The following is a 51,553-nucleotide window of genomic DNA, read 5'->3' as shown; positions in this document are numbered from 1 at the left end:
TGAGCCGCGCGTCCCTCGAGGCCGAGCTGGCTGTGCTGGCGGATGCCTCACCGGCGCAGCTGCGCGAGCAGTGGCTGGAGGTGACAAGGCGCCCCCTGCCCCGCGTCAGCCCGGGCCTGCTGCGCCTGGCCCTCGCCTGGGAGCTCCAGGCGCGGTCCCGCGGCGGCCTGCCGCGGCGGGTGAGCCAGAAGCTCGCGCAGATCGCATCGGCGAAGACCAGCACCCGCGAGGTCCAGCCCGGCATGCGGCTGGTGCGCGAGTGGCAGGGCAAGGTCCATGTCGTCACGATCTCGGAGGACGGGGTAATCCAATGGAACGACAGGGCATGGAAGAGCCTGAGCGAGGTGGCCCGCACGATCACCGGCACCCGCTGGTCGGGTCCGGCCTTCTTCGGATTGAAGGCAAAGACGGGCCGCGCCGCATGACCGCACGGACCAGCCCGCGGGTGCGCTGCGCGATCTACACCCGCAAGTCGAGCGAGGAAGGTCTCGAGCAGGATTTCAACTCGCTCCAGGCCCAGCGCGAGGCCTGCGCCGCCTATGTGAAGAGCCAGGCCAGCGAGGGCTGGACCTTGCTGCCTGAGGACTACGACGATGGCGGCCTGTCGGGCGGGACGCTCGAGCGCCCGGCGCTCCAGCGCCTGCTTGCCGACATCGCCGCGGGACTGATCGACACCGTGGTGGTCTACAAGGTCGACCGCCTGACCCGCTCGCTGCTCGACTTCTCCAGGCTCGTCGAGACCTTCGACCGTCACGGTGTCAGCTTTGTCTCGATCACCCAGTCGTTCAACACCACCACCAGCATGGGGCGGCTGACCCTCAACATGCTGCTGTCCTTTGCCCAGTTCGAGCGCGAGGTCACCGCCGAGCGGATCCGCGACAAGATCGCCGCCTCCAAGGCGCGCGGCATGTGGATGGGCGGTATTCCCCCGCTCGGCTACCGGCCCGACGGGCGCAGCCTCGCCATCGTCGACGAGCATGCGGCGCTCATCCGGCACATCCATGCGCGCTACCTCGAGCTTGGCTGCGTGCGCCGGCTCGCCGAGGAGCTTGAGGAGGGCGGCATCCGCGCGCCGCAGCGCACCACGACAAAAGGAAACGCCTACGGCGGCGGCGTGCTGTCGCGCGGGCAGCTCTATTTCATCCTCAAGAACCCGGTCTATGCCGGGGACATCCCGCACAAGGACATGGTCTATCTCGGACAGCACATAGCAATCATCGACCGCGAGACCTGGGAGCGGGTACAGGACCGGCTCAGGGCCAACCGGCAGGGCAGCCGGTCAGGGGCACGCGGGACGAGCTCAGCGCTGCTGGCCGGCCTGATCGTCGATGCCGCCGGGCAGCCCATGATAGCAGCCCACTCGACCAGGGGCACGGTGCGCTACCGCTACTATGTCAGCAAGGAGCTGCACCACGCCCGAACAAAGGATGGCACGCGGGTTCCGGGCCGAGAGATCGAGGCGCTGGTCAGGGAGACCACAGCGCAGCTGTTCGCCGATCCGTGGGCACTAGTGGCCGAGCTCGGCATACCGCCATCCCCGGAACTGATCCGGCAGCTCGACGGCACATGCGCCGAGCTTGCGCAGCAGATCCGCGCGCGCAGCGCCAGCCCGCTGCGCGCGCTGCTGCGCGAAGTGCGGGTCCACGGCGACCGGCTCGAAATTGCGCTCAGCCGGAGTGCCCTTGCCCGGCTCATTGGTGCCAGCGAAACCGAGACCGGCGATGCCGCCCTAGTTCTCTGGGCGCCGTACCGCCTGACACGGTCGGGCAACACGCTGCGGCTGGTCCAGGGCGACGGGGCGCGGATCAGCGCCGCGCCCGACACCGCGCTGGTGCGGCTGATCATCCTCGCGCGGCAGTGGTGGGAGCAACTCGCCCGGGGCGAGACCGATATCACCGCATTGGCCGCTGAGGTCGGCTACAGCTCATCCTACGTCACGCGCGTCGTGCGCCTCGCGTTCCTCTCGCCGAAACTGATCGAGACGGTGCTCGCGGGCCGGCAACACAGCCGGCTCAGCCCGGCGACGGTGCGCTCAAGTGTCGAGATGCCGGCAGACTGGGACCAGCAGGAAGCGCTGTTCCTGGTGCACTGATGTCCGCTGTGTCAGACTTTGCCGCCGTTCGCGACCGCGGCGGTAAATGACCAGTTTCGGATTAAACCGGCCATTCGTGAAGCGTCGGACATCAACCGAGGAAAGACAAAGATGGGGGTCGAGTGCAGACTGGCGGCTTCTGGGCACCCAAAGCGAGACAGCTGCCGTTCGATCCGGCAGGTCTCTCATGGCCAGTATCGACCAAACTCTTCAGTTCCTGCATCAATCACAGTCGACTGATAGCTGCCGAGCGTATACCGCGTTAGCGCGCGCCCAAGCAGCATTCATTCAGAGCGTTCGGCTTGACGGATGGTGACGGGAAACGGCTCTTTGCCGCCGAATTCCGCCACATCGCCCTGTAGCCGGCCAAGGCGGATCAGTCCCGGCGAGTGATGTCCGTCGCGATAGAAGACGGCGAGATTGCCCCATGGCGCATAGAACGCCAGATCGCCGGCCCGGGGTGTAATCGCATCCGGCGCACCCTCCCGCGACAAGGGACGCGGAAGGTCCGCGATTTTCTCGTTCCCGGCGTAATCGTTGAGAGTCAGCGTCAAGGGAAGCTGGACGAGGAAGTCGCGCGCGGAAGGGCTATCCTCGATGTTCGCGGTCCATCGGCGCGAGCCCGAGACAATGTCGATGCTGGTCACATTTGGTACCCTCTCCGCCGATCCGACGGCGGTCGAACGCTCATTGGACGCCCTGGTCTCGCCCGGCTCGGCATGACTGCATGCTGCCGTGCTCAACAACAGGGCAGCTGACGCGAACCGGGCGAGACGCAGTATCATCGTCAGTTGTCCGCCCCGACAACCTGCCGCTTCTTGCAAAATACCGGGAATGCCCCCGCGTCGCCATAATCGGTGCGATCATGGGCTTCTCGCAGCGCGGCCATGTCCTCATCGGAAATGGCGAAGTCGATCGCGGCGTTTTCGCGGATATGTTCGGCGCTGCTCGACTTGGGCAACGGCAGCAGGCCAAGCTGCAGGCAGTAGCGAATGCAGAGCTGCGCGATACCGACGCCGTATTTGTCGGCAAGCGCGATCAGCATGCCGTTCTTTAACGCAGCGCCGTGGGCGACCGGTGAGTATGCCTCGACCAGTATGCCCTTGCTGCGGCTATAGTCGATGAGGTCGAACGGCGTGTTACCGACATGGGCTAGGATCTGGTTGACCACCGGTGCGATGCTGCCGTGCTCGATCAGATTGTCGATATCCGCCGCCTCGAAATTTGAGACGCCGATCGCGCGGAGCTTGCCTGCCTGATGGGCATCCTCGAGCGCGCGCCACGCCTCGAGATTGCCCTCGAAAAAGTGCTCGCCCTCGCGAAACTCGGCCCAGGGCTGCGGGCTGTGAATCAGCATGAGGTCGATATGGTCGAGCCCGAGTGTCTTCAACGATCCGTCGATCCGCTCGCGCGCCTCGACGAAGCTCTTGCATTCGGCGGCGAGCTTGGTGGTGACGAACAGCGCATCGCGTGCGACTCCGCTGGCTCGCACTGCCTCACCGACGCCGCGCTCGTTGCCATAGGCCTGGGCAGTATCGATGTGGCGATAGCCGATGCCGATCGCGTTTCGCACGACCTGCCCGACCGCGTCATCGTCGATCCGCCAAGTGCCGAGGCCAAGCTTGGGAATGGCGACGCCATTGGCCAGCGTGAAGGTCTCTTCGAGGATCATGCGTTCACTCCTTCGGCTCACCAAGCGGGGCGAGATATTGCTCGTCGGTCACTTTCTCTAGCCAGGTGACGGGCGTGCCGTTCACCGATTCCTGGATGGCGATGTGGGTCATGGCCTCGTGCGGTGTGGCGCCATGCCAATGCTTGTGCTCTGCCGGGCACCAAAGGATGTCGCCTGCGTGAAATTCCAGCTTCGCTCCGCCCTCGATCTGCGTCCAGCCGACGCCCTCCGTGACGATCAGCGTTTGTCCCGCCGGGTGCGTATGCCAGGCGGTGCGCGCTCCGGGTTCGAAATGCACGATCGCCCCACCCACGCGGGACGGTTCGGGCCGCTGGAACTGGCCGGTTATGGTGGCCTTGCCGGTAAAATTCTCCGCCGGGCCATCGGCAGGCTTCATGTCCGATTTGCGATCGATCTGCATGCTTGGTGCTCCTTTTCGTGATGAAGTCCGCTGCGCCTGCGCGTCGGCCGCACTCGACAACACAACGCTCGACAGCGCCGCAGCGGCCAGAATGACTTTGAGGTTCACGGTCAAAGGCTCCTGCTGAAGAAGGCGGTGATCCGGTCGAACGGGATCTTGTCCGCGCGATCATAGAGATCGACATGGTTAGCGCCCGGGATGATCACGAGTTCCTTGGGTTCGGCGGCAGCAGCGAATGCGGTTTCGCTGAAGTAGCGCGAGTGCGCCTTCTCGCCGTGAATCAGCAGCATCGGCCGCGGCGCGATCTCCTTGATGTAGATGAGCAGCGGCATGTTCATGAACGACAGCGGGTTGGTGATCGTCCACGAGGCGTTCGAGTTCACCGATCGCGGGTGGAAACCGCGCGGCGTCTTGTAATAGCCATGATAGTCGACCAGGAATTGCGCCTCGCCGCCCTTCAGCTCGTTCATCGGTGGCCCATAAGCGGGTGCACCACGCTCGGCATCCAGCCAGCGCTGCCGGCTCAGCTGCTCCAGCGTCTTGGTACGCTCGGCCAGGGTGACGCTGTCGTTATAGCCTTTCGACATCACGCGGGTCATGTCGTACATCGTAACCGCGACGACCGCCTTAACGCGCTTGTCCACGGCGACGGCGTTCAGCGCCATCCCGCCCCAGCCGCAGATGCCGATCACGCCGATGCGCTCGCGATCGACGAAGGGCTGAAGGCCGAGAAAATCGACCGCGGCGCTGAAATCCTCGGTGTTGATGTCGGGCGAAGCGACGTTGCGCGGCTCGCCGCCGCTCTCGCCAGTGTAAGAGGGGTCGAAAGCGATCGCCGCGAAACCGCGCTCCGCCATAGTCTGAGCATAGAGACCCGACGACTGTTCCTTCACCGCGCCGAAGGGACCGCTGATCGCCAGAGCAGGCAACCTGTCGGCTCCGCGGCCTTTGGGCAGATAGAGATCGCCGGACAGCGTGATGCCATAGCGATTTTTGAAGCTCACCTTGCGGTGATCTACGCGGTTGCTCTTAGGGAACACCTTGTCCCAGTTGGCGCTGTCTTGCGCGGCATGGGCCGAAGTTGCGGGCATTGCCATCAGGCTTGTCGCAGCAACTGCCGCTCCGCTAAGCTGCAGAATGCCGCGCCGGCTCAATTCGGCTAAGCTGTCATTTCGCGGTTCGATGTTCATTTGTCTTCTCCATGTTTGATGGACTGTTGTTGTGCGGCTTTGCTGCTGCCGAGCACCCCCAGCAGAGCCGAGCCGCTCAGCAGGATTGCGCTCGCAAGGAAGGTCGCGCGGTGGCCGGCTGCGTCGAACAGCAATCCGCCCCCCGCCGCGCCCAGCGTGATCGCCAGCTGGATAACGGCGACCATCAGTCCTCCGCCCGCTTCGGCATGGTCGGGAAGGGCGCGGCTGAGCCACGTCCACCAGGCGACCGGAAGCGCGGTCCCGATCAGACCCCAGCCGGCGAGCAGCGCGGCAGTCGGCAGCGGCATCGTGCCGAACGCGATCAGACCGATGGCGATGGCCGCCATCACCAGCGGCGCGACAATCAAGGTGGCGGACAGGCTCCGCGCCAGGGCGCGCCCGATCAGCCAGGTGCCGATGAGGCCCGCGCCGCCCATGGCCAGCAGCACCAGCGACAGCAGAGACACGCTGAGCTGCGTCACCCCTTCAAGGAACGGCCGCAAATAGGTGAAGAGCCCGAACTGACCCATAAATAGCAACGCGACAGCACCCATGCCCACGCGCGCCTCGCGCCGCCACAGCACGGCCAGCGCATTGGCGGCACGCGCGCCACGCGGCGAGGGCAACTGCGGCAGCTTACGCCACAGCCAAACAAAGGTGATCGCGGCTAGCGGGACGACGATGAAGAACGCGCCGCGCCAGCCGATATACTGTCCAAGGAAGCTACCCAGCGGCGCCGCGACCGTAGTCGCCAGCGCATTGCCGCCGTTCAGCATCGCCAGTCCACGAGGCACCTGGTCCTCGGGCAGCAGGCGCATGACCGTCGCCGCCGACATCGACCAGAAGCCGCCAATGACGACTCCAAGCAGCGCGCGGCCAGCCATCAGCACAGCGTAGGTCGGCGCGAACGCGACCATCGCGCCCGAGCCGAGCATCAGCCCAGCCAGACCAAGGAGAAGCGTGCGGCGATCAAGGCCACGGGTCAGCGGCGTGATCGTCAGGCTCGTCAGGACCGCGAACAGGCCTGACACCGAAATCGCCTGACCGGCTGCTCCTTCGGTGAGTCGCAGGTCTGTGGCGATCGGCGTGAGGATACTCACCGGCATGAATTCCGAGGCGATCAGCGTCGCCACGCATAGAGTAAGGGCCACCACGGCTCCCCAGCCGCCGCTGCCCGCACGCGTCGCCGACTGCGTGACTGTGATTTTGAGATCGGCGCCGGTCGCCATTTCAGTCCACCTTCATCCAGTCGTCCCGGGATATTGCGGAACAAGAAGGATTATGGTGCGTGTCGATGCGACAAATTAGACGTCGCTGCGTTGATGAACCGTTGAGCGAAGCTCAACGATCGATCAATGCCAGTTGGCGGCCCGGATGTGATCGATTAGCAGGCGAAGCGCCGTCGGCAACTGTCGCCGCCCGGGATAATAGATGTGAAAACCCGGGCCGTCCGAAGCCCAGTCCTCAAGCACGATCCGCAGGTCACCGCGTTCCACATAGGGCAATGCCAGCGGCTCCGGCACATAAGCGATTGCGGCCCCGCGACGGGCGAGATCCAGTGCCAGCGCGCTGTTGTCAATGGTGATCGCGCCGGGCACGTCGACGGCTACGTTCTCGTCGTGCCGATCGAATTCCCAAGCGTAGCGGCTGTCATCTCCTAAGCGAAATCGGAGGCAGTTGTGCGACAGGAGGTCATTTGGATGAAGTGGGGTTCCGTATCGCTCAAAATAGGAAGGCGCGCTCGTCGCGACCCAACGCATGTCCGGAGACAGTCGCTGCGCCACCATATCTTCGGGCACAGTACCGCCATAGCGGATCCCGGCGTCGGCACCTGCCTCCACCACATCGACCATTTGGTTGCTGACGACCACGTCGAGCTCGATTTGAGGGTAGCGCACGATAAAGCTCGGCAGTGCCGGCGCGAGCAACATCTTGGACGCATGTTCCAGCACATTCACCCGGATACGACCGGCCGGGTCGTCACGGTAGCGGTTCAGCACGTCCACCGCCGTGCCGATTGCATCGAAGTGCGCGGAGATCGCCGCGCGAAGCTCCTCTCCGGCCGCGGTCAGCGTAACGCTGCGGCTGGTGCGATTGAGCAGGCGCACCCCGAGACGGGCTTCCAGGCCTTTTAGCGAATGACTCAGCGCCGAGGCGCTGACACCGACTTCAAGCCCCGCGCGGCGAAAGCTGCGATGCCGCGCGATCGCAAGGAAGTAGCTGAAGTCAGCAAGATCAGTCCGGTTGAGTTGCACACGGCCATATTGCCCGTGTGCGGCAGATACGGCAACAGCGCTGAGATGCGCTCAACGCTGTGATATTCTGCCTCCGTTCGCGTTGCGACAGTATGCTTCAGCCGTTCTGAGCCTGAGACCCGACCGGCAGCAGTGTCCCAATGTAGGTCCTTGCGGGTGCTGCTCACAATTGGATCGGAGAACGGTAGGTTTTGGGATCAAGGTGAACGGCCGAGATTGCGGCGCCTTCCCGCCATTCCGCTTCGAAGCATTCGATTGGCAGCTTCTGTCAGGAGCAGACGCTCGCGGCGGCTGATCAGAACGACCGTGTTTGGTCGGAAGCAGTCAGGCGAGCATTTCACTCGCGGTTACTCCAAAAGGCTTTGCCAGCTTTTCAACTACGGTGATCGTCGGGTTGCGCCGGCCGCGCTCGAGGTCCGATACATAGGTCCGGTGAATCCCCGCCCGGTCGGCGAACTCCTCCTGGCTCCAGTTATTTGCCTCGCGCCGGCGGCGCAGGTTCCGGGCAAGGCGCTCGCGTATCTCCACGATTGCCCAGAAAGACCCGTGTCGCCGATCGATCTACAGACGATCAGTCACAATCGGCGTTGACTTCCCCGCGCGCGCAAGCCTTTGCGGTGTCACTGATAATCGACAGGAGACACCATATGGCAGGGCCGACTGAAGACCAGGGGGACAGCGCAGCGATACTGGCGAACGACGACCTCACGCACCGCTCGAGCCTCGTCGAGAAGGTCATCGAATACCGCTTCCTGGCGGCGCTGACGACCGAACTGGTGACCCGCGGATGGGACTTCGAGGTGCTGCGCAGCGACGTCGATTGCGGCGGACACGATCTTGTTGTCGAGGCGAAGGGCGTCCTGCGTCATATCCAGTTGAAGGGGCTTGCCGCGGGAGGGAAGCGCTCCCGTATCCCGGTCAATGTCGCGCTCGCGGCCAAGCCGTCTCCGTGCGTGGTATGGATGACCTATGATCCTGCAACCCTCGACTTCAGGACCTTCCGCTGGTTCGGCGGCCTCCCGGGGCACCCGATGCCGGATACGGGTGACAGGGTCGCCCGCCACACCCGGGCCAACTCGCTCGGTATCAAGGCGGAACGCGCACGCCACCGCATCCTGTCGTCAGGGCAGTTCGTGACCGTGCCGACGATCGGCGAGCTCACCGACCGGCTGTTCGGCTTTGCCGACGAGCCTGAAGCTCTGCGGCGCCACATCGCTGACCATGCAACCATGTCCGCCGATGGCTGGCTGGGTGAGGTGGCCCGCGGCAACCTTGCCGCCATTCCGGAAGACCTCGACTGGGACGGATCGTGCGGGCTTGCCCATCTGATCGATGGCTACGGTCTGCTTGGAATGCGCCGCATCGAGGATGCCGACAGCTGGTCGCGGTCCATGAACGACGCCGCGCAGCGCACCGGCCGCTGGAGCGGGGGACCGGTCGAGCTGTGGATCGCCCTGTTCATCGAGCACCGGCGCTGGCGCATGGCCAGCCCGTACGAACCTGAAGGAGAGCAGAAAGCGGTGCTCGACGCGCTTGTCAGGGACCTGCGCTGCTCGCTCCGGTAGGCGGACTTTCACTCCTCATCATCTTCTTCCTCTTCTTCCTTGCCCTCATACCCGGGTAGGCCATCGAGGATATACGAGGGGTGGGCTCCGCGATAAGGCGCCTGCTGGATCGCGACCGAAGCAGTCCACTCATGCAGCGGCACATCGGCCGGCAGCAGCAGCACTCCGCCGCCGGATTTCTTTCCATCAGCCACCGCTGCGGCACTGCGCAGCTTTTCAAGGTGAGCGGAGGCGCGCGTGTCGCCCTTCAGCGCCTTGCCATGCAGCACACGAAGCTCGAGTTCGCGTTTGGTCATCTTCTGGTTGTTTATCTCGACCTCCTCATTGTCGATCCGGTCGATGATCGCTGCCAGCGAGTTGTCTTTCGGCTTCGCGTCCTTCGCCTTGCCCTTCTTGCCGCGGCGGCCATTGGGGTTGCGGACCTCTCCGGGCTTTATCCGGCCCGATCTGGGGGGCTTGCGGTAGCCGACTTCATCTTCATCGTCATTCATTGACAGTACTCCTCATTGGAGGAGCAGCTGTGCCTCCCATTGGCGCCTGCCGGCATTCACCAAAAACATCCGGAAATGGAATGAGGGCGGCCGCCGGCCGCCCTCACCCCGGTCAGTCGAACATCGATTCCACTTCGGCAAAGGTCGCTCCGCTCCGGCCCAGCCTGGCCTTCTGCCCGGTTTCCTTTTCCCACCGGCGAACCGCAACATCGACATAGGCCGGATCGATCTCGACAGCGTACCCCCGGCGCGCCGTCCGCTCGGCCGCCATTATCGTCGTCCCCGATCCGGAAAAGGCATCAAGGACAATGCCTCCGCGCCGCGAGCAATCCAGGATCGCGTCGGCGATCATCGCAACCGGCTTGACCGTGGGGTGCATGGCCAGTTCCTCGTCGCGGCCCGCCCGCAGCGAGTTGATTCCGGCGTAGTCCCAGACATTGGTCCGGTACCGGCCGTGCTGACCGAGCTCGAAGTTGTTGATGTGCGGCGCGGTGCCCTTCTTGAACGCAAACACCAGTTCGTGCTTCGAGCGGTAGAACGCGCCCATCCCCCCGTTGTCCTTGTTCCACACGATCAGGTTCTTGAGCTCATCGTAGACCGCGTGGCCGGCAGCAAGCAGTTCACGCATATGGCGCCAGTCCATGCACACGAAGTGAATCGATCCGTCCACGCTGCTGGCCGCAAGGTTCGAGAGCACCTGGCGCAGGAAGTCCTCGAACTCGCCTTCGCTCATTTCTCCCGACGCCATGGCGAACTCGGCGTGCTTCACCTTGCCAAGACCGCAGACGTGACCATCGACCGGCACATTGTACGGAGGATCGGTGATCACCATCTGCGCGCGCTCACCGTCCATCAGCCGTTCGAGGACAGCGGGATCACGCGCATCGCCGCAAAGCAGCCGGTGCTTGCCGAGGACCCACAGGTCCCCGATCCGCGTCACGACGTTCGCGCGGTCAACCTCCGGAGCCTCGGGTTCGGCAACGTTGACATCGACCGCGTTGAGCAGCGCTTCCAGTTCCGCACCGGCAAAGCCGGTCAGATCGAGATCGAAGTCGGGCTCGAGCTCGAGTATCCCGCCAAGCTCGACCCGCAGCAGGTCGTCATCCCAACCGGCCAGTTCGGCAAGGCGGTTGTCGGCGATGATGTAGGCGCGCCGTTCAGCCTCGCTCATTCCCGAGATCGACAGGACAGGAACGCTCTCGAGGCCAAGCGACCTGGCCGCACTGACGCGGCCATGGCCGGCAATGATGCGGTTCTCGCTGTCGATCAGGACCGGGTTCAGGAAACCGAAGCGCGAGATGCTCGCCTCGATCTGCTTCAGCTGCCTTGCGCTGTGGGTACGCGGATTGTTGGGATGGGCCCTGAGCGCCGAGACGGCCCGGTGCTCGAGATTGCTGGTACGGGACTTAAGATCAGATGTCATATTGACCTCCTTGGCTGAAAGGAGGCTCCACATGTCAGCCGGCGCCGGCGTAATCATTCACTGCAATTACGGGCCTTTTTCATGATCGAGATCCTGTTGAGGAACGAAGGTGGCGAGCAGTGCAGTCTGAAGGCCGCGATGACCTCCTCGGCGACCTGGATCGACGGTTCCTTTTCGTAGGGCTCCCGCTTCCTCCGCCCTTCAGCGCGGTCACGCTGGAATGCCGCGAGGCGCTCATCATAGACATGCATGGCAGCCTCGAAGCAGAGCAGTCTCTCCATTGTATCGGGTTTGCGTCCGCGCCTGGGTTTGAGCTCGCCCTTCAGGGCAGGCAGGAGGTAATCCTGCAGCAGAGGATCGTTGGCGTTGTCGGGGTCTTCCTCGAGAAGAGCAATGATGTCTTCCTTCAGGATCTCCTCGCCCTTCTTATGACGCCGGTGGAGTGAGCCGATGCTCCGGCGATCGAATTCGTAATACGGCGATGACTTGTGCATGGGACGGTCCTGCCTGGTTGGATGTGCATCTCGTTACACCGCCTTCGATAGATAAGTTCTGTATCGCGGGGAATATTCCCATTTCGGCCAAACCGCTTCCCATTTATGGTCGCACGCTTTCCAATTTCCGGGGCGCGTAAATTCCCATTTACTCGAGGTCTTTTTTGGCGAATTTCGCAGCAAAGCGGCGCACATCCGCCGGAATGTTCGCGTTCGCCGGATCGCCAGAACACGAATATTCCCAGTTTCGCCGGTTTAATGGGAATTGGTCGTCGAACAGCCCAAACCGTACTGCCCCGGTGAGCCGCGGAGAATTGACCTGTATTCTGGCGCGTTATGGCCTCGAGAGAGGCTCTCCGCGGTACCGGTTGCCTCGCTGAAGGGCGCAGAAGTGCGGCATTTGGGAGCGCTAGGAAACCAGAGCGGGCAGATTTGCAGACTGCGTGGCGGAGAGGGTGGGATTCGAACCCACGGTACGGTTGCCCGTACACCGCATTTCGAGTGCGGCGCATTCGACCTCTCTGCCACCTCTCCGCGAGATCGCGCTCAAAGCGGGCGCGGGGCCCGTTCGGTCGAAGAAGCGGGCGGTTAGCCGATGGCGCAGAGCTTGCCAAGCCCCCGATTGGGCTTTTTCGGGGATGGCCGGGGCCGGGCCGTTGTTTCGCAAGCGCACAACACCTATATTGCCCTTCATGGATCGCGCTTCCTTCTTTTCTCCGCAAGCCGGTCGCACAATCGATGCGCCGCTGAAGATGCGCGCCCGTTTCGGCATCGGCGACGTCGTGCGCCACAAGATCTTCGATTTCCGCGGTGTCGTGTTCGATATCGACCCTGTCTTCGCCAACAGCGAGGAGTGGTACGAATCCATCCCGGCCGAAGTGCGGCCCCACCGCGAACAGCCGTTCTATCACCTCCTCGCCGAGAATGGGGAGAACAGCTACGTCGCCTACGTCAGCCAGCAGAACCTGCTGTCGGACGGCGAGAGCGGTCCGGTCGATCATCCTTCGCTCGACGAACTGTTCGAGGATTTCAAGAACGGCCGCTATCGCCTGCGCCGTTCGATGACCCACTGATCGGTCAGCTTTTCAGCTTCCAGCCGCTGCGCAGCAGGGCGTAGAGCCCGAGGCACAGCACCGCGTTCAGCAAGCCGAGGTACAGCGCCCCGTTGAACACGGCCGCGTTGGTGCTGCCTATGTCGCTTTGCCCGAGGAAGCCAAAGCGGAAGCCGCTGATCACATAGAAAAACGGGTTGGCCCGGCTGATCGCCTGGAACACGGGGTGCAGGTTGCTGATGACGTAGAACGTGCCCGACAGCATGGTCAGCGGCGTGATCACGAAATTGGTGATCAGCGAGGCGTGGTCGAACTTTTCCGCCCACAGCGATGTGACGAGACCGATCACCGAAAGCAGGATCGATCCCATCAGGCCGAACCAGACGATCGCCCAGGGGTGCTGGGCCTGCAGCGTGACGCCGGGCCAGAACAGCATGGCAAGCGTGATCGCAAGGCCGACCAGCACGGCGCGGGTGACCGCCGCGCCGATCAGGCCGATCATGAGTTCCATTTCCGACAGCGGCGGCATCAGGTAGTCGACAATCGTCCCCTGGATCTTGCCGGCCAGGAAATTGAAACTGGTGTTGGCGAAGGCGTTGTTGATCATGCCCATGACGATCAGCCCCGGTGCGAGGAACGTCGCGAAGGGCACGCCAAGCACCTGGCGGCCACCCTGCCCCATCGCGACGGTGAAGATCATCAGGTAGAGCAGCGTGGTGATGGCCGGAGCCCAGATGGTCTGGGTCTGGACCTTGAAAAATCGGCGGACTTCCTTCATATAGAGTGTCCACAGGCCCATCCGGTTCACGCGGTGGATCGTGGGCACTCCCCTGGCCGGGAATACGTTTCGCGCCGCGCCCGTTGCGGGCAAGGCGGCTTGAGCATTTGCGCGAGCAGGAATAGGTTGATCGGCCATGCCTCGGCGACTATCCGCACGCCGCGCACAAGGCAAGTTCGCGGACACGGCGCATGACCCTGCACAGGGCGACAAAGGAACTGTAGACCCGATGAGCTGGACCGACGAACGGATCGAAAAGCTGACCAAGATGTGGGAAGGCGGCGCAACCGCCAGCCAGATCGCCGACGAACTGGGCGGGGTCAGCCGCAACGCCGTCATCGGCAAGGCGCACCGCCTTGGCCTGAAGGCGCGGCCCAGCCCGGTCAAGCCAAACGACAAGGACAGCGCTCCGGCCGCGCCGGCGGCCAAGCCGGCCAAGGCAGAGGCGGCGCCGCGCGCTGCGGCCCCGCCGCGTCCGGCTCCCGCCCCTGCCGCGCCGCGCCCGGCAGCAACGGCCGCCCCCGCAGCGCCGACCACCAGCACCGCCGCGCCGAGCGGCGCACCCCAGCCGCGCATCGTCTCGGTTGGCCCCGGCGGCTTCCTGCGCCAGGGCCCCGGCGACCAGCAGGCTCCGATCCCGCCCGCGCCGCCGCGCCGCCTGGTGCCGGCCAAGCCCAGCCCCGATATCGCCGAGAAGACCAGCCTGCTCGATCTGAACGACCGGATCTGCCGCTGGCCGATGGGCCACCCGGGCGAGCCCGATTTCCATTTCTGCGGCGAAGCGGTGAACCCCGGCTTCCCCTATTGCGTCGAGCATTGCGGCCGCGCCTATCAGGCGCAATTGCCGCGCGGCCATCGCCGTCCGCCGCCGCCGCTGCCGTTCGGCGGACCGCGCGTCCGCTGATCGCTTACGGTCTGGCCGATGCCGCCTCATGGGCGACCACGGTCGGGACCGGACGGATCGGAAAGAAGGGGTAGAGCGCCGCAGCGCCCGCAATCGCGCGCACGGTCATCCCCGCCGCAAACCCTGAACGGAACGCACTGGTGACGGGCCGCACTGCCAAGGCAGCCCCACGGCGCCGGCGCCCGGCATAGAAGCGTTCAGCCGCCCGCGAACAGGCCAACAGATCGCCGTCGATCATGGCCATCTCCGCCTGTAGCACGCGGCCCGCGGCGCAGGGATCGTCATGCGCGGACAGGATGGCACTGGCGGCGGCCTGGCCGCTGGCTATCGCGTTGTGGATTCCTTCCCCCAGCAGCCGCTCGCACGTTCCCGCCGCATCGCCTGCCAGCAGGATCCGGCCAATGCGGCGGATCGACCCGTGGCCATCGACGCCCATCGGGTGGCCGACCACGGCCTCCAGCGCGTCGCTGCCGATTGCCGCCCGGGCGTAAGCGCGCAAGGCATCGCGCGACAGCGCCGTTGCGGGGCTCTGGGTGTAGAGGCCGATATTGACGTGGTCTCCCTTGGGAAAGACCCAGCCATAGCCGCCGGCGACCGCTCCGAAATCGAAGGCGGTCGCCCGACGGTTTGCGTCGGGCACAGGGACGTGCCCTTCAAGGGCAAAGGCTCGCGCCGTGGTCGCAAGGCCCAGCAGCCGGCGGATCGTGCTGTTGGCGCCGTCCGCCGCCACGACGAAGCGCGCGGCGATCGTTTGGCCGCTGGCATAGCGCAGGACAGCCCGGTCAACGTACTGCTCCACGGCAACCAGCCGGTCCCCAACGCAATCGAGGAACGCCGCCCCCCTTGCGCGGGCTTGGTCCAGGCAGAAGGTGTCGAGTTCTGCTCGCACGGTGGTGACCATCACCGGGTCGCGCCCCGAAACCTTGCGCGGCGGGCCACCGTCGGCGCTCAGTGCCAGGTCGCGCACCACGCAGCGAACGACCGGATGGATCGAAAAGCGCAGCCGCTGCAGTGCCTTTACAGTCACGCCGCCGGCGCAGGGTTTGACCCGTGGAAACGGCTGACGCTCGACCACCAGGACACCGCGTCCGCGCGCGGCAAGATCATAGGCGGCGGCGGCACCGGCCTGCCCGGCACCAACCACGATCGCATCCCATAGAGTACCGGTCGCCCCGACCATTCGCCCCCTTTCGCCTGAAAGAGGATTTGCGCCACGGCGCAGGCGCGGTCAACGCCTAGACTTGCGCCGTGCTGTCCGGACCGATCCTAAGACGAGCCACGGTGCGATCGCCTTCGCGGGCCAGCGCATAGGATCCCGAAACCTGGCGCGCCAGCGCCGTGGCCAGGCGCAGACCCAGGCTACCGCTTTCTTCGGGCGAAAAGCCCGGCGGCAGGCCAACCCCGTCGTCACTGATTGTGATGACGATGGTGTCCTTGTCATCGACGATGTGGGCGGCCAGATTTCCGCGCCGACCGGGCATGCCGTGTTCGAGCGCGTTGGCGACGGTCTCGGCCAACACGACCGAGGCCGGGATCGCCCGGCTGGGCGACAGGCCGAAGGCGCTTTCGCCCGTCACCGTCACGGTTACATCGTCGCGGCCATGGGCGCGAACCGTTTCGGCGCAGACCTTCGCGACAAGGTCGCGCAGGCCCACCGGCGCACCATCGGCAGAGTAAAGATCGCGCTGCATCGAACCGATCAGGGCGATGCGTTGGGCGGCCTCACCGATGGCCTGGGCCGCATCGCCCGACAGACCGCGCCGTTGCAGCGCGAGCATCGATCCGACCATCTGCAGATTGTTGCCGACCCGGTGCTGCAATTCCTGGAACAGCATCGCGCGGGTATCGGCCAGGTCGCGGCTGATACGCCGTTGTTCCAGCAGGCGGTTCTGCGCCCGCTGCATCCAGTGGATCAGGACGATGTCGACTGCGACCACGAAGAGATAAAGAACGATTGCCAGCAGCGCTCCGAAGTTGAGCGCGAAGCCGGCCGGAGGAATGAAGAAGTACCAACTGAACAGCAGCCCCAGCCCGGCCGACAGGATGCCCGGACGGGTCCCGAACAGGAACGCGGACAAAACGACCGCCGGGAAGAAGGTGACATAGGGCAGGCCCGGCGGCAGCACGTCGTCAAGCGACAGGCGCACCACCAGTGCCAACACGGTAATGGCAGAGGCCGCGAACAAACCCAGCAGCGGATAGCGGCGCCCCAGCGGCAAGCGCATCAGCCAGCTGTCCTTGAATTGGTCCACCTACGTTCCCTGCATGAAAAACGGGGCCACGCACGCGGCGCGGCCCCGTCTTTATCACGACTTGTCAGTCGATCAATCGTCGGACTTCAGGAAGGCCGGAATGTGATCGGGAGCCGGACCGTCGTCGCGGTCGCTGCGTTCGCGGCGCGGGCCACGGTCGCCGCCGTCACGGCGCGGACCGCGATCGCGATCACGACCACCACGGTCGCCGCCGCTGCGCGGACCACGGCGGTCGCCGCGGTCGCCGCCCGGACGGTCACCGCGCGGTTCGCGCGGCGGACGGGTGTCTTCCAATTCGGCACCGGTTTCCTGGTCGACGACGCGCATCGACAGGCGGACCTTGCCGCGCGGGTCGATCTCGAGGACCTTGACCTTCACCGGCATGCCTTCCGACACGACGTCGGTCGGCTTTTCAACGCGCTCGTTGCGCATTTCCGACACGTGGACGAGACCGTCCTTGCCGCCCATGAAGTTAACGAAAGCGCCGAAGTCGACGATCGTCACGACCTTGCCGTCGTAGATCTTGCCGACTTCCGCTTCCTCGACGATGCCGAGGATCCAGTTCTTGGCGGCTTCGATCTGCGACAGGTCCGAAGACGAGATCTTGATCAGGCCTTCGTCGTCGATGTCCACCTTGGCGCCGGTTTCGGCAACGATCTCGCGTATCACCTTGCCGCCGGTACCGATGACTTCGCGGATCTTCGACTTGTCGATCTGGATCGTCTCGATGCGCGGAGCATGGGCCGACAGTTCGGTGCGGGCGGTGCCCAGCGCCTTGGTCATTTCGCCCAGGATGTGCGCGCGGCCTTCCTTGGCCTGGTTGAGCGCGGCCGAGAAGATTTCCTTCGTGATGCCGGCCACCTTGATGTCCATCTGCATCGTGGTGATGCCTTCGGAGGTCCCGGCCACCTTGAAGTCCATGTCGCCCAGGTGGTCTTCGTCACCCAGAATGTCGGACAGCACGGTGAAATCGTCGCCTTCCAGGATCAGGCCCATCGCGATGCCCGAAACCGGGCGCGTGATCGGCACGCCCGCGTCCATCATCGACAGCGCGCCGCCGCAGACGGTGGCCATCGAGGACGAACCGTTGGACTCGGTGATGTCCGAGACAACGCGGATCGTGTAGGGGAAGTCTTCCTTGCTGGGCAGGACGGCCTGCAGGGCGCGCCAGGCCAGCTTGCCGTGGCCAGTGTCGCGGCGCGACGGGGCGCCGAAGCGGCCCACTTCACCGACCGAGTACGGCGGGAAGTTGTAGTGCAGCATAAAGCTCGAGTAGCTCAGGCCTTCGAGGCCGTCGATCATCTGCTCGGCGTCCTTGGTGCCCAGCGTGGTGGTGCAGATCGCCTGCGTTTCACCGCGGGTGAACAGCGCCGAACCGTGGGTGCGGGGCAGGAAGCCGACCATCGATTCGATCGGACGGACCTGGTTGACCTTGCGGCCGTCGATGCGGGTGCCGTCCTTCAGGATCGCGCCGCGCACGATGTCGGCTTCGACCTTCTTGACGGTCTTGATCGCGACCATCTGGGTCTGGGCGTCTTCGCTGGCGAAGGCTTCCTTGGCCTTGTCGCGCGCTGCGTTGAGCGCGTTCGAACGGGCCGACTTGTCGGTCAGCTTGTAGGCGGCGGCGATGTCCGCACCGATCAGGTCCTTGAGCTTGGCCTTGATCGCCGAGTTGTCGCTGACGGCGACGTCCCACGGATCCTTGGCAGCCTTTTCAGCGAGGTCGATGATCAGGCCCGCAACCTTCTTGCACTCGTCATGCGCGAACATGACGGCGCCGAGCATGATGTCTTCCGACAGCTCGCGGGCCTGGCTTTCGACCATCATCACGGCGTTGCCCGTAGCGGCGACGACCAGGTCGAGCGCGCCGGCGGCAGCGGCGTCCTGCTTGGGGTTGAGGAGGTACTGGCCGTCCTCGTACCCGACGCGCACGGCGCCGATCGGACCCATGAAGGGCACGCCCGAGATGGTCAGGGCGGCCGAAGCGGCAATCATCGCAACGATATCGGGCTCGCACTCGCCGTCATAGGACAGCACCTGCGCGATCACGTTGATCTCGTTGTAGAAGCCTTCGGGGAACAGCGGGCGGACCGGACGGTCGATCAGGCGGGAAACCAGCGTTTCCTTTTCCGTTGCGCCGCGTTCGCGCTTGAAGAAACCGCCCGGGATGCGCCCGGCGGCGAAATACTTTTCCTGATAGTGGACGGTCAGCGGGAAGAAGTCCTGCCCTTCCTTGACGCTCTTGGCGGCCGTGACGGCGCAGAGCACGACTGTTTCGCCATAGGTGGCGATGACCGCGCCGTCAGCCTGACGGGCAACGCGGCCGGTTTCCAGGGTGAGGGTCTTTCCGCCCCACTCCATCGATACGGTTTTGACGTCGAACATTTTGTTTCCTTCAGCCCGCAAGGCCCTATTGCCGGCGGGTTTTGCTGCCGGGGGTTCCGTCCCGGTCCGGTGTGGGGCTGATTTGGGCCCCAAGGCGCCCCGCCGGATTGCGGGAATGCCCCAAAGCAAAAGCGGCCCGCTAGGGGCCGCTCCGCTGGATTACTTGCGAAGACCGAGCTTCTGGATCAGCGCGTTGTACCGATCGACGTCCTTCTTCTTGAGGTAGTCGAGCAGCGAACGGCGCTTGTTGACCATCATCAGGAGGCCGCGGCGCGAATGGTTGTCCTTGTGGTGGTCCTTGAAGTGACCCTGCAGCGTGTTGATGCGGCTGGTCAGGATCGCGACCTGGACTTCCGGCGAACCGGTGTCACCCTTGGCACGGGCGTTGTCCTGAATGATTTCCTGCTTCTTTTCGGCGGTAACCGACATATCATCTACTCCGCGACATCGGGAAGATTGAACCCCCGCACCACCGTGGCGTTGCCGCCCGAAAGCTGGACCAGCGCGACGGGAGTGCTTCCCTTTCGCGCCCAGTACAGCCCGTCGGTGTGGGGCAGTCCGGTCAGAACCCGGCCCTGGCGGACCATGCTTGCCTGTTCCGGACCGAGGTTGAGAGCCGGGATGTCGACCAGCCCTGCCTCCAGCGGCAAGAGTACGTTCTCAAGGGGGGCGCCCTTACCCACTTCGTTCAATTTGTCCAGCGAAATCGCCTGATTTGCGGCGAACGGACCGGCAGCCAGGCGGTGCAGCATGGTGACATGTCCGACCGTGCCGAGAGCACGGGCGATATCGCGCGCGAGGCTGCGGATATAGGTGCCCTTGGATACGCGGGCGACCAAAGTGACAGCGCCCTGTTCCACCGAATCGATCGTCAGCGAATGAACCGTGACCCGGCGCGCTGCCAGCTCAACCGCCTCGCCCTTGCGCGCCCGGTCATAGGCGCGCTCGCCGTCGACCTTGAGCGCCGAATAGACCGGCGGGACCTGCTCGATCCTACCGGTGAAGCGCGGCAGGACCGCCTCGATCTGGCCGCGTGTCGGCTGGACTTCGCTTTCTGCAATAACCTTGCCCTCGAGGTCGAGCGTGTCGGTCTCCGCCCCGAAGCGGATGGTGAAAGCGTATTCCTTGCTGGCATCGAGCATCCGCCCGCACAGCTTGGTCGCTTCGCCCAGCGCGATCGGCAGGACGCCGCTGGCCAGCGGATCGAGCGTTCCGCCGTGGCCGACCTTGACCTTGCCCAGCCCGGCCTCGCGGCAGATGCGCTTGACCGCGCCGACGGCCTGGGTCGAACCCAGCCCGACCGGTTTGTCGAGGATGATCCACCCGTCGGGCATCACGCAGCCGTCGCAGGCCAGGCAAGGTCGCGCGCATGTTCGGTCACCGCAACCGGCCAGCCTGCGGCCAGCGTGGCAAAGCGATCGCGATCACCGGCATACAGCGCGCGGATCGCTTCCTCATAGCCCGGTCGGTTGCCGGCCATCACGGTCAAGAAGCGATAGGCAGCATCCAGCCGGTCGCGCTGGTTGGGTTCGGCCTTGCAGGCGGCCTCGACCAGCTTGCGCAAGGTGACCGAAGCGCCGCCGGGCTGCGCGGCAAGCCAGGCCCAATGGCGCGGCAGCAAGGTAACCTCCTTGGCCTCGACTCCCATCGCCGGGCGCCCCCGCTTGCGCGCTTCGGCTGCCAACGCGATTTCAAGGTCGACTTGCTTTCCACTGTCATCGTCGAAAGCCAGGACCTGACCGGTCGGCGCCTGCCGGGCAGCCTTGCACACGGCATCGCCAAACGAACCGCAGGTGCCGCGCGCCAGCACGGCGTCGTCATGAAAAATGGTGACAGTCATCTGGGCCTCCTCCAGCGCCGCATATTTTTATCCGGGCATATTGTCAATATATACCCGGATAAAAATCAACGCCCGGAAATGCCCTGCGCAATTTCGAGATAACGCTGCGACAGCCAGTCGACCGGTGCGCCGATCAGGTCGCCCACCGGATTGAACCCCGGAATCAGTTGCGGCAGCACGACGATAAGGCCGATGACCAGCAGCAAGCCGAATTTGCGGAGGCTGCGATAGGCCGCCGCAGCACGCTCCGGCAGCAGCCCTTCCAGAATGTGCGATCCGTCGAACGGCGGGATCGGCAGCAGGTTGAACAGCGCCAGGAAGATATTGATCAGGATGAAGTTGAGCAGGTTGAGGCCGACGAAGTGTTCGAGACTCTGCGGGCTTGGCTCGCCGGTAAACTTGATGACGAGGCCGAGCAGCAAGGCGCCCACCAGCGCCATCAGCAGGTTCATCCCCGGCCCGGCCGCAGCAACCAGGATCATGTCGCGGCGCGGGTTGTTGAGCCGCCGGAAATCGACCGGCACCGGCTTGGCCCAACCGAACACCGGCAGGCCCATCAGCTTGAGCGCTCCCGGCACCAGGATCGTGCCGACCGGATCGACATGGCGCAGCGGGTTGAGGCTCAGCCGGTTCAATTGCGAGGCGGTCGGATCGCCCAGCGCGCGGGCGACCCAGCCGTGGGCCACCTCGTGAAAGACGATCGCGAAGATCAGCGGCAGGATGATCGCCGCGGCGTTGAAGATGGTTTCGGTCATAGTCCCAATCGCTCCCGGTCGCGTTCGACGACCGAGAATATGGCGCTGTCGCGCAGGTATCCGGTCCAGGTAATCATGTGATTGCGCAGGACGCCTTCGAAGGTTGCCCCAATCTTGCGGCAGGCGGCCTGACTTCGCTCGTTGCGGGTATCGACCGAGAAGAACATCCGCTTCAGCCCACAAGCAAAACCGTGGGCCAGCATCATTCGCTTGAGCGGGCCATTGATCTGCCCGCCGCGGTGGCGCGGTCGCAGATAGGTGTTGCCGATCTCAGAGGTCTTCCACGCAACGTGAGTGCCGATCCAGGCCGTCATGCCCGCCAGATTGCCTGCGACCATGATCGCGAAGGGCAGCCTCTCGGAGTTGGCGAGAAGAGCCGAAAAGCTCGCGTCGAAGTGCTCCGGATCGTAGGAAATGCCATACATCTCCCAGATCGTGACATCTTCCGCGCAGGCCGCCCGCAGCGCTTCGCGGTGCCGCTCCTCGAGTGGCTCGAGCCGCAGCACGCCTTCCTCCAGCACAGCCAGCAGTCCGAGCGGATCGTCCTTCATCGCCCCAGTGCCTCGACGAAATGGCGGCGGCACAACGCAACATAGCGGTCGTTGCCGCCGATCTCGGTCTGGGCGCCTTGCTGCACGGCAGCGCCGCTCGCATCGACGCGCAGGTTCATGGTCGACTTGCGCCCGCAGTGGCACACGGCCTTGAGTTCGATCAGGCTGTCGGCGATGCCGAGCAGGACCTTCGACCCGTGGAACAGTTCGCCCTGGAAATCGGTGCGCAAGCCATAGCACAGCACGGGGATATTGGCATGATCGGCGACCCGCGCCAGTTGCCAGACCTGGGCTTCGGTCAGGAACTGCGCCTCGTCGACCAGCACGCAGGCCAGCGGTTCGACCCGGTGAGCGGCACTGATGCGCCCCCACAGGTCGGTGTCCGGCGCGTAGCGCTGGGCATCGGCGCCAAGGCCGATGCGGCTCTCGATCGCCTGGTGATCGCTCCGGTCGTCGAGCGCCGCGGTCCACAGCATGGTCGCCATGCCGCGCTCGCGGTAGTTGAAATCGGCCTGCAGCAGCGTGGTCGATTTCCCCGCGTTCATGCTGGCGTAGTAGAAGTAGAGCTTGGCCATTGCTCGATCAGATAGGGGCTTTGCCGGCAAAGACCAGAGCGAACGCTATTCGCCGTCGCCCTGGTCATCGTCGAGGTCGCGGGCCACCTTGGGATCGCGCAGCAACCGTTCGATCCGGTCAGCCTCGTCGAAGGTCTCGTCGGGCAGGAACTTAATCTTCGCGGCGTATTTGAGGCGCAGCTTGCCGGCCACTTCCTTCTGGAAAAAGGCGGTGTTGGTGCGCAGCGCCTTGAGCACTGCGTCCTCGTCCTCGCCCAGCAGGGGCTTCACAAAGACCGTCGCGTGGCGCAGGTCCGGGCTCATGCGCACTTCGGTTACGCTCACCGCATGGGCCGTCAGCACGTCATCATGCACCATCTGCCGCGTCAGCAATTCGCTGATCACATGGCGGACCTGTTCGCCCACCTTCAGGAGACGGACCGAGCGGGTTTCGGGCGTGGCCGGCTTGTTTCCCATCAGACGGCCCTCGGCACGGGGGTGGGGATCGCGGTGGACGTCGCGCGCGCGTAAAGTGTCGTACCGGCCGCGTCGAACAGTTCGCCCTCGAGGAAAATCGCCCGACGCCCACGACGGATGACGCGCCCCTTTGCGAGCAACGGACCTTCCGGGATCAGCTTCATCAAGGTCATGGCGATTTCCAGATTCAGCGGTGCCTCTGCGCCCTTCGTCGCCTCGACATGGGCTCGGCCCATTACCTCGTCGAGGAAGCCTGCCACCAGCCCGCCCTGCACCCCGCCGCGTCCGGTGATGAAGCACTGCGGCGCGACAAAGCGCATGGTGATCGTTTCGCTGGCGGGGTCGAAGGACAGGACCTCCGACCCCATCAGGTCATTGTAGTTCGGCAGCAGGGCGGCGTCGGCCATTACAGCGTGCGTTCGCGTTCCTCGACCTCGAAGACTTCGAGCATGTCGCCCGGCTTGATGTCGTTGGTGTCGGCCAGAACCACGCCGCATTCCAGACCCGCGCGGACTTCCGGAACGTCATCCTTGAAGCGGCGCAGCGAAGCGATCGTGGTCTTCGAAACGATGACATCCTGACGCGTAAGGCGGGCGTTGAGGCCCTTCCTGAGGAAGCCTTCGACAACCAGCAGACCGGCGGCCTTGTCGCGCTTGCCGGCCGGGAACACTTCCTTGACCTCGGCCCGGCCGACGACGTGTTCGATCCGTTCCGGCCCCCAGATGCCGGCCATTTCCTTGGCGACTTCATCGGTCAGGTGATAGATCACGTCGAAGTACTTCATCCGCACCTTGTTGCGCTCGATCATCTCGCGCGCCTTGGCGTTGGGACGGACGTGGAAGCCGATGATCGGCGCGCCGGAAGCGGCCGCAAGGCTCACGTCGCTTTCGGTGATCGCGCCGACGCCCGAGGACAGGATCTTCACCTTGATCTCGTCGTTCGACAGCTTGTTCAGTGCGTTGACGATCGCCTCGGTCGAACCCTGCACGTCGCTCTTAACGACGACCGGGTATTCGATGACCGCCTGCTTGGCCGACAGCGCGGAGAACATGTTTTCCAGGCTGGCGGGCGCCGTGGTGGTGCGCTTGGCGGTCGCCTTTTCCTGACGATAGGCGGCGACTTCGCGGGCACGGGTTTCGCTCTCGACCACGGCCAGCGTATCACCGGCCATCGGCACGCCGCCGATGCCCAGCACCTCGACCGGAGCGGACGGCAGAGCGGTCTTCACCTGGCGGCCCTTGTCGTCGAGCATCGCGCGGACACGGCCCGAATGGGTGCCGACCACGAGGATGTCGCCAACCTTCAATGTGCCGCGGTTGACCAAAACCGTCGCCAGCGGGCCCTTGCCCTTGTCGAGCTTGGCTTCGATCACGGTGGCTTCTGCCGCGCGGTCCGGGTTGGCTTTCAGTTCGAGCAGTTCGGCCTGCAGCAGGATTTTCTCGATCAGTTCGTCAAGACCGGCCTTGCTCTTGGCCGAAACTTCCACGTCCTGCACGTCGCCCGACATCGCTTCGACCACGATCTCGTGTTCGAGCAGGCGTTCGCGGATCTTCTGCGGATTGTATTCCGGCTTGTCGGCCTTGGTGATCGCCACGATCATCGGCACGCCGGCTGCCTTGGTGTGGTTGATCGCCTCGATCGTCTGCGGCATCAGCCCGTCGTCGCCGGCCACCACCAGGATGACGATGTCGGTGACGTTGGCCCCGCGCATGCGCATTTCGGTGAAGGCTTCGTGGCCCGGGGTATCGAGGAAGGTGACGAGGTCGCCGCCCTTGGTCTTGATCTGGTAGGCGCCAATGTGCTGCGTGATGCCGCCGGCTTCGCCGCGCACCACGTCGGTTCCGCGCAGCGCGTCGAGCAGGCTGGTCTTGCCGTGGTCGACGTGGCCCATGATGGTCACGACCGGCGGGCGCGCCTTCAGCGTTTCGGGCGCATCGACGTCCACGGCGGTGTCGATGTCGACATCGCTTTCGCTGACGCGGTTGATGGTGTGGCCGAATTCCTCGACCAGCAGTTCGGCGGTGTCCTGGTCGATCGTCTGGTTGACGGTGACCATCATGCCCATCTTGAACAGCGCCTTCACCAGGTCGGCGCCCTTCTCGGCCATGCGGTTGGCCAGTTCCTGGACGGTGATCGCCTCGGGCACGATAACCTCGCGCGACTGCTTTTCGCGCGGCTGGCTCTGCCCGGCAAAGTGCGCGCGGCGTTCCTTTTCACGCGCGCGCTTCAGGGCGGCGAGCGAACGTGCGCGGGCGCCTTCGTCCTCGTTGAGCGCGCGGGTGACGGTAAGCTTGCCGGCGTGGCGACGCTGGTCGCCGCCGCTCTTGTCGCGCGGATGAGCAGGCTTCTTCGCGGCCGGCGCGGCCGGTTCGGGACGTTTGGGCGCGGCGACCGGGGTGAAGCGGCGCGGCGCGGGGGCGGCGGTGCGTTCGTCCTGTTCCGTCTCGGCTTCGGCGGGAGCCGCTTCCTCGGCAGCAACCGGTTCGGGCGCCGGAGCAGGCGCGGCAGCGGCTTCGGCTTCGGCCTTGCGATTTTCCTCCGCGCGGCGGCGTTCGTCCTCGATCGCGCGAGCACGCTCTTCGGTCTCGCGCTCGGTCTGCTCGGCCAGGACCGCGAGGCGCGCCTCTTCAGCTTCGCGCTGGAGGCGGGCAACGCGCTCCTGCGGCGTTTCGTTCGAGACGGGCGGACGCGGCGCGGCGGGCCTGGGCGCGGCAACGACCGGTGCGGGCGCGGGCGCAGGCGGGGGCGGCGGAGCGGCAACCTCGGCCGCGCCGGGCTTGCCGATCAGCTTGCGGCGCTTCACCTCGACCACCACCTTGTTGGTGCGGCCGTGGCTGAAGGTCTGCTTGACCTCGCCCGCTTCGACCGAGCGCTTCAGCCCCAGGGGCTTCCGGCCCAGCGTCGATTTGTTATCGGTATCGCTCATTACCCGTCACGTCCTTCAATCATATCGTCGTCGAGCGCAGGGCCGGCCCGGTCAGCCGATCCTTTGCCGTTGTTCTGTCCGGTCTTCTCGCCCTGCCCCAGAAAACGCAGCAGGCGCTGCAGGGGAACGGCCAGCCTTTGCGCGGCCTGGGAATCGGTCAGCGCCAGGTGGACGACGTTGTCGCGGCCCAATGCCACAGACAGCGCCGTGCGGTCCAGTGGCAAGGTTACGCCTGCCATGCCGGTTCCTTCCGCGTCCTCGCCCACGCGCCAGGCCTGGTCGAGCTTGCGCGATCCATCCTCGCCCGCATCGGCCGCGTGGGCCAGCCAAGCGACCTTGCCCATCCGGGCGTGTTCGGCGATGCGGTCCGACCCGGTCAGCAGCCGCCCGCTCTTGAGTTCGAGGCCGAGGCGGTCGGTGAAAGCGCGGATCAGCGCCGCTTCGGTGCGCTGCGCCAGGTCGTCGGGGATGGTCAGCGCAGCGCCTTTGAACGCGCGCGCCAATGCTCCCTTAAGCTTGCCCTTGGCGACCGCTTTTTCAAGGGCCTCTCGCGAAATGCCGATCCAGGCGCCGCGCCCGGGCGCGCGGGCCAGCGCGTCGGGCAGCACCAGTCCATCGGGCGAGATCGCCAGGCGGACCAGCGCGTCGCGCGGCTCTGCGGCACCGGAAAGGATACAGGTTCTTTCCGGTCCGGCGTCAGCGATGTCGGAGCTTACGCGCTCATTGTGAGGAATCCGCATCGGCGGCCTCCTCGTCTTCGAACCAGTGCGCGCGGGCCGCCATGATGATCTCGTTGCCCTGCTCTTCGGACAAGCCGTATTCGCCCAGCACGCCGCCCTTGTCTTCCTGGCGTTCGCTGCGGCGCGGAGCCGGCTTCGGCCCGGCCGGCGAATTGTCGCGGCGGCGCTGTTCAGTGCGTTTCTTAGCGATCAACTCGTCGGTCGCGAGATCGGCCAGGTCGTCGAGCGTCTTGATCCCGGCCTTGCCCAGCGTGACCAGCATGGCCTCGGTCAGGTGCGGCAGCTCGGCCAGGGCATCCTCGACGCCAAGAGCGGTACGCTGTTCGCGGTGCGCGGCTTCGCGGCGTTCGAGCGCCTCGCTGGCACGGCTCTGCAGTTCCTCGGCGAGTTCTTCGTCGAAGCCTTCGATCGTGGCGAGTTCGCTGATCTCGATATAGGCGACTTCTTCGAGCTCGCTGAAGCCTTCGGCGACCAGCAGCTGCGACAGGGTTTCGTCGACGTCGAGTTCTTCCTCGAACATCTTCGAGCGCTCGGCGAACTCCTTCTGGCGCTTCTCGCTCGATTCCGCTTCGGTCATGATGTCGATCTGGCTGCCGGTTAGCTGGCTGGCGAGACGCACGTTCTGACCGCGGCGGCCGATGGCAAGCGACAGCTGGTCATCGGGCACGACGACTTCGATGCGGCTTTCTTCTTCGTCGATCACGACGCGGCTGACCGTCGCGGGCTGCAGCGCGTTGACGACGAAGGTCGCGGTGTCTTCCGACCAGGGGATGATGTCGATCTTTTCGCCCTGCAGTTCCTGCACGACGGCCTGGACGCGGCTGCCCTTCATGCCGACGCAGGCGCCGACGGGGTCGATGCTCGAATCACGGCTGATCACGCCGATCTTGGCACGGCTGCCCGGATCGCGGGCAGCAGCCTTGATCTCGATGATGCCGTCGTAGATTTCGGGCACTTCCTGCGCGAACAGCTTCTTCATGAAATCGGGGTGCGAGCGGCTGAGGAAGATCTGCGGGCCGCGGTTCTGGCGCTCCACCTTGCTGATATAGGCGCGCACGCGTTCGCCCACGCGGGCGACTTCACGCGGGATCTGCTGGTCGCGGCGAATCACGCCTTCGGCGCGGCCGAGGTTGACGATCACGTGGCCGAATTCGACCGACTTGATCACGCCCGTCACGACTTCGCCGGCGCGGTCCTTGAACTCTTCGTACTGGCGGTCACGCTCGGCATCGCGGACCTTCTGGAAAATCACCTGCTTGGCCGACTGCGCGTCGATGCGGCCAAGATCGACAGGCGGCAGCGGATCGACGATGAAGTCGCCCAGCTTGGCATCCTTGTCGAGCTTCTGCGCGGCCTTGAGGTCGATCTGCTTGAAGTAGTCGTCCACTTCCCCGACCACCTCGACGACGCGCCACAGGCGCAGGTCGCCGGTTCGCGGATCGAGCTTGGCGCGAATGTCGTTTTCGGCGCCATAGCGGTTGCGCGCAGACTTCTGGATCGCTTCTTCCATCGCCTCGATGACGATCGACTTGTCGATCATCTTCTCGGTCGCGACCGAGTTGGCGATCGCGAGCAGTTCGGCGCGGTTGGCGGAAATCGGACTGGCCATTTTCAGTCTTCCTGTTCTTCGAGAATATCGTCGGCCCCTGTGGCGTCCAGCGGGCGGGTTGCGGCTATCAGCCTGTCGGTCAGGACAAGCTTGGCGGATTGGATATCGGACAGCGGAAACGACACGCGCCCGCTCTTCTTGTCGTCAAGCGTCACGGTATCGCCGTCGATACTGACAAGGTCGCCATGGAGCGCCTTGCGGTTGCCCTCGATCGCGTTGACCAGATTGATGCGCGCCTCGTGCCCGGCCCAGTTGGCATAGTCCTGCGGGCGGGTCAGCGGCCGGTCGATCCCGGGCGAGCTGACTTCGAGCCGGTAGGCATCTGCGATCAGCACTTCGCCCTTTTCTTCCAGCGCGTCGATCACATCGGACACGCGGTGCGAAAGCGCGGCACAGTCCTCGATCACCAGCTGGCCGGTCTCGGGGCGCTCGGCCATGATCTGCAGGGTGTATTCCTCGGCGTCGGAGAGCGGGCCGATCTCGCCGCCCTTGAAATAACGCACGCGCACGAGATCGAATCCAAGGGCCCTGGCCTCCGGCTCGACAACTTCGGTGATGCGCGCGATATCCGCCATGAAAACTCCGATAAACCGGCGCTGTGACAACAGGGTTTCGTGCCGGCCCCTTGCGGCGCCAGCCCCTTCGTTGCGTCACAATGTCGGGATTGAGCGCCAGATAGGCGCGAAGGCAGCTAAAAGCAAGGGCGAATCCGGGGTTAAAGACAGGCGATCGACGGTGCGCCGGGATCACCGTGATTGCATTTCCCGCAAGTCTGTCTATATAGGGATCCGCTAACGTCGCCTGCGACGGAACCTTTCGGTCTTTTAACCGGCCCCTTCGTTCCTTTTCTCGCCACTAATGCTCCTGCGGGCCACTCGGGCACGCGGGGTCACTCGTTTCGTGAAAGGAACACCCCATGCCAGTAGGCACCGTAAAATTCTTCAACGCAGACAAGGGTTATGGCTTTATCGCGCCCGATGGCGGCGGGGCTGACAGCTTCGTCCACATCAGTGCCGTCGAAAAGGCCGGCATGCGCAGCCTCGACAAGGATCAGCGCGTGAAGTTCGACGTGGAAACGGACAATCGCGGTAAGGCTTCGGCCGTCAACCTCGAGTCCGCGTAAGATCATGGCCAAAGAGGATCTTCTGACCCTTGATGGCCAGATCGACGAAATCCTTCCGGATGGGCGCTTTGGCGTCATGCTGGAAAACGACCACCGGATCATCGCTTACACCGCCGGGAAGATGCGCAAGTTTCGCATTCGCTCGGTGGTGGGCGACCGGGTCAAGGTCGAAATGACCCCCTACGACCTGTCCAAGGGCCGCATCGTCTTCCGGGAAAAAGGTCCCGGCGGAGGACCCGGTGGTGGACCGCGCCGTGGGGTGCGGCGTTAGGTTCGAAACACCTGACAACGATTACGGCGCCTACGTGGCGCCGAGGAATACCATTATGTATGATCTGATAACCGCCGCGGCCCGCAGGGCCGTTCCGGCCGCCTGCGGCCACACCTTTCAAAGCCGCAACCGGCCCTTCCTGCCTGGCGCCAGCCGCTTCGGCGTACTGAGCCGCGACGAATTGCGGCGGGCGGTTGCCGAAGTGATCGGCTGACTATTCGAGGGGCGCCGCCCGGCGGTGCCCCGACCCTCCAACTGGCAAGGTTCATCGTCATGGCGCAATCTGCAAGCTACTATCTGCAACAGGCGGAGGCCTGCGAACGCGCCGCGGCGGCGACCGAACTGGACAATCAGCGCGCCACGCTGCTGCGATCACAGGCCGCCTGGCTTGCACTGGCAGCGCGCGAACTTGGCATTCAGGCGTCACGCGCCGAACGCCTCAACCAGGCCGAACAAGATCGCGCCGCCAGGGAGACCCACAATGTCGAATGAAGCAACTCTTCCGTTCCTCATCAACCAGGACGCCGAAGGCAACTACCGCCTGACTGTTCGCGACATTCGCTACAACAGTCAGGGCTATCCGATCGTCACCGGAACTCTGCAGGACGAACTGTTCAAAACCGCTGCCGCCGCAAAGACATGGGCGCGCGACAATTTCCAGGCCAAAGCCGGGCAATATGCCACCAAGTAGCGCCGCTCACCGCGCGCCCCGTCCCAGCATCGGATACGGATTTATCGCGGTTGCGGGTTGGTACCACTTTCGGTCGGGCGAGGTTGCCATTATCGCGAAGTGAAGGTGCGGCCCTGACGGGCTTGCGTTGCCCGTGGAACCGACCGTTCCGATCGGCGCGCCTGCCCGGATGGGCCGGTTCTCGGCAAGTCCCGGCGCATAGGCGTCTAGGTGGGCATAATAATAGATCAGCCTCCGATCGGGTGACCGAACATAGGCGGTGTTTCCGCCAAGGTTCGACCAGAACAGCTTTTCGATCGTGCCTGACGCGGCCGCCACAACCGGCGTGCCGCGCGCTGCCATGATGTCGATCGCGTCGTGTACACGGCCATCAGAGCGGCTTTGGGTGAATGTGTCGACCAGGCTGTGCGGCAGGACGCCGACCACCGGCATCACCAGGGCGCCGGGCGTGTTGGGCGGCGCGGGAGCGGTCTCGAGGCTGGCCCTGACCAGCGAGGCGCCTTGCGCGGCGGCTCCGGCGGGTGCCACTGGCGGCCCGCCTTGCGACAGGTTCGCAGCGGCCGGTTCGCCCGGCACACCTTGGTCGCCTGCTCCGGCGCCCGGGGCGAGGCGCGAATACCATACCAGCCCGGCTGCGAGCCACAGGCCCGAGGTGACGATCGCGGTGATCGCCGCCGTCTTGATCAGGGTGGACCAGCCGAATTGCGCCATGGCTCAGGCCTCGAACAGGACCTTGGTGGATCCCGAGACCATCTGCGCCAGGCGCGCGACGTCCCAGTTGGTCAGGCGGACGCAGCCGTGGCTTTGCGCGCGGCCGATGGTCTGCGGCTCGGGCGTGCCGTGGATGCCGTAATGCTCTTTGCTGAGATCGATCCAGGCGACACCCACCGGCCCGTTCGGCCCGGGTGGCAGCAGTTCCTTGCTCTCGCCGTCGTCGACGTCCCAGAACAGTTCGGGGTTGTAGTGGAACGGCGGATTGCGCGCGACGCCAAGGATCTTCCAGTTGCCGAGCGGAAGCGGGTCGTGCTGCGATCCCATGGTCGCGGTGAACATGCCGACCAGCTTGTCGTTCGCATCATAGACCTTGAGCGTTCCCTTGCTCTTGCTGACGACGATCCGCGCCGCCTTGGGCTGGGTGGTCCCGACGCCGAGCATCGCCAGCGTATCGCGCCACTTGGCGTCGCTCACCTGCCTGGCGTCCATCGCGTCGGCCCCGACATTGGGCACACGGATCTGCTGTCCGGCGCGGAACAGGGTGGGCTGCGAAGCGCCGTTCTCTTTCGCGTCCTGCATCGGCGATGGCGTGGCCGATGGCGTTGGCGAGGCCGCCCTCGGAGCGCCCGCCGGCACACCGCCCGGGTTCAAGGCCTTCAGGGTGTCGATGGTTGTGTGGAACCGTTCGGCCAGCTTTTCGTCCAGCGAGGTATAGCCCATCGCTAGCAGCTTCGCCTGGTCGGCAGCCTTGTCGGGGATCGGCAGAAACGGCCCCGCCGCAAAATCGGCGGGGATCGTGACCACGCGCGTCGCCGGAATATTGTCGAACCGGGCAAGTCCGGCCTTCGTCGCATCGTCCAGCTTGCCGGTCTGATCGAAACCGTTGGCTTCCTGGAATCCGAGCAACGCGTTCCTGGTCGAAAGGCCTTCCTTGCCGTCGACGACGCCGGGCGTGAAGCCCAGCCGGTCTAGTACGACCTGCGCCTGCATGACCGGGCGCGGCTGGTCGTCGGCAAGGTCGGCCGGCAGGGCGGTGCCCGGCTGCAGATCGTGCGCGGCCATCGGATCGGGAGCCGGGGCCGGCGCGCCCTGCGCCGCCACGTCAGCGGGGGCCTGGCGATCGTCCCGGTTGAGCAGATCGCAGGCCGCGATCGCCAGCATGACGGGCAGAGTGGCTAGAACCGGTATCAGACGCATCGCAAATCCCAGGCGTTATGGCCGCCCATGCGGCCTTCGCCCGATCAACGCGCGAAAGTGCGCAAGGCTCCGCCGGAGCGTCGCAAATGTCTGGCAGGTCAGCCCTTTGCCGGATCGACGAAGGCCAGGCCGATGAACCCGCCGCTGCGCCAGCGCACCTCGGCCGCCAGCGTGGTGCCGTCTTCCAACTCGACCATAAGCTGTTTGCTGTTGAACACGTCCTCGATCGCCTCGCCCTTGACCCCGCCGGACGAGATGTCCTCGATGGCGAAGGCTCGCGGCGCCCCGTCGATGTGCAGGGTGAGCACGCGGCCCGAGGCGGATTTGCGTTCCTCGGCACGGCGTTCGCGCCACGGTTTGCCGCCGGTCACCATGTGCAGTGCGACCTGCTGGTGCCCGAAGGGATCAAGCCCCATCGTCGCCGCCTCGGCCAGCGGCAGCGCCGTTCCGCAGCGCGCGCATTCGGCGGTGATCCGGCCTACGAGCCAATTGGTGCCGTGACAGCCAGGGCAGCGGTTGACGCTGTCGGCATGGAACAGCACCTGGTATCCGCGGGCACTGGCCCGATTGCGCCCATAGGGCGGTACGGAAGCGAAAGCGTTCATGCCAGGGTTCCTTGCCGGCCTGATTTCAGACGTTCACCCTACAGCAGCGCCCTTGCCAACTCTTTAACCCGGTTTTCACCGTACCGCTTAGGTGCCTGCGCACAGTAACTTGGCTTCAGCCTCGGTTTCGTCGATCCGGTCCCGGCTCTCGTCGAACCGCCCACTCTCGACGGCCGCGTCCCAGACCCGCTGCGCCTCGCGTTTGGCCCGTTCGCAGCGCGCCGCTTGGTCACGAGCGACGGCGTCCTTGAGACCCGAGGCTTCCGCTGCTGCTTCGGCCACCGTGTCGACGTTACGGGTCATCCATGCCCCGGCCAAACCGACCAGGACGACCAGCGCGAGCCAAATCAGTCCGGCCGACCTGAAACAACCTTTGGCATTCTCCATCGGCTCAATCCTCTTTGCGCCGCCGTGCGGAGGCGCGACGCCGGCGCGGGCGGGCCGACTCCACCCTTTACCCTGCGGCCATTAGGCGTCCATCAGGCGCCACTAGCCACCGAATGCTTCGTTAAGGCCATGCTTCTTCATGCAGTGGCGCAGCTGGTCGTAGGTCAGACCGAGCGCCTTGGCGGTCTGCCGCTGGTTGTAGCGGTTGCGCCCCAGGGCATGCTCGAGGATCGCACGTTCGTACGCATCGACGGCGGAGCGCAGGTCCGACACGGTGTCGAACGACGCATGACCGCTGGCCGGGGCGTTCGGCGTCGGCTCATCCGCCGAAGCAGGCGGGCGCGGGCTTGCCTGCGGCGACCACGGGCTCTCGAAAGGGTCGAATTGGACATGGCCAACCGGGCGGTCCCAGTCGTCCCAGCGATAGACTGCGCGTTCCACCACGTTGCGCAGCTCGCGCACGTTGCCGGGCCAGGCATAGTCTTCGAGCGCGCGCATCGCGGCCGGCGAGAAGCCCGGCCATTGCTCCCAGTGCAGCTCCGTCGCCATGCGCCGGCCGAAATGGTCGGAAAGCACCGGGATATCGCCCTCGCGCGCGCGAAGCGGCGGCAGGGTGATGACATCGAAGCTCAACCGGTCGAGCAGGTCGGCGCGGAACCGACCTTGTTGCGCCAGGCGCGGCAGATTCTCGTTGGTGGCGGCAACAATGCGCACGTCGACCTTGTTCGGCCGCGACGATCCGATCCGCGTGACCTCGCCGTATTCGACGGCGCGCAGCAGGCGTTCCTGCGCGCCCATCGACAGCGTCGCCAGTTCGTCGAGAAAAAGCGTCCCTTTGTCGGCTTCCTCGAACCGGCCGGCCCGCGCTCTGGTAGCACCGGTGAAGGCACCCTGCTCATGACCGAACAATTCCGCCTCGATCAGCGTTTCCGGCAAAGCCGCGCAGTTCAGCGTGACCAGCGGCTCGTCCCAGCGCCGCGACAGGCGGTGAAGGCGTTCGGCCACCAGCTCTTTGCCCGTCCCGCGCTCGCCGATCACCAGGACCGGACGCCGCATCGGAGCGGCACGGCTGGTGCGATCGACCGCGTCGAGGAAGGCCTCGGACTGACCGAGAAATTGAACGTCCCGCTCCATGCCCAATATGTAGCAAAAATCCCCAACACGGCGCAAGGATCACCACATGTCGTTGGTCGATCTAGTGGCCAAATGGCGCAAATCCGTCGTGCTCCCGAATTGGCACGCGCCTTGCTCTTACGTGAACAAGCACTCTTTCCGCGAGGATATCATGTTCACCAAGACCTTCTCCACCGCCACCAAGCTCGACAAGGCGATCGTCCTTTCGGTCGGGGCGATGCTGTCGTTCAACCTCTTCGTCCTGACCCAGCAGCAGGCCGCGCCCGCGCTGGCCGCCACCCCGGTCGCCGCCGCGACCGCGCAGGCCTGAAGGACGCAGCCGTGATCAATGACCCCGTTGACAGGGACAACCCCCTTGGGCCGGAACGCGACCCCCCCCCCGCAGGCGACCCCCAGTCCCCTCGCCTGACCCGCGTTCCGGCCCATACCGAACCCTCCTACGGCCAGACCCGTCGCCAGTCGCGTCTCGACGCGGAAGTCGACCGCCTGCGCCGTTCCCCGACCCCCAGCCTCGGAGCACCCTTGATGGGCATTTTCAGCCGTACCCGTGACATCATCGCCGCCAACTTCAACGACCTGCTCGACAAGGCCGACGACCCGGCCAAGATGATCCGCATGATCATCCTTGAAATGGAGGAAACCCTGGTCGAGGTCCGGGCCAGCGCGGCACGCACGATTGCCGATCAGAAGGAAATGCACCGCCACACAATCAAGCTTGACCAGCTTCAGGCCGACTGGGCCGACAAGGCCCAGCTCGCCCTGTCGAAGGATCGCGAGGACCTCGCCCGCGCCGCCCTCGTCGAAAAGAAGAAGGCCGGCGACATGTCCGACCAGCTCAAGACCGAGATCGCCGTGCTGGACGACGCGCTGCGCGCCTACGAGATCGACATCGAGAAGCTGCAGACCCGCATGCGCGAAGCCCGCAGCCGCCAGACCGCGATCGCCGCGCGTCTCGAAAGCGCCGAGAACCGCGTCAAGCTGCGCACGCTGCTCGCCAGCGAGCGGGTCGACGAGGCAATGGCCCGGTTCGACCAGCTCGAGCGCCGGGTCGACTATGCCGAAGGCCGCGCCGATGCGCTGAGCCTGGCCGACGGGACCAAGCAGCCCAGCCTCGCCGACGAGATCGCGGCGCTCGCCGGGCAGGACAAGATCGACGAGGAGCTTGAGGAAATGAAGCGTGCGCTGGGTCAGCAGAACGCTCTCCCGAGCCGCAGCGAAGAGGATTGATCGATGGAAGAAGTGTTTGCAATCGTGGCCATATTCGTGGGCCTGCCGTGGCTGATCCTGCACTACATCACCAAGTGGAAGACCGCGCCGACGCTGACCAACGACGACGAGGCGCTGCTCGAGGAACTCTACCAGCTGGCGCGCCGCCTCGATGACCGGATCGAAACGGTCGAACGCCTGGTGGCCGCCGATAATCCCGAATTCACCCCCCGCCGTATCGCCGCCCGCGACGAAGCGGTGGACCCCAAGCTCGACGAACTCGACCGCCTGCTCAGCCGGAGGACTGCAAAGTGAACACGACACCCCGCACCCGCTTCTACCGCGACAAGCAGGACGGCAAGGTACTGGGCGTCTGCGCCGGCATCGCCGACTACACCGGGATCGACGTGTTGTGGATCCGTCTGGGCTTCATCGCCTTCACCCTGATGATGGGCTGGCCGATCATTGCCTACTTCGCGCTCGGCATGATCGCCGACAAGAAGCCCAGCGCGCTCTACGGCGACCGAGACGAGCAGAAGTTCTGGCAGGGGGTGCGTCAGTCGCCGACCCGTTCGGCCCGCGAAGTGCGCGGCAAGCTGCGCGAGATCGACCGCCGCCTGGCCGATATCGAAACGTACTACGTGACCAGCAACCCGCGCCTGTCCGCCGAAATCGAGCGGCTGCGCTGAAACCAACACTGCAGGGGGAATTAGAGCAATGGATGCCGGAGCAATTGGCGCCCTGATCCCGATCTTTGCCTTGTGCATTCCGATCGTCGCGATCTGGACCAAGCACAAGCAGAAGATCGCCCAGATGGAAATCCAGGCGACCGCCGAAAAGGCCGCTCAATACGCGGCAAGCAACAGCGAACTCGAACAGCGCGTCCGCGTTCTGGAACGCATCGTTACCGACAAGGGCTACGATGTCGCGACGCAGATCGAAGCCTTGCGCGATGCCCGCCACGTCGAAGCCTTGCTCGACTCCCGCGAGAAGGACCTGCGCTGATGGAGTTCGGGGAATTCATGGGCCTGGCTGCTGTCGTTATCGGCACGGTGTCGATCGTCGGCATCCTGACCGGAGCCTACAAGAGCAAGCTGAAGGTCCGCGAACGGGAACTGGAACTGCAGATCCTGCACGCCAGCGGCCAAGCGGGGACTTCCTCTTCGCCCGATCCGCGCATCGAACAGCGTCTGCGCGTGCTCGAACGGATTGCCACCGACAAGGGCCCGGACCTTGCTGCCCAGATCGAAGATTTGCGCAACGCGCGCCAGAACGAGGTTGTGTGAAATGGATCCTGATAAGGTAATGCTTCTGCGAATGCTGATCCCCACCATCAGTCTGATCGGGGTGGCTGCAGTCGGCGGATGGGTTCTGACGACGTGGATGCGGATCAAGAACGGGTACCCGCTGGACGGTGCCTGGGGCCAGGCGGTCTATCCCCGGAAGAATGAAGAAGCGGTCGAGCGCATCAGGCTGCTCAGCCAGGAAAACGCCCAGCTCCGCGCCGAACTTGGCAGCATCAAGGACCGCATGGCCAACGTCGAACGGATCGTCACCGACAGCGGCTATGCCCTGACCCACCAGATCGAAGCGCTGCGCGACCAGGTCAGCAATTGAAGGAGACCAGATGATGAGCGGAGGAGTCGTTGCCATTATCATCGTCGCCATCGTGACCAGCATGATCGTCCGCCTGGTACGGATCTGGGTCGGCGATGATCGCGCCACGCGCCGTGTGCGCCGCGCCCAGGCCGGGCAGCCTGCCCTGCCCAGCCCGCGCGAACAGGAACTGCAGCGCGAGGTCGAGGACCTGCGCGAACGGATCCACGTCCTCGAACGCATCGCTACCGACGGCCGCCGCCCGCAGGCGCTGGCCGAAGAAATCGATCGTCTGCGCGACAACTGACGCGCGCCAAGTCTGGGAGCACCGCAATGACCGGCGAATACCTCCTGATTGCCTTGACGGCCCTGCTCGGCCTGATCGTCATCGCGGCTGCGGCGCTGCGCGGCTGGCAGGGCTGGCTGACGCTCAAGACCCGTGAACTGGAAACCCACCACCGCCCGGAAATCGAAGGCGGCGTGGGCCAGGGCATGGCGCGGATCGAGATTGCCGACCTCAAGGAACGCATCCGCAAGCTCGAGGCGATCGCCGCCGGGGTGGACCTCTGACCCCCGCCCCGCTAGTGCCGCGCCGATGCGCAGCCTTTCCGATATTCATGACGAATACGATTTTCTCGACGGCGACGAACGCTACCGCCTGCTGATCGAACTGGGCCGCTCGCTTGATCCCATGCCCGACGCGCTGAAGACCGACGCCACGCTGGTGCGCGGCTGCTCCGCCAGCGTCTGGGTCTATCCGATGCAACGCGACGACGGCACCCTGCATTTCCTCGCCGACAGCAACGCCGCGATCACCAAGGGGATCGTCGCCCTGGTCATCGCCGCGGTGCAGGACCGCCCCGCCGCCGAGGTCGCGGCGACGGACTTGGCCGCCGCGCTCGAACCGTTCGATCTCAGGAACCAGTTGTCCTCCAACCGCACCCAGGGCGTGCCCAACATGATCGCCCTGATCCGCGAGACCGCCGCCCGTCTGGCGGCAGGCTGATCGCCCCCGGCGTGCGCCTGTTCATGCTCAGGCTGGCGGGCTACACCGCGCTGTGCTTCGGGATCGTTGGCGTGTTCCTGCCGATCCTGCCGACAGTCCCGTTCCTGCTGCTGGCGGCCTACTTCTTTACCAGAAGCCATCCCGAACTGGCCGAACGGCTCTATGCCCATCCCAGCTATGGCCCCGCCATGATCCAATGGCGCGACCGCCGCGCGATCCCGCGCCGGGCAAAGATTTCGGCGCTGATCGCCATGGCGGCAGGCGCGGTTTTCACCTGGTTCACCGTCGGATGGCCGTGGGTGCTGGCCTCGCTGGCCGTGCTGGCGGGTGCCGGCACGTGGATCTGGACCCGCGCCGAATAGGATTGGACCTTGCCAGACTCGGTCGGCCTTTATAGGCGCGTAACAATCATGGCCAGCAGACCCCGAACATTGTACGAAAAGATCTGGGATGCTCACGTCGTCGAACGCCGCGACGATGGCACCTGCCTGATCTACATCGACCGCCATCTCGTCCACGAAGTGACCAGCCCCCAGGCGTTCGAGGCGCTGCGCCTTGCCGGCCGCACGGTCCGCCGTCCCGACCTGACCCTCGCCGTCCCAGACCACAACGTGCCGACCACGCCGCGGCGCGACGCGGCCGGGCACCGTGTGCCGATTGCCGACGCGGAAAGCGCGCAGCAGCTTCAGGCGCTCGAGCGCAACGCACCGGAATTCGGCATCCGCCTGATCGGGGATACCGACGTCGAACAGGGTATCGTCCACGTCGTCGGACCCGAGCAGGGCTTCTCGCTGCCCGGCGCGACGATCGTCTGCGGCGACAGCCACACCGCCTGCCACGGCGGCCTTGGTGCGCTGGCCTTCGGCATCGGCACCAGCGAGGTCGAGCATGTGCTCGCGACGCAAACCCTGCTGCTGGCGCAGTCGAAGACCATGGAAGTGCGCGTCGAGGGCCAGCTTGGCCCCGGCGTCACAGCCAAGGACGTGGTCCTGCACATCGGCGGGGTGCTGCGCGCCTCGGGCGGCACCGGCTATGTCGTCGAATATACCGGCTCGGCGATCCGCGACCTCACCATCGAAGGCCGCCTGACCGTCAGCAACATGGCGATCGAACACGGCGCCCGCGCCGGCCTGATCGCGCCGGACGACAAGACCTTCGCCTATGTGAAGGGCCGCCCCTATGCCCCCAAGGGCGAGGAATGGGACAAGGCAGTCGCCTGGTGGCGCAGCCTCGCGACCGATCCGGGCGCAAGATACGACAAGGTCGTCGTTATCGATGCGGGAGATATCGTGCCCTCGGTTACCTGGGGCACCAGTCCCGAAGACGTGGTACCGATCACCGGCACCGTCCCGGCGCCCGAAAGCTTCGCGGACCCGTCCAAGCAGGATGCGGCGCGCAAGTCGCTCGAATACATGGGACTCACCGCCGGGCAGAAGCTGACCGAGGTGGAGATCCAGAACGTCTTCATCGGGTCCTGCACCAACAGCCGGATCGAGGATCTGCGCGCCGCCGCCGCCGTGCTCAAGGGCAAGACCAAGGCGCGGAACGTCAAGTGGGCGATCGTCGTCCCGGGTTCAGGCCTGGTCAAGCGCCAGGCCGAACAGGAAGGCCTCGACCGGATCTTCACCGACGCCGGCTTCGAATGGCGCGAGCCGGGCTGTTCGGCCTGCCTTGGCATGAACCCCGACAAGGTCCCGCCGGGCGAACGCTGCGCATCGACCAGCAACCGCAACTTCGTCGGCCGCCAGGGCCCTGGCGCGCGCACCCACCTCGTCTCGCCGGCGACCGCAGCCGCTTCGGCCGTGGCCGGTCGCCTTGCCGACGTGCGCGCGATCTGACCGGTGATCGGCGGGCAGTGCCTGTGCGGCCAGGTTGCCGTCGCGATTTCCCGCCGGCCCGACTGCATCAACATGTGCAATTGCCGCCTGTGCCGCGCGACGGGCGCGGCCTGGGGCTATTTCGACAGGTCCGAAGTTACGGTCACAGGACCGACAGCGCAGTTCGTTCGCAGCGACCTGGACGATCCCTGGTTGACCATCAATTTCTGCCCGCGCTGCGGATCGACCACCCATTACGATGCGACTCCGGCGCACCCGTCGGATCGGCTTGGCGTAAACACGCGGCTGTTCGCGCAGGATGCGTTGGACGGCATTCCGGTCACTTACCAGGACGGCCGCGCCGTGATGACCGAAGACGACGACTTCGTCACGACCGGTTCTGGCGTCATCGGCGATGGAAAGGCGTTCTGAACCGCAGCCATGCCTTCGCGCCATTTGCCAGTGCAGGCACGCGGGTCCTCGTGCTGGGCAGTTTGCCCGGTCGGGCTTCCCTGGGAGCGGGACAGTATTATGCCCATCCCCGTAACCAGTTCTGGCCACTGATCGGCGAAGTCATCAGCCAGCCAGCCTTGCCCGGTCGCCCTTATGGCGACCGTCTTGCCGCCCTTGCAGAGGCTGGAATAGGGTTGTGGGATGTCTACGCCTCCGCCTTCCGGCCGGGGTCGCTCGACAGCGCGATCCGCGACGGCGAGGCAGCGGCGCTGGCCGATCTCGCGGCGTCCCTGCCGGACCTGCGCGCTGTGGCCTTCAACGGCAAGGCCGCCTCGCGGACTGGTCGCGCGATTCTTGAGGGCACGTCCCTGCCGCTGGTCGACCTGCCGTCTTCAAGCCCGGCGCATGCGGCGCTCAGCCTGGCCGACAAGCAGGCAGCGTGGCTTGTTCTCCAACGCTTCCTTCGCTGAGATTCAAAAATCAGGAATGGGGCCTTGAACCGGCTGGCCGCGATGGACATAGGGAAAAGCATGACCGACGAAACCGACACGTCCGACAAGGCCAGCTGGACCAGCGCTGCGGCGATGGCCGGGGCCGCTATCGGGTCTGCCGCGATTGCTGCAGCCCTCCTCTACGCCTCGCGCCGCAAGGAGCGCGCCGAACGGGCCGCCAAGAAGGCCAAGGCCGCCCCGGCGCCGGAAACCGATTGATGGACCCCCTGCGCGAGGTGAGCGGACGGGCCATTCCATTCGGCCGCAAGAACGTCGATACCGACGTGATCATCCCGGCCAAATGGCTCAAGACCATCACCCGCGAAGGCCTGGGCAAGGGCGCCTTCGAAAGCCTGCGCACCGATCCGGACAACCTGTTCGATTCGCCCGAATTCTCCGGATCGCCGATCCTGATAGCGGGCGACAACTTCGGCTGCGGGTCGAGCCGCGAACACGCCGCCTGGGCCCTGCTCGACCTTGGCATCAAGGCGGTGATCGCCCCCAGCTTTTCCGACATCTTTTCGGGCAACGCCTTCAAGAACGGCATCCTGACGGTCGTCCTCCCGCAGGACGCGATCGACCGCCTGATGGAGGTCGCGCAGACCGATCCCCTGGCGATCGACCTCGAACACCAGACGGTGACCACCCCGTTCCAGGATCGCTTCACCTTCGCCATCGATCCGTTCCGCAAGCACTGCCTGCTCAACGGGCTCGACGAAGTGGGGCTGACCATGGCGCGCGGCGCGCAGATTTCGGACTACGAACGTCAGGCGCGTGAAAACACGCCCTGGCTGGCGCACACCGCCTGAAAAATCGAACGAACGGGAGAGAGACAAAGCCATGAAAGCCTTGCGCAGCCACGCGGTCGGAGGACCGGAAACCCTGACTCTGGACGACCTCGACAGCCCCCAGCCCGGCCCCGGTCAGGTGCGCATCGCGGTCAAGGCCTGTGCGATCAACTATCCCGACGTTCTCATGATTCGCGACTTGTACCAATTCAAGCCGCCGCGGCCATTCTCGCCCGGCGGCGAACTTTCGGGCGTGATCGACGCGGTCGGTGAAGGCGTTACCCAGTGGAAGGCCGGAGACCGCGTCATCGCCATGATGGGCAACGGCGGTCTTGCCACCGAAGTGCTGGCACCGGCCGACAAGCTGTTCCCCCTGCCCGACGGCGTCGGCTTCGAAACCGGAGCCTCGCTGTTGATGACCTATGGCACCAACATGCACGGCCTGCTCGACCGCGGGCACCTCAAGGCCGGCGACACCCTGCTGGTACTGGGCGCGGCGGGTGGTGTCGGCCTGTCGGCCGTCGAACTGGGCAAGGCCTACGGCGCCCGCGTCGTCGCTGCGGTGTCGAGCGAGGAAAAGGCCGCCGTTGCCCGCGAACACGGCGCGGACGAGGTCGTGATCTATCCTGTCGCGCCGCTCGACCGGGACCAGCAGAAGGCCCTGTCCGAAGCCTTCAAGGCCGCCTGCGGCCCCGACGGCGCCAACGTGGTCTACGACATCGTCGGCGGCGACTATTCCGAACCGGCGGTCCGCGCGATCGCGTGGGAGGGCCGGTTCTGCGTGGTCGGCTTCCCCGCCGGCATCGCCAAGCTGCCGCTTAACCTCACGCTGCTGAAAAGTTGCGACGTCTGCGGCGTGTTCTGGGGGGCCTATGCCGCGCGCGATCCCAAGGGCAACGGCGCACACATCGCCACGCTGTTCGACCTGCTGCAGCAGGGCAAGATCAATCCGCGCGTCTCGGCCACCTTTCCGCTTGATCGCGGCGCGGAAGCGATCACCATGCTGGCGAACCGCAAGGCCATCGGCAAGGTCGTGGTGACCATGCCCTAGGTCAAAGCCTGGCCCGGCGCGACGAAGGAGGCGACGATGAGAACCGCAACATTCCTGATCGCAACGGGCTTGGCCCTGACCGGGTGGGCCGCGCTGGCCAAGCCGGTCGCCGCTCCGGCATCCCCGACGCCGGCTGAGATCGTGGCCGCCCGGCAGGCAGGCATGGCCATGAGCGCAGCCACCTTTACCACCATTCGCACCGCCAACGCTGCGGGAACGCCAATGAAGGACCTGGCCTTTGCCGCCGGGGCACTGGCCAAGTGGGGCGCTTCGATGCCGGCGCTGTTCCACCCGTCGACCCGCACCGTCACCAGCCGCGCCAAGCCCGAGGTGTGGACCGACAAGCCCGGATTTGCTGCCCGCACCGCCGCCTTCGCCGATGCGACCCGGGCGCTGGCGGCGGCCGCCAAGGCCGACGACAAGGTCGCCTTCGCCGCGGCTCTTGCCAGCACCGGCGCGGCGTGCAAGGGCTGCCACGATTCTTACCAGGTGCCGCCGCCGGCCGCCAAGCCCGGCTGACCCGGCGCGAACCCGCTAGCAGGAGCTGACATGACCGACTTCAACGACCGCGAACGCGCCGAAGAGGCCAAGTTTGCCCGCGACGAGGAAATGCACTTCCGGATCCACGCGCGCCGGAACCGCCTGCTGGGCGAATGGGCCGCACAGACGATGGGCCTGTCGAGCGCCGAGGCCGAGGCCTATGCCAAGTCGGTCGTCCAGACCGACTTCGAGGACGGCAGCGACGAGGACGTGATCCGCAAGGTCCTGGGCGATCTTGTGTCCGCCGGGCACGACGTCAGCGAAAGCGATGTCCGCCTCGCCCTCGAAAGCAAAGCGGTCGAAGCGCGCCGGGCCATCATGGGCGAGGGCTGAGCCCGTGGCCATGCCAGCTGCCGAGATCGAGGCGATGATAAAGGCCGCGCTGCCCGACGCGGTGGTGACCATGACCGACCTTGCCGGCGACAATGATCACTGGGCCGCCCACGTCACCTCGGCCGCCTTTGCAGGCAAGTCCCGCGTGGCCCAGCACAAGCTGGTCTACGCCGCGCTGGGCGGCCGGATGGGGGGCGAACTGCACGCCTTGCAACTGACAACCGCCGTTCCCACCTGAGGGAACGAGGAGCCACACAACCCATGTCCGATACCAACGCCCGCATCGCGGAAATCGTCAACTCGCACGACGTCGTCCTGTTCATGAAGGGCACGCCGCTGTTCCCGCAATGCGGCTTTTCCAGCCGCGCCGTCGCCATCCTCGAGCACCTTGGCGTCGCCTACGACAGCGTCGATGTGCTGCAGGACATGGAGATCCGGCAGGGCATCAAGAGCTTTTCGGAATGGCCGACCATCCCCCAGCTTTACGTCAAGGGCGAGTTCGTCGGCGGTAGCGACATCATGATGGAAATGTACGAAGCGGGCGAACTGAAACAGCTTATGGCCGACAGCGGAGTCAGGCCAGCCGCCTGATCCCGTCGCCGGCGGGGGCTGCGAGCGGCGCCTCGCCGATCAGCCCCGCCAAGAGTTCACCTTGCATCGGCATGCCGATGAGGTGGCCCTGGAACTCGCGGCAGCCACACTTTTCCAGCCGCTCCTTCTGCCGCTCGGTTTCGACGCCCTCGGCAATCACGTCGAGGTCCAGCGCCCGCGCGAGCTTGACCATGGCGTCGACCAGGGCTTCGGATTCGTCCGCCCCGCCCAGCGCCGCCACGAACGAACGGTCGATCTTGATCTTGTCGACTGCATAGCGCTGCAACACGCTGAGGCTGGAATAGCCGGTGCCGAAATCGTCCAGCGCGATGGAGAAGCCCAGCCGCTTCAAGGCCTCGACATTGCCAGCAGTGACCGGATCGTCGCCCAGAAGCGCGGTTTCGGTCAGTTCGATCTCGTACCGTCCTGGCGCGACCCCGGCCTGGGCGACCAGGCGGGTAACCAGAGCCGCAAAGCCCGGTGAGCGCAGCTGGATCGCCGATACGTTGATCGCAACGCGCACGTTGGTCCAATGCCCGGTTTCGGCGAAAACCTTGCGCAGCACGTGTTCGCCCAGGGCCAGGATCAGGCCGCATTCTTCGGCCAGCGGCACGAAGATCGACGGCGGCACAGCCCCGCGCTGCGGGTGCATCCAGCGAACCAGCGCCTCAACGGCGACCACACCACCATGGCGATTGACCTGTGGCTGGTAGACCATTTCGAGATCGCCATGGCGCAGGGCTTCGCGCAGGTCCGTCTCGAGCAGGCGGCGGTTGCGCAGCGCAGTGTCCATTTCGGGCTCGAAGAAGGTGACGCGGTTGCGCCCGTGCTCCTTCGACTGGTACATCGCGAGGTCCGCCCAGCGCAACGCCTCGGAGGGTTCGACCCGCGGGCTTTCGATCATCGCAACGCCTACCGAGCAGCCGACCTCGAGCCGGCCATATTCGGTGTCGAGCGGTGCCCGGACGATCGCGACGATCCGTTCGGCAAGTGCTGCCACGGCCACGGCGTTGGCGTCCTCGATCATCACGACGAACTCGTCACCGCCCAGCCGCGCGATCAGCGCCTCCTGCGCGCAAACCTCGCGCAGGCGGTTGGCCACGGCCTGGATCAAGGCATCCCCGGCATGGTGGCCCAGCGTGTCGTTGACGTCCTTGAACCGGTCAAGGTCGACCGCAAGGATCGCCACCCGGCCAAGACCCGGGGTAATGCCGGCCAAGACCGGATTGAGCCGGGCGAACAGCGCCGCGCGGTTGGGCAGTCTCGTCAGGGTATCGTGGAACGCCAGATGGCGCGAACGCGCTTCGCTTGCGATGAGCTCGCCGAAGATCGCCGCGCCGCTGCGGATCACGATCAGCGCAATCATCGCCAGCGCGGCCATGGCGGCAAACGCCGGCACCCACAGCTGGCGCAGCAATTCCGCGCCCGGCCGGCGGGGTGTCCACGAAAGCCGCCCGACCAGCTTTCCATCGGCGCTGCGCAAGCCGACGGCCGCGGAATGATCGGCCGCCGCGTTGGCCGGCATGAGACGCAGGTCGTCGACCAGGTAACGGCCGGCAAAGGCGCGCAGCATCCGGTCGTCCATTGGCATGGCCATGATGGAAACCGGCCCGCGCCGGCCCTTTGGCTGGATCTTGCCCACATCGGGCTGCACCAGTGTGGCGACGACGATGTACAGCGTGCCCTCCGCCCAGGCCAGCGTGTTGACCTGGACCGGTGTGACCTGCGCCGCGTCCGCATTCGCGCGCCGACGGACCGGATCACGCTTGCCTTCTGCGGCCCGGATCAACGGCAGGATCTGCGCCGACACTTGCGCGAACGGCGCGAAGCTGTCGATCGTGGCGCGGTTGCCATGGACCGAGGCGTAAAACGGCTTGTCGGCGGCATCGACAACGAAGGCGCGCGTGAAACCGTTGAAGGTGTAGAGGTAGCTGCCGAGGTTCATGTCCGCCCAGCGCAGGTCGCGCTTGTGGTCCAGCGCGGCGACCGCCTCGTCCCAGGCAACCTGCGGATTGATCATCTCGTCGATTTCGCGCAGCTGCCGGTCGAACCCGTTGTGGACCATGCTCTGCTCGCGGTCGGCCGCAACCGTATCGAAGCGCTTGACCAGGAATACCGCGAGACAGGCCAGCAGCAGCAGCGCGGCCAGCGTCATCACGACGATGGGCCCGAACAGCCGCGCTTTGCGGCTATCGACAGAGGCTGGCAGGAGCTTGGCCCAAGTCACGTGCGGGGTTGGCCTCTTGGCTGCGGTTTCGATTCCGCCGCATTATGCACGCCGCGCTACAAGGAATTGTTAGCGCTCGGTTTAACGAATATTGACCCTTACGATCCGCACTTTCGCGTATTTTGCGGCACAAGCTCAGGGGCTTGGGCCGGCCAACCGCATTAACTATGGTGTCGGAAGAGGCGGGGAGGCGGGACCGCGGGAGACCAGGGGGTGCGGCCCCGCCTCTCACCAGAGACTGCTTGGGGGTACGGCCATCATTGCATGAGGCGTGCCAAATTGGCGTGATCGCCGGAAAACCGCCATTCCTCTATTCAGAACTTTTTGGCAGCACCGCCTCATTGTAAAGCGGGCCGACAGCTTTCGCCCTTGCACGAAGCCTCTTGGCAAAGCGCGCTCGCGTCGGCACCGTGTGGCCATGGACCGGACCGACGAATACCAAGAACACGACGAACCGCCCCCCGCGATCGCGGCGGCCACTCTCGTCATCTTTCGCAACGCCCGCAGCGGCGGGCCTCCTGAAATCCTGATGGTTGAACGGTCCTCGTCGATGACCTTTGCCGGCGGCGCCGCGGTATTTCCCGGCGGGCGCGTCGATGAGGCCGACCGAGATTTCGCCTCCGCGCTGGGCGCAGCGGGAGAGGATCAGCGCGACGAATGGGCTGCCCGCATCGCCGCGGTGCGCGAAACGCTCGAGGAAACCGGCCTTGTCGTGGGAATCGACCAGCGTCCGTCGCTCGAACACGCGTTGGAGGCCCGCGCGATGCTGCTCGAGCGCAAGGAGCTGGCGCCGGTATTGACCGAAATGGGCTGGTCCCTGCGATTCGACAGCCTGCTGCCGTTTGCCCGCTGGCGCCCGAAACACAGGCATTTGCGCGTCTACGACACGCGCTTCTACCTTGCCGATCTTGGCACCGGCGCGGTCGACCTGCTGGTCGACCAGAGCGAAAACACCCACCTATTCTGGGCCAGCGCGGCAGAGGCGCTTGCCCTTGCCGACAGCGAGAAGATCAAGGTCATCTTTCCCACGCGCCGTAATCTTGAACGCCTGGCCCAGTTCGGCACCTTTGCCGATGCGGCCCAGCACGTTTCGCGTTTCCCCAGCCGCATGATCACGCCCTTCATGGAAGAGCGCGACGGCGCCCCCTGGCTCGTCATCCCGGACGATGCCGGATACCCGGTCACCGGCGAGCCGCTCGACAGCGCCAGCCGCGGTTGAAAAAAAAGGCCCTCGTACACCGAGGTGCACGAGGGCTTGTAGTTGGCCGGTAGGAAGGGCCCACCGGTCGGGTCGCACAGCCCTCCTAGGCGGCTCGCGACCGATTCGACCGTGACGGCCATCACACCTTGCGAAATTTGTGTATTTTCCCTGATCAGACCGATCCGGCCTAGCGTACCGGCATCGCCAGCCTCTGCCACGCCAGCCCCTCTGCGCCGATCGCACACTCCCGGAAATAGCGCGCCCGCCCTCCGATGAAGAGGCCGGTTCCCAGCCCGTACCAGACCGATGCGGACCGGTTCCCGAGGATCGACGAGAACGAGTTGGTCGCCATCGCGCCGATGATCATCAGGGCGCCCCAGGCACAAAGGAAAAGCAGGTCGGAATGCCGATCGGCGAGCCGGCTGAGCGCGGCCATGAACCGGAACGACTGCACCATCTGAACAAGGTGCACGAACAGCAGCATTCCGCCGCCGAGAAGGCCGGCGATGAACAGGATGCTGACGTGCTGGTTGTGCCCGAACCCGACCGAATGGGCCGCCCCACCGCCGATCTCGTTCGGCAGATAATACGTCGTCTCGGCCGCCAGGCCATTGCCGATCAGCACCGACTGGGCGTTCGCAGTGAAGGCGTCCAGCATGTACCTGGTTTCGCTCTGCCTGGTGAACAGTGTTGCATCGGTCGATCGTTCCGAACCCGGCGTCGCAAGGCGATCCGTCCATCGCGCGACACCGAAAGCGCCAACGGTCGCGGCGGCAGCCACAAGGATCAGCGCGGCACCCGACAGCACGATCACGCGGCGGCTGAACAGCCTGAACGCGCCGGGGACCAGGCTGACGAACTGAAACAGCGCGGTGACAAGGAAGGTGCGCGTAACGGACAGGAAGACCGCCGCAAGACCGCTGACCAACGCGCCCCACTCCGTCATCGTCAGCCCGAACAGCACCAGACACTCCACATAACTCAAGGCGGCGATCGTCGCGCCGCTCAGGATCTGGAAGCGAACGTTCGAAAGGTCCAGCCGCCCTTCGATCGCCCAATAGACCAGCACTCCGGAAACTACGTATCCCAGGCACATGATGGCCAGCAGCTTGCGCAGGCGCCGCAGGTCCTGAGACATCACAACACGCACCGTTGCATAAAACGTGGTCACGTAGACGAAGGTCGGAATGACATTGCGGATCATCGCATCGTAACTTTGGTTGCGAAGCATCCCCGACAGGAACCCCGCGATCATGAACAAAGTCGCAGCGGCCACGGTCCACAGCATGCCCGGGGCATGAAACCTGGGATCCCTGTCTAGCACGACGAAGGCAAAGGCCATGACAAGGAATATGATCAGGAAGATGACCTGCAGCCCGGAAACAGCGCTGTCTGCGGAAACGCGAAAGTCGATCATCCAGGCCGCGATCATCAGCGCGTAGACGGCCATCAGGGACGTCGACCGGGCTGCAACCGGCACGGGATTTGGCTTTGTGCGCCGCGGATCGAGCAAGCGGGCGGATCTCCTGTCACGGTCGAAGGTCATCGAAAGGCTGGCCTGTCCTCTGCACGCAACGGTGCGCCCCTTGCGGGTTTGCGCGTCAACTGCAGAGGGGACTAGCAGCACCGCCGCGCCGCACAAGACAGCGGCATGGCCATGGCCGTGCAAAGGTGCCGATTTGGCGCGCCCGGCAGGGGTCGAACCTGCGGCCTCAAGATTAGAAGTCTCGCGCTCTATCCAGCTGAGCTACGGGCGCGCACCCGGATTTCTCGGGTTTCCGTAGGTTTCGGGGCTGGCGGCGTCAATGGCGAAACGGAACGGAGCGGAAACGTGGGGCACATTGCGGCACAGCGCGGTCACAATCCCGGTCACACCGCGTTGACGGCGGCGCGTCCGGTTGTCAGGATTTGACCATGTCCCTGATCCTCGCCGCCGCCGCGCTCTGCGCTTCGCCTTCCGTCCATGACGGCGACACGATCCGCTGCGGGGCCGAACGGGTGCGAATCGCCAACATCGATGCGCCCGAGTTGCCGGGATCGTCCAAGTGCAAGGGGCGGGTGCCGCCGTGGGCCTGGTGCGATTTCGAAGCGGGCGCGGCCTCGCGCGATGCGCTGCGCAGCCTGGTCGCCGGGCGGCGCGTCATGATCGAGCGGCAGGGCGTCGATGCCTATGGCCGCACGCTGGCGCGAGTCTACGTCGGCGGAATGGACGCCGGCGATTGGCTAGTTGGCAAGGGACTAGCGCGGCCGTGGCGATAAGGAATTAAGCGACACGCTGCTATCACAGTCCCCGGACATAATTTTTTCACAGATTCACTTTGACTCTTGCAGCGCCGCCAAGTGACGCAATTCCCGCGCGTCGCTGCACCCATCGAACGGCCGAACCTCGCCGAAGCCCACAAGTCTAGCGTTATCGCTTGATTCACCCTCTTGCGCACGAGTCTTGCAGCGGCACTATGGATGGTGGTCCGCATCCGTTTCGCATGTTGCAAGCGGCGGAGCACGGCCTGGGGATAGATTGGGGAAAGGTTTTCCTCGCCTCTCGATCCGCGGGCCGGTTAATACAACACCGGCGCCACCAAGAGGGTGACGCCGGCGAAGTTGGAAGCATCTGAGCAATCCGCTCTGACGTCCCGGTAGGAGCCTCCAGACTACTCTGGCGGTCGGTCTCGTCAAGCTGATTGCTCCGGGCGAACGGAGTAAAATACGATGAGTGCATACCTGGTAACCCATAGCCGCAAGGACGGCCCTGATGCCGATCGCCGCATCGATGCGATCGGTTTCGACGGGTACGTTTATCCGCTCAACACGGTGATCAACTGGATCGAAAGCGGGGTACACAGCTTCTTCGTGCTTGTACTCGGCCAGCGCGTAACCGTCCTGGTGCGCAAGACCGTGTTTGGTCACAAGTACCTGACCACCTCACCGGACGGGTTCAAGCCGAACAATCTGCTTTACCTGCCCGATTGCTGATCGGGTGGCCGGGTCGCGTTTCGCCGCGACCCGGCTTCTCCGCTTTCCTACAGCCCGCCCGGCACGCTATCGCCGCGCCGCATGGAACCGCTGTCCGAACGCATCGCCCGCCGCGCGCTGATCGCCGCCGACGCCTTCACGCGCGACCGCCTGGTTGCCCTCGCCTTCGAACTGCGCGCACAGGGCGAGCGCTTGCCCTTCACCGGGCCCGCGGTGCGCCGCCGGTGAAAGAGGATCGCGCCATCCGGATCGAGTTCGCGGTGCTGGCGGCGCTGCTGTTCTTCGTGGTGGCCGGCCGGCTGCTGCTCGATTAGCCGAAGCTTGGCCCGCAGCGCACGTCGCGCGATCCGCATTTGCGGCACTTCAGCCGCGCTTCGACCGCCGCCATCACCCGCGACCAGCCCCGTTTCGAGCAGGTGTCGGTCAGCTCGCGCGCGTTGAGCACGGCCGTGTGCCGGCAGGCCCGGCAATCGACCCGCAGGTTGAACCCGTGCCGGGCATAGTCGCTGATCAGATCGAGCCGCTTGCTTCCCATCCGCGCCCAAGAACAGAGCGCGAACGATTCGGCCAGCGCCGAATTGCCGCTCAGGGTTGCGCCGGCGGGCCGCCGATGATCAGCGGGCCGAACACGACCCAAACAAAGCCGACCCACGACGCGACGAAAATTGCCGCAATCGCATAGTGCTCCCAGTAGAGCCCTCGCCTCTTGCGGATCGCGTGCCGCGATTTCCG

70 protein-coding genes and 2 tRNA genes (2 of these 72 running past the window's edge) are annotated in these 51,553 nt (G+C 65.2%); 36 read left to right on the top strand and 36 right to left on the bottom strand.

Annotated elements, in window-relative coordinates:
• On the top strand, nt 1-3 hold the end of the coding sequence (locus B0I00_RS16820) for a DUF3489 domain-containing protein (protein ID WP_232730334.1). 288 nt of this gene lie to the left of the window's left edge; only the last 3 of its 291 coding nucleotides appear in the window; its start codon lies beyond the left edge, outside the window; it ends in the stop codon at nt 1-3.
• Nucleotides 1-425, top strand: partial view of a DUF2924 domain-containing protein gene (locus B0I00_RS16815; RefSeq protein ID WP_100868573.1) — the 3' portion only. The gene continues 1 nt to the left of window position 1, outside the view; only the last 425 of its 426 coding nucleotides appear in the window; its start codon straddles the left edge of the window (only 2 of its three bases are visible, at nt 1-2); its stop codon occupies nt 423-425. The genes B0I00_RS16820 and B0I00_RS16815 overlap by 4 nt, the downstream gene beginning before the upstream one ends.
• Entirely contained in the window at nt 422-2,092 is a 1,671-nt protein-coding gene (locus tag B0I00_RS16810) for a recombinase family protein (protein WP_100868572.1), read from the top strand. The genes B0I00_RS16815 and B0I00_RS16810 overlap by 4 nt, the downstream gene beginning before the upstream one ends.
• A 284-nt stretch (nt 2,093-2,376) precedes the next feature.
• Here the strand turns inward: B0I00_RS16810 and B0I00_RS16805 are convergent, their stop codons facing one another.
• From B0I00_RS16805 to B0I00_RS16775, 7 genes are all read right to left on the bottom strand, one after another.
• Nucleotides 2,377-2,739 carry a cyclophilin-like fold protein gene (locus B0I00_RS16805; protein ID WP_100868571.1) on the bottom strand — a complete coding sequence of 121 codons (363 nt, stop codon included), beginning with the start codon at nt 2,737-2,739 and terminating at the stop codon, nt 2,377-2,379.
• 140 nt (nt 2,740-2,879) lie between these two features.
• Nucleotides 2,880-3,764: an aldo/keto reductase gene (locus tag B0I00_RS16800; RefSeq protein ID WP_100868570.1), complete on the bottom strand. Its 885-nt coding sequence runs from the start codon at nt 3,762-3,764 to the stop codon at nt 2,880-2,882.
• A 4-nt stretch (nt 3,765-3,768) separates the two neighbouring features.
• Nucleotides 3,769-4,293, bottom strand: a complete 525-nt coding sequence (locus B0I00_RS16795; RefSeq protein ID WP_232730333.1) for a (R)-mandelonitrile lyase — start codon at nt 4,291-4,293, stop codon at nt 3,769-3,771.
• A gap of 2 nt (nt 4,294-4,295) precedes the next feature.
• Complete coding sequence (locus tag B0I00_RS16790) at nt 4,296-5,375, bottom strand: alpha/beta hydrolase (protein WP_100868569.1); 1,080 nt, start codon at nt 5,373-5,375, stop codon at nt 4,296-4,298.
• Nucleotides 5,372-6,604, bottom strand: coding sequence for an MFS transporter (locus B0I00_RS16785; protein ID WP_100868568.1), 1,233 nt, complete (start codon nt 6,602-6,604; stop codon nt 5,372-5,374). The genes B0I00_RS16790 and B0I00_RS16785 overlap by 4 nt, the downstream gene beginning before the upstream one ends.
• A 123-nt stretch (nt 6,605-6,727) precedes the next feature.
• Nucleotides 6,728-7,630 (bottom strand): LysR family transcriptional regulator, encoded by a 903-nt coding sequence (locus B0I00_RS16780; RefSeq protein ID WP_100868567.1) that lies wholly within the window; start codon nt 7,628-7,630, stop codon nt 6,728-6,730.
• A gap of 324 nt (nt 7,631-7,954) precedes the next feature.
• Nucleotides 7,955-8,158 (bottom strand): helix-turn-helix domain-containing protein, encoded by a 204-nt coding sequence (locus tag B0I00_RS16775; RefSeq protein ID WP_100868566.1) that lies wholly within the window; start codon nt 8,156-8,158, stop codon nt 7,955-7,957.
• Between the two features lie 119 nt (nt 8,159-8,277).
• On the opposite strand from B0I00_RS16775, the gene B0I00_RS16770 reads away from it, so the two are divergent.
• Nucleotides 8,278-9,195: a hypothetical protein gene (locus tag B0I00_RS16770; RefSeq protein WP_100868565.1), complete on the top strand. Its 918-nt coding sequence runs from the start codon at nt 8,278-8,280 to the stop codon at nt 9,193-9,195.
• An 8-nt stretch (nt 9,196-9,203) separates the two neighbouring features.
• Here B0I00_RS16770 and B0I00_RS16765 read toward each other — a convergent pair whose 3' ends face one another.
• The 4 genes from B0I00_RS16765 to B0I00_RS16750 all read right to left on the bottom strand — a co-directional run bounded on the left by B0I00_RS16765 (nt 9,204) and on the right by B0I00_RS16750 (nt 12,137).
• On the bottom strand, nt 9,204-9,686 hold the full coding sequence (locus tag B0I00_RS16765) for a hypothetical protein (RefSeq protein ID WP_100868564.1): 483 nt from the start codon (nt 9,684-9,686) through the stop codon (nt 9,204-9,206).
• A gap of 112 nt (nt 9,687-9,798) precedes the next feature.
• Nucleotides 9,799-11,109: a site-specific DNA-methyltransferase gene (locus tag B0I00_RS16760; RefSeq protein WP_100868586.1), complete on the bottom strand. Its 1,311-nt coding sequence runs from the start codon at nt 11,107-11,109 to the stop codon at nt 9,799-9,801.
• A 53-nt stretch (nt 11,110-11,162) separates the two neighbouring features.
• Nucleotides 11,163-11,603 carry a hypothetical protein gene (locus tag B0I00_RS17125; RefSeq protein ID WP_157812617.1) on the bottom strand — a complete coding sequence of 147 codons (441 nt, stop codon included), beginning with the start codon at nt 11,601-11,603 and terminating at the stop codon, nt 11,163-11,165.
• 444 nt (nt 11,604-12,047) lie between these two features.
• Nucleotides 12,048-12,137, bottom strand: a tRNA-Ser gene (locus B0I00_RS16750).
• Between the two features lie 158 nt (nt 12,138-12,295).
• On the opposite strand from B0I00_RS16750, the gene hspQ reads away from it, so the two are divergent.
• A complete protein-coding gene (hspQ, locus tag B0I00_RS16745; RefSeq protein WP_100868562.1) occupies nt 12,296-12,676 on the top strand; it encodes a heat shock protein HspQ in 381 nt (126 codons plus the stop codon).
• Nucleotides 12,677-12,680: 4 nt separating this feature from the next.
• Here hspQ and B0I00_RS16740 read toward each other — a convergent pair whose 3' ends face one another.
• Nucleotides 12,681-13,571: an ABC transporter permease gene (locus B0I00_RS16740; RefSeq protein ID WP_100868561.1), complete on the bottom strand. Its 891-nt coding sequence runs from the start codon at nt 13,569-13,571 to the stop codon at nt 12,681-12,683.
• A gap of 91 nt (nt 13,572-13,662) precedes the next feature.
• Between B0I00_RS16740 and B0I00_RS16735 the strand changes: the two genes are divergently transcribed.
• Nucleotides 13,663-14,337, top strand: a complete 675-nt coding sequence (locus tag B0I00_RS16735) for a GcrA family cell cycle regulator (RefSeq protein ID WP_100868560.1) — start codon at nt 13,663-13,665, stop codon at nt 14,335-14,337.
• Nucleotides 14,338-14,341: 4 nt separating this feature from the next.
• Here B0I00_RS16735 and B0I00_RS16730 read toward each other — a convergent pair whose 3' ends face one another.
• From B0I00_RS16730 to rimP, 15 genes are all read right to left on the bottom strand, one after another.
• Nucleotides 14,342-15,517, bottom strand: a complete 1,176-nt coding sequence (locus tag B0I00_RS16730; protein WP_100868559.1) for an NAD(P)/FAD-dependent oxidoreductase — start codon at nt 15,515-15,517, stop codon at nt 14,342-14,344.
• A 55-nt stretch (nt 15,518-15,572) separates the two neighbouring features.
• Nucleotides 15,573-16,589 (bottom strand): sensor histidine kinase, encoded by a 1,017-nt coding sequence (locus tag B0I00_RS16725; protein WP_100868558.1) that lies wholly within the window; start codon nt 16,587-16,589, stop codon nt 15,573-15,575.
• Between the two features lie 72 nt (nt 16,590-16,661).
• Complete coding sequence (gene pnp, locus B0I00_RS16720; protein ID WP_100868557.1) at nt 16,662-18,974, bottom strand: polyribonucleotide nucleotidyltransferase; 2,313 nt, start codon at nt 18,972-18,974, stop codon at nt 16,662-16,664.
• A gap of 159 nt (nt 18,975-19,133) precedes the next feature.
• The gene (gene rpsO / locus B0I00_RS16715) at nt 19,134-19,403 is read right to left on the bottom strand and encodes a 30S ribosomal protein S15 (protein ID WP_100868556.1); all 270 of its coding nucleotides are present in this window, start codon (nt 19,401-19,403) and stop codon (nt 19,134-19,136) included.
• Nucleotides 19,404-19,408: 5 nt separating this feature from the next.
• Nucleotides 19,409-20,308: a tRNA pseudouridine(55) synthase TruB gene (gene truB, locus B0I00_RS16710; RefSeq protein WP_100868555.1), complete on the bottom strand. Its 900-nt coding sequence runs from the start codon at nt 20,306-20,308 to the stop codon at nt 19,409-19,411.
• The gene (locus tag B0I00_RS16705) at nt 20,308-20,814 is read right to left on the bottom strand and encodes a DUF2239 family protein (protein ID WP_100868554.1); all 507 of its coding nucleotides are present in this window, start codon (nt 20,812-20,814) and stop codon (nt 20,308-20,310) included. Before B0I00_RS16705 ends, truB begins: the two co-directional genes overlap by 1 nt.
• Nucleotides 20,815-20,879: 65 nt before the next feature.
• Nucleotides 20,880-21,569, bottom strand: a complete 690-nt coding sequence (locus tag B0I00_RS16700) for a site-2 protease family protein (protein WP_100868553.1) — start codon at nt 21,567-21,569, stop codon at nt 20,880-20,882.
• Complete coding sequence (locus B0I00_RS16695) at nt 21,566-22,120, bottom strand: GNAT family N-acetyltransferase (RefSeq protein WP_100868552.1); 555 nt, start codon at nt 22,118-22,120, stop codon at nt 21,566-21,568. Before B0I00_RS16695 ends, B0I00_RS16700 begins: the two co-directional genes overlap by 4 nt.
• Nucleotides 22,117-22,695, bottom strand: a complete 579-nt coding sequence (locus tag B0I00_RS16690; protein WP_100868551.1) for a thymidine kinase — start codon at nt 22,693-22,695, stop codon at nt 22,117-22,119. The genes B0I00_RS16695 and B0I00_RS16690 overlap by 4 nt, the downstream gene beginning before the upstream one ends.
• Nucleotides 22,696-22,740: 45 nt before the next feature.
• Nucleotides 22,741-23,151 (bottom strand): 30S ribosome-binding factor RbfA, encoded by a 411-nt coding sequence (gene rbfA, locus B0I00_RS16685; RefSeq protein ID WP_100868550.1) that lies wholly within the window; start codon nt 23,149-23,151, stop codon nt 22,741-22,743.
• On the bottom strand, nt 23,151-23,558 hold the full coding sequence (locus tag B0I00_RS16680) for a PaaI family thioesterase (protein WP_232730332.1): 408 nt from the start codon (nt 23,556-23,558) through the stop codon (nt 23,151-23,153). Before B0I00_RS16680 ends, rbfA begins: the two co-directional genes overlap by 1 nt.
• Nucleotides 23,558-26,077 (bottom strand): translation initiation factor IF-2, encoded by a 2,520-nt coding sequence (infB, locus tag B0I00_RS16675; RefSeq protein ID WP_100868549.1) that lies wholly within the window; start codon nt 26,075-26,077, stop codon nt 23,558-23,560. The genes B0I00_RS16680 and infB overlap by 1 nt, the downstream gene beginning before the upstream one ends.
• Nucleotides 26,077-26,817: a DUF448 domain-containing protein gene (locus tag B0I00_RS16670; protein ID WP_100868548.1), complete on the bottom strand. Its 741-nt coding sequence runs from the start codon at nt 26,815-26,817 to the stop codon at nt 26,077-26,079. Before B0I00_RS16670 ends, infB begins: the two co-directional genes overlap by 1 nt.
• The gene (gene nusA, locus B0I00_RS16665; RefSeq protein WP_100868547.1) at nt 26,798-28,426 is read right to left on the bottom strand and encodes a transcription termination factor NusA; all 1,629 of its coding nucleotides are present in this window, start codon (nt 28,424-28,426) and stop codon (nt 26,798-26,800) included. Before nusA ends, B0I00_RS16670 begins: the two co-directional genes overlap by 20 nt.
• A 2-nt stretch (nt 28,427-28,428) precedes the next feature.
• Nucleotides 28,429-29,001 (bottom strand): ribosome maturation protein RimP, encoded by a 573-nt coding sequence (rimP, locus tag B0I00_RS16660; RefSeq protein WP_100868546.1) that lies wholly within the window; start codon nt 28,999-29,001, stop codon nt 28,429-28,431.
• Nucleotides 29,002-29,342: 341 nt separating this feature from the next.
• Here rimP and B0I00_RS16655 point away from each other — a divergent pair, with 341 nt between their 5' ends.
• Genes B0I00_RS16655 through B0I00_RS16640 form a run of 5 tightly spaced genes read left to right on the top strand, consistent with a single transcriptional unit; the run spans nt 29,343 to nt 30,511 of the window.
• Entirely contained in the window at nt 29,343-29,549 is a 207-nt protein-coding gene (locus tag B0I00_RS16655; protein ID WP_100868545.1) for a cold-shock protein, read from the top strand.
• A 4-nt stretch (nt 29,550-29,553) separates the two neighbouring features.
• Nucleotides 29,554-29,820 (top strand): translation initiation factor IF-1, encoded by a 267-nt coding sequence (gene infA / locus B0I00_RS16650; protein ID WP_100868544.1) that lies wholly within the window; start codon nt 29,554-29,556, stop codon nt 29,818-29,820.
• 55 nt (nt 29,821-29,875) lie between these two features.
• A complete protein-coding gene (locus B0I00_RS17120) occupies nt 29,876-30,034 on the top strand; it encodes a hypothetical protein (RefSeq protein ID WP_157812616.1) in 159 nt (52 codons plus the stop codon).
• A 59-nt stretch (nt 30,035-30,093) separates the two neighbouring features.
• Nucleotides 30,094-30,312, top strand: a complete 219-nt coding sequence (locus B0I00_RS16645) for a hypothetical protein (RefSeq protein WP_100868543.1) — start codon at nt 30,094-30,096, stop codon at nt 30,310-30,312.
• Nucleotides 30,302-30,511, top strand: a complete 210-nt coding sequence (locus tag B0I00_RS16640; RefSeq protein WP_100868542.1) for a hypothetical protein — start codon at nt 30,302-30,304, stop codon at nt 30,509-30,511. The genes B0I00_RS16645 and B0I00_RS16640 overlap by 11 nt, the downstream gene beginning before the upstream one ends.
• A 6-nt stretch (nt 30,512-30,517) precedes the next feature.
• Here the strand turns inward: B0I00_RS16640 and B0I00_RS16635 are convergent, their stop codons facing one another.
• From B0I00_RS16635 to pspF, 5 genes are all read right to left on the bottom strand, one after another.
• Nucleotides 30,518-31,222, bottom strand: coding sequence for a M23 family metallopeptidase (locus tag B0I00_RS16635; RefSeq protein WP_100868541.1), 705 nt, complete (start codon nt 31,220-31,222; stop codon nt 30,518-30,520).
• A gap of 3 nt (nt 31,223-31,225) precedes the next feature.
• Nucleotides 31,226-32,422 carry a L,D-transpeptidase family protein gene (locus tag B0I00_RS16630; RefSeq protein WP_232730331.1) on the bottom strand — a complete coding sequence of 399 codons (1,197 nt, stop codon included), beginning with the start codon at nt 32,420-32,422 and terminating at the stop codon, nt 31,226-31,228.
• A 98-nt stretch (nt 32,423-32,520) separates the two neighbouring features.
• A complete protein-coding gene (locus B0I00_RS16625; protein ID WP_100868539.1) occupies nt 32,521-33,027 on the bottom strand; it encodes a PilZ domain-containing protein in 507 nt (168 codons plus the stop codon).
• 87 nt (nt 33,028-33,114) lie between these two features.
• Nucleotides 33,115-33,414 (bottom strand): hypothetical protein, encoded by a 300-nt coding sequence (locus B0I00_RS16620; RefSeq protein ID WP_100868538.1) that lies wholly within the window; start codon nt 33,412-33,414, stop codon nt 33,115-33,117.
• A gap of 102 nt (nt 33,415-33,516) precedes the next feature.
• The gene (gene pspF, locus B0I00_RS16615; RefSeq protein ID WP_100868537.1) at nt 33,517-34,548 is read right to left on the bottom strand and encodes a phage shock protein operon transcriptional activator; all 1,032 of its coding nucleotides are present in this window, start codon (nt 34,546-34,548) and stop codon (nt 33,517-33,519) included.
• A gap of 121 nt (nt 34,549-34,669) precedes the next feature.
• Between pspF and B0I00_RS16610 the strand changes: the two genes are divergently transcribed.
• The 21 genes from B0I00_RS16610 to grxD all read left to right on the top strand — a co-directional run bounded on the left by B0I00_RS16610 (nt 34,670) and on the right by grxD (nt 44,420).
• Nucleotides 34,670-34,858, top strand: coding sequence for a hypothetical protein (locus B0I00_RS16610; RefSeq protein ID WP_100868536.1), 189 nt, complete (start codon nt 34,670-34,672; stop codon nt 34,856-34,858).
• Between the two features lie 176 nt (nt 34,859-35,034).
• Nucleotides 35,035-35,775, top strand: coding sequence for a phage shock protein PspA (pspA, locus tag B0I00_RS16605; protein WP_232730336.1), 741 nt, complete (start codon nt 35,035-35,037; stop codon nt 35,773-35,775).
• Nucleotides 35,776-35,778: 3 nt separating this feature from the next.
• Nucleotides 35,779-36,069: an envelope stress response membrane protein PspB gene (gene pspB / locus B0I00_RS16600; RefSeq protein WP_100868534.1), complete on the top strand. Its 291-nt coding sequence runs from the start codon at nt 35,779-35,781 to the stop codon at nt 36,067-36,069.
• On the top strand, nt 36,066-36,443 hold the full coding sequence (gene pspC, locus B0I00_RS16595) for an envelope stress response membrane protein PspC (protein ID WP_100868533.1): 378 nt from the start codon (nt 36,066-36,068) through the stop codon (nt 36,441-36,443). The genes pspB and pspC overlap by 4 nt, the downstream gene beginning before the upstream one ends.
• A gap of 28 nt (nt 36,444-36,471) precedes the next feature.
• Nucleotides 36,472-36,759 (top strand): hypothetical protein, encoded by a 288-nt coding sequence (locus tag B0I00_RS16590; protein WP_100868532.1) that lies wholly within the window; start codon nt 36,472-36,474, stop codon nt 36,757-36,759.
• Entirely contained in the window at nt 36,759-37,040 is a 282-nt protein-coding gene (locus tag B0I00_RS16585; RefSeq protein ID WP_100868531.1) for a hypothetical protein, read from the top strand. Before B0I00_RS16590 ends, B0I00_RS16585 begins: the two co-directional genes overlap by 1 nt.
• Before the next feature lie 31 nt (nt 37,041-37,071).
• Nucleotides 37,072-37,371 (top strand): hypothetical protein, encoded by a 300-nt coding sequence (locus B0I00_RS16580; RefSeq protein ID WP_232730330.1) that lies wholly within the window; start codon nt 37,072-37,074, stop codon nt 37,369-37,371.
• A gap of 13 nt (nt 37,372-37,384) precedes the next feature.
• Nucleotides 37,385-37,657: a hypothetical protein gene (locus tag B0I00_RS16575; protein WP_157812615.1), complete on the top strand. Its 273-nt coding sequence runs from the start codon at nt 37,385-37,387 to the stop codon at nt 37,655-37,657.
• A gap of 26 nt (nt 37,658-37,683) precedes the next feature.
• The gene (locus B0I00_RS16570; protein WP_100868529.1) at nt 37,684-37,920 is read left to right on the top strand and encodes a hypothetical protein; all 237 of its coding nucleotides are present in this window, start codon (nt 37,684-37,686) and stop codon (nt 37,918-37,920) included.
• 25 nt (nt 37,921-37,945) lie between these two features.
• Nucleotides 37,946-38,356: a SufE family protein gene (locus tag B0I00_RS16565; protein WP_100868528.1), complete on the top strand. Its 411-nt coding sequence runs from the start codon at nt 37,946-37,948 to the stop codon at nt 38,354-38,356.
• Between the two features lie 23 nt (nt 38,357-38,379).
• The gene (locus B0I00_RS16560; protein WP_100868583.1) at nt 38,380-38,718 is read left to right on the top strand and encodes a YbaN family protein; all 339 of its coding nucleotides are present in this window, start codon (nt 38,380-38,382) and stop codon (nt 38,716-38,718) included.
• Nucleotides 38,719-38,766: 48 nt separating this feature from the next.
• On the top strand, nt 38,767-40,194 hold the full coding sequence (leuC, locus tag B0I00_RS16555; RefSeq protein ID WP_100868527.1) for a 3-isopropylmalate dehydratase large subunit: 1,428 nt from the start codon (nt 38,767-38,769) through the stop codon (nt 40,192-40,194).
• Between the two features lie 3 nt (nt 40,195-40,197).
• Nucleotides 40,198-40,605 (top strand): GFA family protein, encoded by a 408-nt coding sequence (locus B0I00_RS16550; RefSeq protein WP_198519289.1) that lies wholly within the window; start codon nt 40,198-40,200, stop codon nt 40,603-40,605.
• Nucleotides 40,602-41,096 (top strand): DNA-deoxyinosine glycosylase, encoded by a 495-nt coding sequence (locus tag B0I00_RS16545; RefSeq protein ID WP_100868581.1) that lies wholly within the window; start codon nt 40,602-40,604, stop codon nt 41,094-41,096. The genes B0I00_RS16550 and B0I00_RS16545 overlap by 4 nt, the downstream gene beginning before the upstream one ends.
• A gap of 60 nt (nt 41,097-41,156) precedes the next feature.
• Nucleotides 41,157-41,336, top strand: a complete 180-nt coding sequence (locus B0I00_RS16540) for a hypothetical protein (RefSeq protein WP_100868526.1) — start codon at nt 41,157-41,159, stop codon at nt 41,334-41,336.
• Nucleotides 41,336-41,926: a 3-isopropylmalate dehydratase small subunit gene (gene leuD, locus B0I00_RS16535; protein ID WP_100868525.1), complete on the top strand. Its 591-nt coding sequence runs from the start codon at nt 41,336-41,338 to the stop codon at nt 41,924-41,926. Before B0I00_RS16540 ends, leuD begins: the two co-directional genes overlap by 1 nt.
• A 31-nt stretch (nt 41,927-41,957) precedes the next feature.
• Nucleotides 41,958-42,956, top strand: coding sequence for an NADPH:quinone oxidoreductase family protein (locus tag B0I00_RS16530; RefSeq protein WP_100868524.1), 999 nt, complete (start codon nt 41,958-41,960; stop codon nt 42,954-42,956).
• A 36-nt stretch (nt 42,957-42,992) separates the two neighbouring features.
• Nucleotides 42,993-43,475: a cytochrome c gene (locus B0I00_RS16525; RefSeq protein ID WP_100868523.1), complete on the top strand. Its 483-nt coding sequence runs from the start codon at nt 42,993-42,995 to the stop codon at nt 43,473-43,475.
• Between the two features lie 30 nt (nt 43,476-43,505).
• Nucleotides 43,506-43,829: a DUF1476 domain-containing protein gene (locus B0I00_RS16520; protein ID WP_100868522.1), complete on the top strand. Its 324-nt coding sequence runs from the start codon at nt 43,506-43,508 to the stop codon at nt 43,827-43,829.
• 4 nt (nt 43,830-43,833) lie between these two features.
• Nucleotides 43,834-44,067, top strand: a complete 234-nt coding sequence (locus tag B0I00_RS16515; RefSeq protein WP_100868521.1) for a BolA/IbaG family iron-sulfur metabolism protein — start codon at nt 43,834-43,836, stop codon at nt 44,065-44,067.
• A gap of 23 nt (nt 44,068-44,090) precedes the next feature.
• A complete protein-coding gene (grxD, locus tag B0I00_RS16510) occupies nt 44,091-44,420 on the top strand; it encodes a Grx4 family monothiol glutaredoxin (protein ID WP_100868520.1) in 330 nt (109 codons plus the stop codon).
• On the opposite strand, the gene B0I00_RS16505 is transcribed toward grxD, so the two are convergent.
• A complete protein-coding gene (locus B0I00_RS16505; RefSeq protein WP_100868519.1) occupies nt 44,404-46,647 on the bottom strand; it encodes a putative bifunctional diguanylate cyclase/phosphodiesterase in 2,244 nt (747 codons plus the stop codon). The two genes, grxD and B0I00_RS16505, sit on opposite strands and share 17 nt — an antisense overlap.
• A 418-nt stretch (nt 46,648-47,065) precedes the next feature.
• On the opposite strand from B0I00_RS16505, the gene B0I00_RS16500 reads away from it, so the two are divergent.
• On the top strand, nt 47,066-47,866 hold the full coding sequence (locus B0I00_RS16500) for an NUDIX domain-containing protein (RefSeq protein WP_100868518.1): 801 nt from the start codon (nt 47,066-47,068) through the stop codon (nt 47,864-47,866).
• A 169-nt stretch (nt 47,867-48,035) separates the two neighbouring features.
• On the opposite strand, the gene B0I00_RS16495 is transcribed toward B0I00_RS16500, so the two are convergent.
• Both B0I00_RS16495 and B0I00_RS16490 read right to left on the bottom strand, forming a co-directional pair.
• The gene (locus B0I00_RS16495; protein WP_100868517.1) at nt 48,036-49,298 is read right to left on the bottom strand and encodes a hypothetical protein; all 1,263 of its coding nucleotides are present in this window, start codon (nt 49,296-49,298) and stop codon (nt 48,036-48,038) included.
• A gap of 230 nt (nt 49,299-49,528) precedes the next feature.
• A tRNA-Arg gene (locus tag B0I00_RS16490) sits at nt 49,529-49,605 on the bottom strand.
• A 157-nt stretch (nt 49,606-49,762) separates the two neighbouring features.
• Here B0I00_RS16490 and B0I00_RS16485 point away from each other — a divergent pair.
• The 3 genes from B0I00_RS16485 (at nt 49,763) to B0I00_RS17115 (ending at nt 51,049) form a co-directional block, all read left to right on the top strand.
• Nucleotides 49,763-50,107, top strand: a complete 345-nt coding sequence (locus B0I00_RS16485) for a thermonuclease family protein (protein WP_100868516.1) — start codon at nt 49,763-49,765, stop codon at nt 50,105-50,107.
• A gap of 450 nt (nt 50,108-50,557) precedes the next feature.
• Entirely contained in the window at nt 50,558-50,821 is a 264-nt protein-coding gene (locus B0I00_RS16480) for a DUF3892 domain-containing protein (RefSeq protein ID WP_100868515.1), read from the top strand.
• 81 nt (nt 50,822-50,902) lie between these two features.
• Nucleotides 50,903-51,049, top strand: a complete 147-nt coding sequence (locus tag B0I00_RS17115) for a hypothetical protein (protein WP_157812614.1) — start codon at nt 50,903-50,905, stop codon at nt 51,047-51,049.
• 82 nt (nt 51,050-51,131) lie between these two features.
• Here the strand turns inward: B0I00_RS17115 and B0I00_RS16475 are convergent, their stop codons facing one another.
• Nucleotides 51,132-51,356 (bottom strand): hypothetical protein, encoded by a 225-nt coding sequence (locus tag B0I00_RS16475; RefSeq protein WP_100868514.1) that lies wholly within the window; start codon nt 51,354-51,356, stop codon nt 51,132-51,134.
• Between the last annotated feature and the right edge of the window lie 197 nt (nt 51,357-51,553).

Source organism: Novosphingobium kunmingense (assembly GCF_002813245.1).
Taxonomy (GTDB): Bacteria; Pseudomonadota; Alphaproteobacteria; order Sphingomonadales; family Sphingomonadaceae; genus Novosphingobium; species Novosphingobium kunmingense.
The sequence above is the reverse complement of the archived record's forward strand: the minus strand, read 5'-3'. Positions and strand labels throughout refer to the sequence as shown.

What these genes read in the sequence shown, in the direction of transcription:
- B0I00_RS16645 (WP_100868543.1), top strand. Translation starts at nt 30,094, where the DNA reads ATGGCGCAATCTGCAAGCTACTATCTGCAACAGGCGGAGGCCTGCGAA.
- leuD (WP_100868525.1), top strand. Translation starts at nt 41,336, where the DNA reads ATGGACCCCCTGCGCGAGGTGAGCGGACGGGCCATTCCATTCGGCCGC.
- rbfA (WP_100868550.1), bottom strand. Translation starts at nt 23,151, where the DNA reads ATGGGAAACAAGCCGGCCACGCCCGAAACCCGCTCGGTCCGTCTCCTG.
- rpsO (WP_100868556.1), bottom strand. Translation starts at nt 19,403, where the DNA reads ATGTCGGTTACCGCCGAAAAGAAGCAGGAAATCATTCAGGACAACGCC.
- B0I00_RS16530 (WP_100868524.1), top strand. Translation starts at nt 41,958, where the DNA reads ATGAAAGCCTTGCGCAGCCACGCGGTCGGAGGACCGGAAACCCTGACT.
- B0I00_RS16500 (WP_100868518.1), top strand. Translation starts at nt 47,066, where the DNA reads ATGGACCGGACCGACGAATACCAAGAACACGACGAACCGCCCCCCGCG.
- pspB (WP_100868534.1), top strand. Translation starts at nt 35,779, where the DNA reads ATGGAAGAAGTGTTTGCAATCGTGGCCATATTCGTGGGCCTGCCGTGG.
- B0I00_RS16705 (WP_100868554.1), bottom strand. Translation starts at nt 20,814, where the DNA reads ATGACTGTCACCATTTTTCATGACGACGCCGTGCTGGCGCGCGGCACC.
- B0I00_RS16765 (WP_100868564.1), bottom strand. Translation starts at nt 9,686, where the DNA reads ATGAATGACGATGAAGATGAAGTCGGCTACCGCAAGCCCCCCAGATCG.
- B0I00_RS16525 (WP_100868523.1), top strand. Translation starts at nt 42,993, where the DNA reads ATGAGAACCGCAACATTCCTGATCGCAACGGGCTTGGCCCTGACCGGG.
- nusA (WP_100868547.1), bottom strand. Translation starts at nt 28,426, where the DNA reads ATGGCCAGTCCGATTTCCGCCAACCGCGCCGAACTGCTCGCGATCGCC.
- B0I00_RS16575 (WP_157812615.1), top strand. Translation starts at nt 37,385, where the DNA reads ATGAGCGGAGGAGTCGTTGCCATTATCATCGTCGCCATCGTGACCAGC.
- B0I00_RS16740 (WP_100868561.1), bottom strand. Translation starts at nt 13,571, where the DNA reads ATGGCCGATCAACCTATTCCTGCTCGCGCAAATGCTCAAGCCGCCTTG.
- pspF (WP_100868537.1), bottom strand. Translation starts at nt 34,548, where the DNA reads ATGGAGCGGGACGTTCAATTTCTCGGTCAGTCCGAGGCCTTCCTCGAC.
- rimP (WP_100868546.1), bottom strand. Translation starts at nt 29,001, where the DNA reads ATGGCGGATATCGCGCGCATCACCGAAGTTGTCGAGCCGGAGGCCAGG.
- B0I00_RS16580 (WP_232730330.1), top strand. Translation starts at nt 37,072, where the DNA reads ATGCTGATCCCCACCATCAGTCTGATCGGGGTGGCTGCAGTCGGCGGA.
- B0I00_RS16590 (WP_100868532.1), top strand. Translation starts at nt 36,472, where the DNA reads ATGGATGCCGGAGCAATTGGCGCCCTGATCCCGATCTTTGCCTTGTGC.
- B0I00_RS16700 (WP_100868553.1), bottom strand. Translation starts at nt 21,569, where the DNA reads ATGACCGAAACCATCTTCAACGCCGCGGCGATCATCCTGCCGCTGATC.
- B0I00_RS17120 (WP_157812616.1), top strand. Translation starts at nt 29,876, where the DNA reads ATGTATGATCTGATAACCGCCGCGGCCCGCAGGGCCGTTCCGGCCGCC.
- B0I00_RS16735 (WP_100868560.1), top strand. Translation starts at nt 13,663, where the DNA reads ATGAGCTGGACCGACGAACGGATCGAAAAGCTGACCAAGATGTGGGAA.
- grxD (WP_100868520.1), top strand. Translation starts at nt 44,091, where the DNA reads ATGTCCGATACCAACGCCCGCATCGCGGAAATCGTCAACTCGCACGAC.
- B0I00_RS16585 (WP_100868531.1), top strand. Translation starts at nt 36,759, where the DNA reads ATGGAGTTCGGGGAATTCATGGGCCTGGCTGCTGTCGTTATCGGCACG.
- B0I00_RS16640 (WP_100868542.1), top strand. Translation starts at nt 30,302, where the DNA reads ATGTCGAATGAAGCAACTCTTCCGTTCCTCATCAACCAGGACGCCGAA.
- B0I00_RS16485 (WP_100868516.1), top strand. Translation starts at nt 49,763, where the DNA reads ATGTCCCTGATCCTCGCCGCCGCCGCGCTCTGCGCTTCGCCTTCCGTC.
- hspQ (WP_100868562.1), top strand. Translation starts at nt 12,296, where the DNA reads ATGGATCGCGCTTCCTTCTTTTCTCCGCAAGCCGGTCGCACAATCGAT.
- B0I00_RS16770 (WP_100868565.1), top strand. Translation starts at nt 8,278, where the DNA reads ATGGCAGGGCCGACTGAAGACCAGGGGGACAGCGCAGCGATACTGGCG.
- B0I00_RS16760 (WP_100868586.1), bottom strand. Translation starts at nt 11,109, where the DNA reads ATGACATCTGATCTTAAGTCCCGTACCAGCAATCTCGAGCACCGGGCC.
- B0I00_RS16730 (WP_100868559.1), bottom strand. Translation starts at nt 15,517, where the DNA reads ATGGTCGGGGCGACCGGTACTCTATGGGATGCGATCGTGGTTGGTGCC.
- B0I00_RS16630 (WP_232730331.1), bottom strand. Translation starts at nt 32,422, where the DNA reads ATGCGTCTGATACCGGTTCTAGCCACTCTGCCCGTCATGCTGGCGATC.
- B0I00_RS16785 (WP_100868568.1), bottom strand. Translation starts at nt 6,604, where the DNA reads ATGGCGACCGGCGCCGATCTCAAAATCACAGTCACGCAGTCGGCGACG.
- B0I00_RS16625 (WP_100868539.1), bottom strand. Translation starts at nt 33,027, where the DNA reads ATGAACGCTTTCGCTTCCGTACCGCCCTATGGGCGCAATCGGGCCAGT.
- B0I00_RS16475 (WP_100868514.1), bottom strand. Translation starts at nt 51,356, where the DNA reads ATGGGAAGCAAGCGGCTCGATCTGATCAGCGACTATGCCCGGCACGGG.
- B0I00_RS17115 (WP_157812614.1), top strand. Translation starts at nt 50,903, where the DNA reads ATGGAACCGCTGTCCGAACGCATCGCCCGCCGCGCGCTGATCGCCGCC.
- B0I00_RS16670 (WP_100868548.1), bottom strand. Translation starts at nt 26,817, where the DNA reads ATGCGGATTCCTCACAATGAGCGCGTAAGCTCCGACATCGCTGACGCC.
- infA (WP_100868544.1), top strand. Translation starts at nt 29,554, where the DNA reads ATGGCCAAAGAGGATCTTCTGACCCTTGATGGCCAGATCGACGAAATC.
- B0I00_RS16655 (WP_100868545.1), top strand. Translation starts at nt 29,343, where the DNA reads ATGCCAGTAGGCACCGTAAAATTCTTCAACGCAGACAAGGGTTATGGC.
- B0I00_RS16690 (WP_100868551.1), bottom strand. Translation starts at nt 22,695, where the DNA reads ATGGCCAAGCTCTACTTCTACTACGCCAGCATGAACGCGGGGAAATCG.
- B0I00_RS16800 (WP_100868570.1), bottom strand. Translation starts at nt 3,764, where the DNA reads ATGATCCTCGAAGAGACCTTCACGCTGGCCAATGGCGTCGCCATTCCC.
- B0I00_RS16570 (WP_100868529.1), top strand. Translation starts at nt 37,684, where the DNA reads ATGACCGGCGAATACCTCCTGATTGCCTTGACGGCCCTGCTCGGCCTG.
- truB (WP_100868555.1), bottom strand. Translation starts at nt 20,308, where the DNA reads ATGCCCGACGGGTGGATCATCCTCGACAAACCGGTCGGGCTGGGTTCG.
- B0I00_RS16695 (WP_100868552.1), bottom strand. Translation starts at nt 22,120, where the DNA reads ATGAAGGACGATCCGCTCGGACTGCTGGCTGTGCTGGAGGAAGGCGTG.
- B0I00_RS16520 (WP_100868522.1), top strand. Translation starts at nt 43,506, where the DNA reads ATGACCGACTTCAACGACCGCGAACGCGCCGAAGAGGCCAAGTTTGCC.
- B0I00_RS16560 (WP_100868583.1), top strand. Translation starts at nt 38,380, where the DNA reads ATGCTCAGGCTGGCGGGCTACACCGCGCTGTGCTTCGGGATCGTTGGC.
- B0I00_RS16480 (WP_100868515.1), top strand. Translation starts at nt 50,558, where the DNA reads ATGAGTGCATACCTGGTAACCCATAGCCGCAAGGACGGCCCTGATGCC.
- pnp (WP_100868557.1), bottom strand. Translation starts at nt 18,974, where the DNA reads ATGTTCGACGTCAAAACCGTATCGATGGAGTGGGGCGGAAAGACCCTC.
- B0I00_RS16635 (WP_100868541.1), bottom strand. Translation starts at nt 31,222, where the DNA reads ATGGCGCAATTCGGCTGGTCCACCCTGATCAAGACGGCGGCGATCACC.
- B0I00_RS16810 (WP_100868572.1), top strand. Translation starts at nt 422, where the DNA reads ATGACCGCACGGACCAGCCCGCGGGTGCGCTGCGCGATCTACACCCGC.
- B0I00_RS16620 (WP_100868538.1), bottom strand. Translation starts at nt 33,414, where the DNA reads ATGGAGAATGCCAAAGGTTGTTTCAGGTCGGCCGGACTGATTTGGCTC.
- B0I00_RS16680 (WP_232730332.1), bottom strand. Translation starts at nt 23,558, where the DNA reads ATGGCCGACGCCGCCCTGCTGCCGAACTACAATGACCTGATGGGGTCG.
- B0I00_RS16790 (WP_100868569.1), bottom strand. Translation starts at nt 5,375, where the DNA reads ATGAACATCGAACCGCGAAATGACAGCTTAGCCGAATTGAGCCGGCGC.
- B0I00_RS16540 (WP_100868526.1), top strand. Translation starts at nt 41,157, where the DNA reads ATGACCGACGAAACCGACACGTCCGACAAGGCCAGCTGGACCAGCGCT.
- B0I00_RS17125 (WP_157812617.1), bottom strand. Translation starts at nt 11,603, where the DNA reads ATGCACAAGTCATCGCCGTATTACGAATTCGATCGCCGGAGCATCGGC.
- leuC (WP_100868527.1), top strand. Translation starts at nt 38,767, where the DNA reads ATGGCCAGCAGACCCCGAACATTGTACGAAAAGATCTGGGATGCTCAC.
- infB (WP_100868549.1), bottom strand. Translation starts at nt 26,077, where the DNA reads ATGAGCGATACCGATAACAAATCGACGCTGGGCCGGAAGCCCCTGGGG.
- B0I00_RS16565 (WP_100868528.1), top strand. Translation starts at nt 37,946, where the DNA reads ATGCGCAGCCTTTCCGATATTCATGACGAATACGATTTTCTCGACGGC.
- B0I00_RS16495 (WP_100868517.1), bottom strand. Translation starts at nt 49,298, where the DNA reads ATGGCCGTCTACGCGCTGATGATCGCGGCCTGGATGATCGACTTTCGC.